This is a genomic window from Methylorubrum sp. POS3, assembly GCF_043352485.1.
In the GTDB taxonomy this organism is placed as follows: Bacteria; Pseudomonadota; Alphaproteobacteria; order Rhizobiales; family Beijerinckiaceae; genus Methylobacterium; species Methylobacterium suomiense.
The window spans coordinates 2,461,170-2,517,380 of record NZ_JAPRBT010000001.1 but is presented as its reverse complement, the minus strand read 5'-3'; the positions used below and the strand labels follow the sequence as shown (position 1 = coordinate 2,517,380).

At 68.2% G+C, this 56,211-nt stretch carries 51 protein-coding genes and 1 pseudogene (2 of these 52 running past the window's edge); 22 read left to right on the top strand and 30 right to left on the bottom strand.

The features are described 5' to 3' along the window. Positions 1-149, top strand: the final stretch of a protein-coding gene (gene lpxK, locus OWC43_RS11800; RefSeq protein ID WP_393956827.1) for a tetraacyldisaccharide 4'-kinase. 844 nt of this gene lie to the left of the window's left edge; the window shows 149 of its 993 coding nt (coding positions 845-993); the start codon falls outside the window, past its left edge; its stop codon occupies positions 147-149. On the opposite strand, the gene OWC43_RS11795 is transcribed toward lpxK, so the two are convergent. Then, positions 124-348, bottom strand: a complete 225-nt coding sequence (locus tag OWC43_RS11795; RefSeq protein ID WP_137827945.1) for a DUF2093 domain-containing protein — start codon at positions 346-348, stop codon at positions 124-126. The two genes, lpxK and OWC43_RS11795, sit on opposite strands and share 26 nt — an antisense overlap. Before the next feature lie 104 nt (positions 349-452). Here OWC43_RS11795 and OWC43_RS11790 point away from each other — a divergent pair, with 104 nt between their 5' ends. Genes OWC43_RS11790 through deoA form a run of 4 tightly spaced genes read left to right on the top strand, consistent with a single transcriptional unit; the run spans position 453 to position 3,780 of the window. After that, on the top strand, positions 453-899 hold the full coding sequence (locus OWC43_RS11790; protein ID WP_393956826.1) for a cytidine deaminase: 447 nt from the start codon (positions 453-455) through the stop codon (positions 897-899). After that, on the top strand, positions 889-1,701 hold the full coding sequence (locus tag OWC43_RS11785) for a purine-nucleoside phosphorylase (RefSeq protein WP_393956825.1): 813 nt from the start codon (positions 889-891) through the stop codon (positions 1,699-1,701). The genes OWC43_RS11790 and OWC43_RS11785 overlap by 11 nt, the downstream gene beginning before the upstream one ends. A 10-nt stretch (positions 1,702-1,711) precedes the next feature. Further along, complete coding sequence (gene deoC, locus OWC43_RS11780; RefSeq protein ID WP_393956824.1) at positions 1,712-2,473, top strand: deoxyribose-phosphate aldolase; 762 nt, start codon at positions 1,712-1,714, stop codon at positions 2,471-2,473. Continuing rightward, positions 2,470-3,780: a thymidine phosphorylase gene (gene deoA / locus OWC43_RS11775; protein WP_393956823.1), complete on the top strand. Its 1,311-nt coding sequence runs from the start codon at positions 2,470-2,472 to the stop codon at positions 3,778-3,780. The genes deoC and deoA overlap by 4 nt, the downstream gene beginning before the upstream one ends. Before the next feature lie 54 nt (positions 3,781-3,834). Here deoA and OWC43_RS11770 read toward each other — a convergent pair whose 3' ends face one another. The 4 genes from OWC43_RS11770 to dnaK all read right to left on the bottom strand — a co-directional run bounded on the left by OWC43_RS11770 (position 3,835) and on the right by dnaK (position 8,598). Further along, the gene (locus OWC43_RS11770; protein ID WP_393956822.1) at positions 3,835-4,176 is read right to left on the bottom strand and encodes a hypothetical protein; all 342 of its coding nucleotides are present in this window, start codon (positions 4,174-4,176) and stop codon (positions 3,835-3,837) included. A gap of 123 nt (positions 4,177-4,299) precedes the next feature. Next, positions 4,300-4,953, bottom strand: coding sequence for a class I SAM-dependent methyltransferase (locus OWC43_RS11765; protein WP_393956821.1), 654 nt, complete (start codon positions 4,951-4,953; stop codon positions 4,300-4,302). 339 nt (positions 4,954-5,292) lie between these two features. After that, positions 5,293-6,450 (bottom strand): molecular chaperone DnaJ, encoded by a 1,158-nt coding sequence (dnaJ, locus tag OWC43_RS11760; RefSeq protein ID WP_137827839.1) that lies wholly within the window; start codon positions 6,448-6,450, stop codon positions 5,293-5,295. A 228-nt stretch (positions 6,451-6,678) separates the two neighbouring features. Further along, positions 6,679-8,598, bottom strand: a complete 1,920-nt coding sequence (gene dnaK / locus OWC43_RS11755) for a molecular chaperone DnaK (RefSeq protein WP_393956820.1) — start codon at positions 8,596-8,598, stop codon at positions 6,679-6,681. Positions 8,599-8,970: 372 nt separating this feature from the next. On the opposite strand from dnaK, the gene OWC43_RS11750 reads away from it, so the two are divergent. From OWC43_RS11750 to OWC43_RS11740, 3 genes are all read left to right on the top strand, one after another. Further along, entirely contained in the window at positions 8,971-9,990 is a 1,020-nt protein-coding gene (locus OWC43_RS11750) for a hypothetical protein (RefSeq protein WP_393956819.1), read from the top strand. Between the two features lie 87 nt (positions 9,991-10,077). Continuing rightward, entirely contained in the window at positions 10,078-12,414 is a 2,337-nt protein-coding gene (locus OWC43_RS11745) for an FdhF/YdeP family oxidoreductase (protein ID WP_393956818.1), read from the top strand. A 67-nt stretch (positions 12,415-12,481) separates the two neighbouring features. After that, positions 12,482-12,775, top strand: coding sequence for an RNA polymerase sigma factor region1.1 domain-containing protein (locus OWC43_RS11740; RefSeq protein ID WP_137827835.1), 294 nt, complete (start codon positions 12,482-12,484; stop codon positions 12,773-12,775). Between the two features lie 4 nt (positions 12,776-12,779). Here OWC43_RS11740 and recN read toward each other — a convergent pair whose 3' ends face one another. The 10 genes from recN to OWC43_RS11690 all read right to left on the bottom strand — a co-directional run bounded on the left by recN (position 12,780) and on the right by OWC43_RS11690 (position 23,966). After that, positions 12,780-14,507, bottom strand: a complete 1,728-nt coding sequence (gene recN / locus OWC43_RS11735; protein WP_393956817.1) for a DNA repair protein RecN — start codon at positions 14,505-14,507, stop codon at positions 12,780-12,782. Between the two features lie 137 nt (positions 14,508-14,644). Next, positions 14,645-15,523, bottom strand: coding sequence for an outer membrane protein assembly factor BamD (locus OWC43_RS11730; protein ID WP_137827833.1), 879 nt, complete (start codon positions 15,521-15,523; stop codon positions 14,645-14,647). 164 nt (positions 15,524-15,687) lie between these two features. Next, complete coding sequence (gene lpxC, locus OWC43_RS11725; RefSeq protein WP_393956816.1) at positions 15,688-16,635, bottom strand: UDP-3-O-acyl-N-acetylglucosamine deacetylase; 948 nt, start codon at positions 16,633-16,635, stop codon at positions 15,688-15,690. Positions 16,636-16,972: 337 nt separating this feature from the next. Further along, positions 16,973-18,742, bottom strand: a complete 1,770-nt coding sequence (gene ftsZ, locus OWC43_RS11720; protein ID WP_393956815.1) for a cell division protein FtsZ — start codon at positions 18,740-18,742, stop codon at positions 16,973-16,975. Between the two features lie 110 nt (positions 18,743-18,852). Beyond that, the gene (gene ftsA / locus OWC43_RS11715) at positions 18,853-20,175 is read right to left on the bottom strand and encodes a cell division protein FtsA (protein WP_393956814.1); all 1,323 of its coding nucleotides are present in this window, start codon (positions 20,173-20,175) and stop codon (positions 18,853-18,855) included. 71 nt (positions 20,176-20,246) lie between these two features. Then, positions 20,247-21,188: a cell division protein FtsQ/DivIB gene (locus tag OWC43_RS11710; protein ID WP_137827829.1), complete on the bottom strand. Its 942-nt coding sequence runs from the start codon at positions 21,186-21,188 to the stop codon at positions 20,247-20,249. Further along, positions 21,155-22,078, bottom strand: a complete 924-nt coding sequence (locus OWC43_RS11705; RefSeq protein WP_137827828.1) for a D-alanine--D-alanine ligase — start codon at positions 22,076-22,078, stop codon at positions 21,155-21,157. The genes OWC43_RS11710 and OWC43_RS11705 overlap by 34 nt, the downstream gene beginning before the upstream one ends. Positions 22,079-22,451: 373 nt before the next feature. Further along, positions 22,452-22,682, bottom strand: coding sequence for an AbrB/MazE/SpoVT family DNA-binding domain-containing protein (locus tag OWC43_RS11700; protein WP_393956813.1), 231 nt, complete (start codon positions 22,680-22,682; stop codon positions 22,452-22,454). A gap of 32 nt (positions 22,683-22,714) precedes the next feature. Next, positions 22,715-23,647 (bottom strand): UDP-N-acetylmuramate dehydrogenase, encoded by a 933-nt coding sequence (gene murB / locus OWC43_RS11695; protein WP_393956812.1) that lies wholly within the window; start codon positions 23,645-23,647, stop codon positions 22,715-22,717. 1 nt (position 23,648) lies between these two features. Then, positions 23,649-23,966, bottom strand: coding sequence for a hypothetical protein (locus OWC43_RS11690; RefSeq protein WP_393956811.1), 318 nt, complete (start codon positions 23,964-23,966; stop codon positions 23,649-23,651). Here OWC43_RS11690 and OWC43_RS11685 point away from each other — a divergent pair. Next, complete coding sequence (locus OWC43_RS11685) at positions 23,959-24,348, top strand: helix-turn-helix domain-containing protein (protein ID WP_393956810.1); 390 nt, start codon at positions 23,959-23,961, stop codon at positions 24,346-24,348. The genes OWC43_RS11690 and OWC43_RS11685 overlap by 8 nt on opposite strands. A gap of 16 nt (positions 24,349-24,364) precedes the next feature. Here OWC43_RS11685 and murC read toward each other — a convergent pair whose 3' ends face one another. From murC to OWC43_RS11670, 3 genes are all read right to left on the bottom strand, one after another. After that, the gene (murC, locus tag OWC43_RS11680) at positions 24,365-25,771 is read right to left on the bottom strand and encodes a UDP-N-acetylmuramate--L-alanine ligase (protein ID WP_137827824.1); all 1,407 of its coding nucleotides are present in this window, start codon (positions 25,769-25,771) and stop codon (positions 24,365-24,367) included. Positions 25,772-25,910: 139 nt separating this feature from the next. Next, a complete protein-coding gene (murG, locus tag OWC43_RS11675; RefSeq protein WP_393956809.1) occupies positions 25,911-27,023 on the bottom strand; it encodes an undecaprenyldiphospho-muramoylpentapeptide beta-N-acetylglucosaminyltransferase in 1,113 nt (370 codons plus the stop codon). Then, entirely contained in the window at positions 27,020-28,186 is a 1,167-nt protein-coding gene (locus OWC43_RS11670; protein ID WP_393956808.1) for an FtsW/RodA/SpoVE family cell cycle protein, read from the bottom strand. Before OWC43_RS11670 ends, murG begins: the two co-directional genes overlap by 4 nt. Before the next feature lie 473 nt (positions 28,187-28,659). On the opposite strand from OWC43_RS11670, the gene guaB reads away from it, so the two are divergent. Further along, the gene (guaB, locus tag OWC43_RS11665; RefSeq protein WP_137827821.1) at positions 28,660-30,153 is read left to right on the top strand and encodes an IMP dehydrogenase; all 1,494 of its coding nucleotides are present in this window, start codon (positions 28,660-28,662) and stop codon (positions 30,151-30,153) included. A gap of 568 nt (positions 30,154-30,721) precedes the next feature. On the opposite strand, the gene OWC43_RS11660 is transcribed toward guaB, so the two are convergent. Both OWC43_RS11660 and OWC43_RS11655 read right to left on the bottom strand, forming a co-directional pair. Beyond that, positions 30,722-31,588 carry a hypothetical protein gene (locus OWC43_RS11660; protein ID WP_393956807.1) on the bottom strand — a complete coding sequence of 289 codons (867 nt, stop codon included), beginning with the start codon at positions 31,586-31,588 and terminating at the stop codon, positions 30,722-30,724. Between the two features lie 235 nt (positions 31,589-31,823). Further along, positions 31,824-32,525, bottom strand: a pseudogene (locus OWC43_RS11655) (radical SAM protein); the annotation flags it as partial. 126 nt (positions 32,526-32,651) lie between these two features. Here OWC43_RS11655 and OWC43_RS11650 point away from each other — a divergent pair. Then, entirely contained in the window at positions 32,652-33,092 is a 441-nt protein-coding gene (locus OWC43_RS11650) for an MEKHLA domain-containing protein (protein ID WP_393956806.1), read from the top strand. A gap of 29 nt (positions 33,093-33,121) precedes the next feature. On the opposite strand, the gene OWC43_RS11645 is transcribed toward OWC43_RS11650, so the two are convergent. The 4 genes from OWC43_RS11645 to OWC43_RS11630 all read right to left on the bottom strand — a co-directional run bounded on the left by OWC43_RS11645 (position 33,122) and on the right by OWC43_RS11630 (position 35,980). Next, positions 33,122-33,994: a lysophospholipid acyltransferase family protein gene (locus OWC43_RS11645; RefSeq protein ID WP_393956805.1), complete on the bottom strand. Its 873-nt coding sequence runs from the start codon at positions 33,992-33,994 to the stop codon at positions 33,122-33,124. 19 nt (positions 33,995-34,013) lie between these two features. Beyond that, the gene (locus OWC43_RS11640) at positions 34,014-34,535 is read right to left on the bottom strand and encodes a GNAT family N-acetyltransferase (RefSeq protein WP_137827165.1); all 522 of its coding nucleotides are present in this window, start codon (positions 34,533-34,535) and stop codon (positions 34,014-34,016) included. After that, entirely contained in the window at positions 34,532-35,212 is a 681-nt protein-coding gene (gene tsaB / locus OWC43_RS11635; RefSeq protein ID WP_137827166.1) for a tRNA (adenosine(37)-N6)-threonylcarbamoyltransferase complex dimerization subunit type 1 TsaB, read from the bottom strand. Before tsaB ends, OWC43_RS11640 begins: the two co-directional genes overlap by 4 nt. A gap of 198 nt (positions 35,213-35,410) precedes the next feature. After that, positions 35,411-35,980 carry a NifU family protein gene (locus tag OWC43_RS11630; RefSeq protein ID WP_137827167.1) on the bottom strand — a complete coding sequence of 190 codons (570 nt, stop codon included), beginning with the start codon at positions 35,978-35,980 and terminating at the stop codon, positions 35,411-35,413. A 337-nt stretch (positions 35,981-36,317) separates the two neighbouring features. Between OWC43_RS11630 and rplS the strand changes: the two genes are divergently transcribed. After that, complete coding sequence (rplS, locus tag OWC43_RS11625; RefSeq protein WP_137827168.1) at positions 36,318-36,719, top strand: 50S ribosomal protein L19; 402 nt, start codon at positions 36,318-36,320, stop codon at positions 36,717-36,719. 475 nt (positions 36,720-37,194) lie between these two features. Here rplS and OWC43_RS11620 read toward each other — a convergent pair whose 3' ends face one another. Continuing rightward, the gene (locus OWC43_RS11620) at positions 37,195-38,391 is read right to left on the bottom strand and encodes a lytic murein transglycosylase (protein WP_393956804.1); all 1,197 of its coding nucleotides are present in this window, start codon (positions 38,389-38,391) and stop codon (positions 37,195-37,197) included. A 292-nt stretch (positions 38,392-38,683) separates the two neighbouring features. On the opposite strand from OWC43_RS11620, the gene rpsD reads away from it, so the two are divergent. Continuing rightward, positions 38,684-39,301, top strand: a complete 618-nt coding sequence (rpsD, locus tag OWC43_RS11615; RefSeq protein WP_137827170.1) for a 30S ribosomal protein S4 — start codon at positions 38,684-38,686, stop codon at positions 39,299-39,301. Between the two features lie 176 nt (positions 39,302-39,477). On the opposite strand, the gene OWC43_RS11610 is transcribed toward rpsD, so the two are convergent. After that, a complete protein-coding gene (locus OWC43_RS11610) occupies positions 39,478-40,080 on the bottom strand; it encodes a TIGR00730 family Rossman fold protein (RefSeq protein ID WP_393956803.1) in 603 nt (200 codons plus the stop codon). A gap of 224 nt (positions 40,081-40,304) precedes the next feature. Between OWC43_RS11610 and OWC43_RS11605 the strand changes: the two genes are divergently transcribed. The 4 genes from OWC43_RS11605 to OWC43_RS11590 all read left to right on the top strand — a co-directional run bounded on the left by OWC43_RS11605 (position 40,305) and on the right by OWC43_RS11590 (position 45,921). Next, the gene (locus tag OWC43_RS11605) at positions 40,305-42,185 is read left to right on the top strand and encodes a LysM peptidoglycan-binding domain-containing protein (protein WP_393956802.1); all 1,881 of its coding nucleotides are present in this window, start codon (positions 40,305-40,307) and stop codon (positions 42,183-42,185) included. Between the two features lie 155 nt (positions 42,186-42,340). Further along, a complete protein-coding gene (locus OWC43_RS11600; protein ID WP_393956801.1) occupies positions 42,341-44,257 on the top strand; it encodes an ABCB family ABC transporter ATP-binding protein/permease in 1,917 nt (638 codons plus the stop codon). 103 nt (positions 44,258-44,360) lie between these two features. Beyond that, complete coding sequence (locus OWC43_RS11595; protein ID WP_137827174.1) at positions 44,361-45,071, top strand: phosphatidylserine decarboxylase; 711 nt, start codon at positions 44,361-44,363, stop codon at positions 45,069-45,071. A gap of 31 nt (positions 45,072-45,102) precedes the next feature. Then, on the top strand, positions 45,103-45,921 hold the full coding sequence (locus tag OWC43_RS11590; RefSeq protein ID WP_393956800.1) for a CDP-alcohol phosphatidyltransferase family protein: 819 nt from the start codon (positions 45,103-45,105) through the stop codon (positions 45,919-45,921). 171 nt (positions 45,922-46,092) lie between these two features. Here OWC43_RS11590 and cysS read toward each other — a convergent pair whose 3' ends face one another. Further along, positions 46,093-47,481, bottom strand: a complete 1,389-nt coding sequence (gene cysS, locus OWC43_RS11585; RefSeq protein WP_393956799.1) for a cysteine--tRNA ligase — start codon at positions 47,479-47,481, stop codon at positions 46,093-46,095. Between the two features lie 326 nt (positions 47,482-47,807). Between cysS and OWC43_RS11580 the strand changes: the two genes are divergently transcribed. Then, positions 47,808-48,137: a hypothetical protein gene (locus OWC43_RS11580; RefSeq protein WP_393956798.1), complete on the top strand. Its 330-nt coding sequence runs from the start codon at positions 47,808-47,810 to the stop codon at positions 48,135-48,137. Between the two features lie 77 nt (positions 48,138-48,214). Here the strand turns inward: OWC43_RS11580 and OWC43_RS11575 are convergent, their stop codons facing one another. Then, complete coding sequence (locus OWC43_RS11575) at positions 48,215-48,709, bottom strand: CreA family protein (RefSeq protein ID WP_393958544.1); 495 nt, start codon at positions 48,707-48,709, stop codon at positions 48,215-48,217. A gap of 207 nt (positions 48,710-48,916) precedes the next feature. On the opposite strand from OWC43_RS11575, the gene OWC43_RS11570 reads away from it, so the two are divergent. The 4 genes from OWC43_RS11570 (at position 48,917) to OWC43_RS11555 (ending at position 54,656) form a co-directional block, all read left to right on the top strand. Next, complete coding sequence (locus OWC43_RS11570) at positions 48,917-49,912, top strand: DUF2865 domain-containing protein (RefSeq protein WP_393956797.1); 996 nt, start codon at positions 48,917-48,919, stop codon at positions 49,910-49,912. A 169-nt stretch (positions 49,913-50,081) separates the two neighbouring features. Beyond that, on the top strand, positions 50,082-52,439 hold the full coding sequence (locus OWC43_RS11565; protein ID WP_393956796.1) for an OmpA family protein: 2,358 nt from the start codon (positions 50,082-50,084) through the stop codon (positions 52,437-52,439). 221 nt (positions 52,440-52,660) lie between these two features. Then, the gene (locus OWC43_RS11560; RefSeq protein ID WP_393956795.1) at positions 52,661-53,869 is read left to right on the top strand and encodes an MFS transporter; all 1,209 of its coding nucleotides are present in this window, start codon (positions 52,661-52,663) and stop codon (positions 53,867-53,869) included. A gap of 7 nt (positions 53,870-53,876) precedes the next feature. Next, complete coding sequence (locus tag OWC43_RS11555) at positions 53,877-54,656, top strand: class I SAM-dependent methyltransferase (RefSeq protein ID WP_393956794.1); 780 nt, start codon at positions 53,877-53,879, stop codon at positions 54,654-54,656. 83 nt (positions 54,657-54,739) lie between these two features. On the opposite strand, the gene OWC43_RS11550 is transcribed toward OWC43_RS11555, so the two are convergent. After that, entirely contained in the window at positions 54,740-55,126 is a 387-nt protein-coding gene (locus OWC43_RS11550; protein WP_393956793.1) for a cupin domain-containing protein, read from the bottom strand. A gap of 70 nt (positions 55,127-55,196) precedes the next feature. Then, positions 55,197-56,211, bottom strand: partial view of a glutamate--tRNA ligase gene (gltX, locus tag OWC43_RS11545; RefSeq protein WP_393956792.1) — the 3' portion only. The gene runs 329 nt beyond the window's last position; 1,015 of the gene's 1,344 nt are visible here — the last part of the coding sequence; its start codon lies off the right edge, out of view; its stop codon occupies positions 55,197-55,199.

The following is a 56,211-nucleotide window of genomic DNA, read 5'->3' as shown; positions in this document are numbered from 1 at the left end:
CGAGCCTCGTCACCACCGAGAAGGACGCGGTGCGATTACCAGCCGGGGTGAAGGTTGCGGTGCTGCGCGTCACCCTCGCCTTCGATGATCCCGCGGCCTTGCGGCGTCAGCTGGCGGATCGCCTCACGGGGCGCGACCGATCTCCTTGAGGCGCTGCATCGCCGCCTCGGGGCTGGCATAGGCCTCCTGTCGATCGACGTTCCAGTAGCGCAGGGCGTCGAGATGGATCTCCTCGCCGGTCACGGCGCAGCGGACGAAGGTGCCGGGCTTGACCACCCGCATGGTGCCATCGCCGTACTCGACCTTGGCCTCGCCGTTGTTCGATCCCCGATCGTAGCGTCCGAGCATGTCGCCGGCTCCCTGCAGCACCCGCAAGATCCTGCATTAGAAGGCCGGCCCGCCTCTGTCGACCGCCCCTCGACAGGGGCCCCATGCTCGGGCCAAACGGGATCATGACCGCGAGCGGCGACTTCCCTGCGAGCCACGATCTCGATGCCCTGTTCGCGGCGGCCTCCGCCGTGCGCGCACGCGCCCACGCGCCCTATTCGGGTTTCGCGGTCGGCGCCGCCCTACTGGACGATGCGGGACGCATCCATGCCGGCTGCAACGTCGAGAACGCGGCCTATCCGGTCGGCACCTGCGCCGAAGCCGGCGCCATCGCCGCAATGATCGCGTCCGGCGGACGGCGCATCCGAGCCATCCTCATCACGGCCGACAGTCCGGCGCCGGTCACGCCCTGCGGCGCCTGTCGTCAGCGGATCCGGGAATTCGCGGGGCCGGATACGCCGATCCTCGCGGCGGGTCCCGCGGGTCTGCGGGCTCGATTCACCTTCGAAGCCCTGCTGCCCGCCTCGTTCGGTCCCGATCACCTGCCGGAGCACATCGTCGATGCCAAGTGAGGAGGCGGCCGTCGCGCTTCTGCGCGAAAGGGGTTTCGCCGGCCCCGTCGCCCTGGCGATCGTGACGGGAACCGGCCTGGGGGCCCTGGTCGATGCGCTCACCGACCGAACCAGCATCGCCTATGGCGAGATCCCCGGCTTTGCGGCACCCGGCGTCTCCGGCCATGGCGGACACCTGCATCGCGGCACCCTGTCGGGACGGCCGGTGCTGGTGCTGGAGGGACGGGCCCATGCCTATGAGCGGGGCGATGCCGGCGCCATGCGGCTTCCCCTCGCGGCGATCGCGGCACTGGGGGCGACGCGTCTCCTCCTGACCAATGCCGCCGGCTCGCTCATGCAGAATGCCGGTCCCGGCAGTCTCGTCGTCCTGACCGACCACATCAATCTCTCCGGGTTCAACCCGCTGATCGGTGAAGCGAGCGACGGCCGCTTCGTGCCGATGACGAACGCCTACGCGCCGCGCCTGCGCGCCACCCTCCACCGTGCAGCTGAGAGGGAGCGGATCGTCCTCCATGAGGGGGTCTACGCGTGGTTCTCCGGCCCGAGCTTCGAGACGCCAGCGGAGATCCGCATGGCGGGCCGGCTCGGGGCCGATCTCGTCGGCATGTCGACCGTGCCGGAGACGATCCTGGCGCGCTTTCTCGGGCTGGAGGTCGCGGCCGTCTCGGCGGTGACGAACTTCGCCGCCGGAATCTCGGGGGGCGACCCGCATCACGCCGAGACCAAGGCGGTCGCGGCCCGTGCCGGTGCCGATCTCGCCCGCCTTGCCGCCGCCTTCGTGGCGCAGCTTCCCGAACCGTGAGACTCTCAGGATGAAGCAGGCCGATCCCCTTCACCCCTCGGACGCCGCCCACATCGCGCGGCGCGCGTTGCCGCTCCTCGATCTGACCGACCTGACCGAGACGTGCACATCGGACGCGGTCGAAGCGCTCTGTGCCCGGGCGCGGACGAACGCGGTTGCGGCGGTCTGCGTTTGGCCGCGCTTCGTCGCTCTCGCGGGGCGGGTTCTTGCGGGCAGCGATGTGCGGATCGCAACGGTGGTCAATTTTCCGGACGGCGCCGACGACACGGCCGCTGCCGTGGCGGAAACCCGCGCGGCGATCGCCGACGGTGCCGACGAGATCGACCTCGTCCTTCCCTACCGCGCCTTGCTCAACGGCGAGGCGGCGACGGCCCGTACCATGGTGATGGCGGTTCGCGAGGTCTGCCACGACCGGCTGCTCAAGGTCATCTTGGAGACCGGAATGCTGCCCGATATCGCGATGATCACGCAGGCGAGCCAGCTCTCGCTCGAGGCGGGGGCCGACTTCATCAAAACCTCGACCGGCAAGACGCCGGTCTCGGCCACGCCCGAGGCAGCCGAGGCGATGCTGACCGTGATCCGCGAATGGGGCGGCACTCGAACCGTCGGTCTGAAGGTGTCCGGCGGCCTGCGCCGCGTCGAGGACGCCGCCACCTATCTCGCGGCTGCCGACCGGATCATGGGCCCGGATTGGGCGCGCTCGGCGACGTTCCGGCTGGGGGCCAGTTCCCTGCTGGACGATCTGACTCGTGTCCTCGGGAGCGACCGATGAGACTTCCGCAGGAGATCATCCGCGACAAGCGCGACGGAAGGACTCTGGCGGATGCCGATATCGGCGACTTCATCCGCGGTCTCACGGAAGAGCGCGTCACCGAGGGACAGGCGGCGGCCTTCGCCATGGCCGTGTTCTTCCGCGGGCTGACGCTCGACGAGCGGGTGGCCCTGACCCGTGCGATGCGCGATTCCGGCCGGGTTCTCGCCTGGGACCTCCCCGGCCCCATCCTCGACAAGCACTCCACCGGCGGCGTCGGCGACACGGTCAGCCTTGTCCTCGCCCCTCTGGTGGCGGCGTGCGGGGGCTTCGTCCCGATGATCTCGGGCCGGGGCCTGGGACATACCGGCGGCACGTTGGACAAGCTCGCCAGCATTCCCGGCTACGACGTAGCGCCGGGCCTCGACCGCTTCCGGGCGGTGGTGCGCGAAACCGGCTGCGCCATCATCGGGCAGACCGGCGATCTCGCGCCCGCCGACCGACGCCTCTACGCGATCCGCGACGTCACCGGGACAGTGGAGTCGCTCGACCTGATCACCGCCTCGATCCTGTCGAAGAAGCTCGCCGCGGGCCTCGACGGCCTCGTCATGGATGTGAAGGCGGGGTCCGGCGCCTTCATGGCGGGGATCGACGAGGCGCGGGATCTCGGGCGCAGCATCGTCACCGTCGCCAATGCCGCGGGCCTTCCGACCCGTGCCCTCCTGACCGACATGGATGCGCCGCTGGCCTCCGCTGCGGGCAACGCCGTCGAGGTTGGCTACGCCGTCGACTACTTGACGGGGCGCATGAGAGAACCGCGCTTCCACGCGGTCACCCTGGCGCTGGCCGGCGAGATGCTGGTGCTCGGCAATCTCGCCGTCGATCCCCATGAGGCAGAGACGCGTCTGCGGTCCGCCCTGGAGACGGGAGCTGCGGCCGAGGCCTTCGCCCGCATGGTGGCGGCTCTCGGCGGGCCGGGCGATCTGCTGGAAGGGGCCGACCGTCACCTGCCGCGGGCGCCAGTGACACGGCCGGTGGTGGCCGCAAAAACCGGAACGGTGGAGGCGGTGGACACTCGCGCCGTGGGCCTCGCGGTCATCGGCCTCGGCGGCGGGCGCAGTCGACCGCAGGACGACATCGATCCGCGGGTGGGATTTACCGGATTGATCCGCCCCGGCGATCGCCTCAATCGCGGGGATCCCATCGGCATGGTCCATGCAGCGGACGACGCTGCGGCCGACCGGGCGGAGGTGGCCCTGCGGTCAGCTTATCGAATCGGCGAGGCGACCCCGATGGAACGGGTCGCGATCATCGATCGCCTCGGCTGAGGAGCGGGACCGCGCGCATCTCGCTGAGCGCGCGGTCCCCGTCACCCGTTCACCTCAGTAGAAGTGGTGGTGCCGACGCCCACCGTAGTGATGGCCCCAATGGTGGTGCCGGTGATACCCCCAATGATGGCGGCGATGATGACCCCAGCCATGATGATGGTGATGGTGGCGGCGCCAGCCATGGTGATGACCCCAATGGCCGCGGTGTCCCCAGCCGCCGTGATGGCGGTGATGCCATTGCACGGTCTCGACGGCGGTATCCGAGGCGAGCGCGGCGGCGGGCGGAGCCGCCAGCGGAGCAGCCTGCGCAGCCGAACCGCCGAGCACTCCGCCGACGACGATTGCCAACACGGCGAGGCCGCGGCGGAGGGGCTTGGTCGAAATGGCGTCCGACATATCGGTACTCTCCCTTCGTCCGGCCGCCCTATGGCGGCCAAGGATCGGGAGGTTATGAGCCGGGGAATGAACCGCGCCTGAGACAGGCGTCTACAATTGGAAACATTCCCGAGCGAACCCGGATCAGACCGAGGCGGGCGCCTTGCCAGGACGGCGATAGACCCAGACGCGCGCGGGCGGCAGGTTGAGCCACACCCGGTTGGAACGGCTCGCCGTGTAGCTGCCAGCCTCGCACCGGGCCGGGATCGGCGGGACGACGGCGTAGGTGAACTGCACGAAGGGCGCGTCCGGCTGCATCACGTCGTGGGCGTCCTGCAGCAGCTCCAGGCGCTTCTCCAATGGCTTGGTGAAGAGCGGGAGGCTCGAGATCGTCGCGGCGCAGGGTTCGGTGACCACGCTGCCGAGCGTCTCGCGGATGCTGTAGGCGTCGCCCCGGATCACCGTGGTACGGGGGAAGCGGCGGCGCAGCAACGCGCAGAAATCTGGATTGAACTCGACGAGGATCAGACGCTCCTGATCGAAACCGCGCCGGATCAGGGCTTCGGTGACCGGACCGGTGCCGGGCCCGAGTTCGATGACGGGACCAGGCACCGACGGGTCCGCGTAGGACGCCATGGTGCGGGCGAGCATCCGGCCCGACGGGGTCACGGCCCCGGTGACGAGCGGGCGCTCGAACCACGAGCGCAGGAACCGCGCCTCGTCCTCCAGCGGATCGCGCCGCTCCCTCAGGCGGGTCGCGGCGACGGCTCGGGCGCTGGAACGGCGAAGCGGCGGCACGACCGATGATCCCCGGGTCAGGAATGAAAGGAGGGGGTGAAGCCGCTCGCGGGACGCGGGCGGATGTGACGGGCCGCCTGGGTCAGCGGCCGAGAACGCGACAGGAGGTTGGGCAAGAAACCCTGCACGGAGCGTGACGCGATTCCCGGCCAAGAAGACGCGCGCGCCGGGGCGGCGCATCTTCGTGCGGGGAGCGTTCTAGACGACGAAAACCCGCACCCCGTCAAGGTCGGCCTTCCTGCATTGCGGGGACACCCGCCGTCGCTCGATGGAAGCGACCGGGTGCATAACCGGGTTGGTTTCACGTTTGATCCCAAGCGGCCCGTGTTTGACCCGTGTTTACGTCCGGCCCGCCCCGCTCACGAAGAAGTCACGCACCTTGGAGAAAAAGCCCGCACTTTCCGGGTGGTTCTCGTCGGAAGCCGACTGGTCGAACTCCTGCAGCAGCTCCCGCTGGCGCTTGGTGAGGTTCTGCGGCGTCTCGACGGAGACCTGGATGTAGAGATCGCCGATTTCCCGCGAGCGCAGCACCGGCATGCCCTTGCCCTTGATGCGGAACTGCTTGGCCGTCTGCGTGCCCGCCGGGATGCGGACTTGCGTTTGCGAGCCATCGATCACCGGTACGGTGATCTCGCCCGACAGGGCAGCCGTCACCATCGAGATCGGCACGCGGCAGAAGAGATCCGCTCCGTCGCGCTGGAAGAAGGGATGCGGCTTGATCGAGAGGAAGACGTACAGATCCCCCGCCGGTCCACCGCGCAGGCCGCTTTCCCCCTCCCCAGCGAGCCGGATGCGAAGACCGTCATCGACCCCCGCCGGGACATTGATCGAGAGCGTGCGCTCGCGGTTGACGCGGCCCGCACCGGAGCAAGCCGTGCAGGGATCGTCCACGACCTCGCCGCGGCCGTGACAATTCGGGCAGGTCCGCTCGATCGCGAAGAAACCCTGTGCCGCCCGCACCCGGCCATAGCCGCCGCAGGTCGGGCAGGTGCGCGGCTTCGAGCCGGCCTTGGCGCCGGTACCCGAGCAGACTTCGCAGGCGATGGAGGTCGGGATGCGGATCGTCTCGGTCTTGCCGGCGAACGCCTCTTCCAGGCTGATCTCCAGATTGTAGCGCAGGTCCGCGCCGCGCTCGCGCCCCGGCTGGCCGCGCCCCCGCTGGCCGGCCCCGGCGCCGGGAGCCCCACGTCCATCGCCGAAGAAATTCTCGAAAATGTCCGACATGAAGTCGCCGAACTCGTTGCCGAATCCGGGGCCGCCCCCGCCCCCCTGGCTGAAGGCGGCATGGCCGAACCGATCGTAGGCCGCGCGCTTCTGGCCGTCGGAGAGGCACTGATACGCCTCGTTGACTTCCTTGAACTTGATCTCGGCTTCCTTGTCGCCGGGATTGCGGTCCGGGTGATGGACCATGGCGAGCTTGCGGAAGGCGACCTTAAGTTCGCTCTCCGTGACGGTCTTGGAGACACCCAAGACCTCGTAATAGTCACGCTTCGACATTCCGGCCTCTGGAGCCTCGTTTCTGCGCGTCGGCTGCGGCTATTCTCGCCCGCGCCCCTTCTCGCGGCTCCGCCACCGAGCGGACCCTGAGAATCGATCATCGCATGTGGTGAGACGCCCCATAAGGTTGATCCCCGAGCAGGGCCCGGGGATCAAGCCACCGCAGCGGCGTCGCGATCAAAAAAGACCGGGAGCGGCGCTCGCGCATCGCTCCCGGCCGGCGCCGGATCAGGCGCGCTTCTTCTGGTCCTTCTCGTCGACCTCCTGGAAGTCGGCGTCGATAACGTCGTCCTTCTTGTCGGCCGAGGTCGAAGCCCCCTCGGCACCCGGAGCGCCTTCGGCCTGCGAGGCGGCGTACATCGCCTCGCCGAGCTTCATCGAAGCCTGCATCAGGTCGTTGGTCTTGGCCTTGATGCCCTCGGCATCCTCGCCCTCCAGCGCCGTGCGGAGCGCGGTGATGGCGGACTCGATGGCGCCCTTGTCGGCCGCCGAGACCTTGTCACCGTATTCCGACACCGACTTCTCGGTGGCGTGGATCAGGCTCTCGCCCTGGTTCTTGACCTCGACGAGCTCGCGACGGCGCTTGTCGGCCTCGGCATTCGCCTCGGCATCCTTGACCATCTTCTCGATATCCGCGTCCGAAAGACCGCCGGAGGCCTGGATGCGGATCTGGTGCTCCTTGTTCGTCGCCTTGTCCTTGGCCGTCACGTTGACGATGCCGTTGGCGTCGATGTCGAAGGTCACCTCGATCTGCGGCATGCCGCGTGGGGCCGGCGGGATACCCATCAGGTCGAACTGGCCGAGCAGCTTGTTGTCCGCCGCCATCTCGCGCTCACCCTGGAAGACCCGGATCGTCACGGCGTTCTGGTTGTCCTCCGCCGTGGAGAAGACCTGGGACTTCTTGGTCGGGATCGTGGTGTTGCGGTCGATCAGGCGGGTGAACACGCCACCCAGCGTCTCGATGCCGAGGGAGAGCGGGGTGACGTCGAGGAGCAGAACGTCCTTCACGTCGCCCTGAAGCACGCCCGCCTGGACCGCGGCGCCGATGGCGACGACCTCATCCGGGTTGACGCCCTTGTGGGGCTCCTTGCCGAAGAACGACTTCACGACCTCCTGCACCTTGGGCATGCGGGTCTGGCCGCCGACGAGCACCACCTCGTCGATCTCGGAGGCCGAAACGCCGGCATCCTTGAGCGCCTTGCGGCACGGCTCGATCGTACGCTGGACGAGGTCATCGACCAGCGACTCGAACTTGGCGCGGCTGAGCTTCAGCGCGAGGTGCTTCGGGCCCGAGGCATCGGCGGTGATGTAGGGCAGGTTGATCTCGGTCTGGGTGGCCGAGGACAGCTCGATCTTGGCCTTCTCGGCAGCCTCCTTGAGGCGCTGGAGGGCGAGCTTGTCCTTGGTCAGGTCGATGCCCTGCTCCTTCTTGAACTCGCTGGTGAGATACTCGACCACGCGGTTGTCGAAGTCCTCGCCGCCGAGGAACGTGTCGCCGTTCGTCGACTTCACCTCGAACACGCCGTCGCCGATCTCGAGGATCGAGACGTCGAAGGTGCCGCCGCCGAGATCGTAGACCGCGATGGTGCCGGCCTTCTTCTTGTCGAGGCCGTAGGCGAGCGCGGCAGCCGTCGGCTCGTTGATGATGCGCAGCACCTCGAGACCGGCGATCTTGCCGGCATCCTTGGTGGCCTGACGCTGGGCGTCGTTGAAGTAGGCCGGGACCGTGATGACCGCCTGCGTCACCGGCTGGCCGAGATGCGACTCGGCGGTCTCCTTCATCTTCTGAAGGGTGAAGGCGGAGATCTGGGACGGCGAGTAGCGCTTGCCATCGGCCTCGACCCAGGCGTCGCCGTTATCGCCCTTGGCGATCTTGTAGGGAACGAGACCCTTGTCCTTCTGCGTCAGCGGATCGTCGTAGGTACGGCCGATCAGGCGCTTGATCGCGAAGAAGGTGCGCTCCGGATTGGTCACGGCCTGCCGCTTGGCGGGCTGGCCGACGAGGCGCTCCCCGTCGTCGGTGAAAGCGACGATGGACGGGGTGGTGCGGGCGCCTTCCGCATTCTCGATGACCCTCGGCTGCGTGCCTTCCATGACGGCCACGCAGGAATTGGTGGTGCCGAGGTCGATACCGATCACTTTACCCATGGTGGGATCCCTCTGTTCGATGTTTCAAGCAGACCGCCGAGCCCCGAAGCAGCTCGACCCATGGCGGTACAAAACTTCCAGGTTTGAGAACGGGATGGATCCGAAGCGCGTCGCCTGGGCAGGATGCGCTTCCAAGGCCTCGTCCCGTGTCCCGCCGCATATAAGAAGACGGCTACGCCGCCGCAAGAACGACGCGCGACGTGCGAGACACGTCCCACAATCCGGCATTGTCACGGAGTTTTTTCCCGCAGCGGACGGGTCGGGCGGGCCTTTGCAGTTGCCAGGCTGCCACGCCCGCGCCACGGGTGACGTGCTAGAGACCGTTAAAGTTTCCTTCCCCGACCGGCCCCGAGCCAGGATCGCGACAGCCTGATGCGACTGCCCGTCTCCGTGAGTTCCGCCGCGCGCGCCGCCCCCCATCCGCGCGTCGCCGTCGTCGCTCTCCTCTGTCTCCTCGCATTCTGTCCCGCCGGCGCCCAGGCCCAGAGCTTCTTCGAGGAACTGTTCGGAATCGGCCGCGCGGCCAAGCCGCCGGCTCCGCCGCGCAATGTCCCGGTCCAGCCGCCGCCCGGCCCCGCCCCGGCGGAGCCCGTCGCCCCCGGCGAAGGCGCGGAAACGCGGCCGAGCGCCCCCGCCGCGCCACGCCAACCGGTGGTGCTCAAGGTTCCGGCGGAGGACAACGTCGCCGGTCAGGATCTTCAGCTCAACGGGCTGAACGGGTCGCTCAAGATCGAGAAGTCGGGGGCGGCCTATACCGCCGCGATGACGCTGCCCGGTACCAAGGTCTCGCAGCCGACCGAGGCGTGCACGGTCAAGCTGAATGCCGGCAAGCCGGTGACGCTTGCGGCCGAAGGGCGCTCGCAGGGGGTTTCGCGCTTCTCCTCCAGCGTGCCCGAGTGCCCGCTGCGATTCGAGATACTCGAAGGGAGCGTGCTGGTGACGCCGCTCGAGGACAAGCTCTGCACCTACACCGCGCAGGATTGCGCCACGACCCCGACCGGCTTGTGGGGACCGGCCGCCGCGACGCTCATGCCTCTGGCCGGCGAGTTCGATACCGCTCGCGGCATCGCCGACAAGGCGGTGCGCGACAATTTCAAGATCATGACGCAGAGGGCGCGCGGCCAGGATGTCCGGCCGATCGTGCAGGAGCAGGCCGCCTTCTCGTCCGACCGGGAGCAGGCTTGCCGCACCTATGCCCGCGAGGGTGCCCATGGCTATTGCCACCTGCGCTACACCGAGGCGCGGGCGATCGCCCTGGCGGCGCGGCTCGGCGCGAACACGGCAGCCCCGACGGCCTCCAACACGGCGCCGCGGCCGCGCCGGCCGAAGCCGGCAGTGGAGGGCGTGAATCCTGACGCGGCCGGCGGCGGGGACCCCTTCTCCGATCCGTAGCGGTTTCGCGTCGGCATCGTCGCGGGCCGGAACCCGACTTTGGCGATCCATGTTGCGCCGAGGTCCCCCGGAGCCTCGCGAGTGTCCATGACCGGCCCCAAGACCGAGCAGACGTCCGACCAGAAGATCGAAGCCTATACCGACCCGGCCGGCGGCTGGGGTTCAGCCCGATCCCTCGTCGACATCCTGACCCGCGAAGAAATCCCGGTCACCGGTGCCGCCATGCTGATGCGGCAGAACAAGCCCGACGGCTTCATGTGCGTATCCTGCGCATGGTCGAAGCCCGCCAAACCCTCGACCTTCGAGTATTGCGAGAACGGCGCGAAGGCGACCGCCTGGGAACAGACACGCAAGCGGATCGGCCCGGACTTCTTCGAACGCCACACCGTCACCGAATTGCTGACATGGTCGGACTACGCCCTTGAGGGGAAGGGCCGCCTCACCCATCCCCTGCGCTACGACGCACAACGCGACCGTTACGTCCCGGTCTCATGGGAGGATGCGTTCGATGAGATCGGCCGTGAACTGAAGGGCTTCGACCCGAATTCGGTCGTGTTCTACGCCTCCGGCCGAGCCTCGCTCGAAACCAGCTACATGTACGCGCTGTTCGCGCGCATCTACGGCACGAACAATCTGCCCGATTCCTCGAACATGTGCCACGAATCGACCTCGAAGGCCCTGCCGCAATCCATCGGCGTGTCCGTCGGGACGACAGTGCTGGAGGATTTCGAGACGACCGACCTGATCCTGTTCTTCGGGCAGAATGTCGGATCGAACGCGCCGCGGATGCTGCATCCGCTTCAGGATGCCCGCCGCCGGGGCGTCCCGATCATCACCTTCAACCCGCTTCGGGAGCGGGGCCTGGAGCGATTCACCAACCCCCAATCCCCCATCGAGATGCTGACGAAATCCTCGACGCAGATCTCGACGCAGTACCATCAGGTGAAGGCGGGCGGCGACATCGCCGCCATCACCGGCATCTGCAAGGCGCTTTTCGCGGCCGACCGCGAAGCGAAGGCTCAGGGCCGTCCTCGCATCCTCGATGTCGGTTTCATCGAGGAGCATACGCACGGCTTCGCGGAGTTCGAGGCGTTCTGCGATCGACAGGATTGGGCGGCGCTGGAGGTCAAGTCCGGCCTCAAACGCGAGGGTTTGGAAGCCGCCGCCGCCGTCTATGCCCGCGCCAGCGCCGTCATCGGCATCTACGGTATGGGCCTGACCCAGCACCGCCGCGGCACCGAGACGGTGCAGATGCTCGTCAACCTGCTCCTCCTGCGCGGGCATATCGGGCGACCCGGCGCGGGCATCTGTCCGGTGCGCGGCCATTCCAACGTACAGGGCCAGCGCACCGTCGGCATCGCCGACGATCCCGCCCTCGTGCCCCTCGACAAGCTGAAGGAACTGTACGGCTTCGAGCCGCCCCGGGAGAAGGGGCTCAACACCGTGGAGGCCTGCGAAGCGATCCTCGACGGCACCGTGAAAGCGTTCATCGGACTTGGGGGCAACTTCGTGCGCGCGGTCCCCGATACGCGGCGAATGGAAGAGGCATGGCGTCGCCAGCGCCTCACCGTGCAGGTCTCGACCAAGCTCAACCGGTCGCATCTCGTGCATGGGGAAGTCAGCTACATCCTGCCCTGCCTCGGGCGCATCGAGATCGACGAGCAGGCCAGCGGGCCGCAAGCGGTGTCGATGGAAGATTCGACCTCGTGCTTCCACGGCTCGAAGGGTGTGGCGAGCCCGGTCAGCGATCACGTCCGTTCGGAGCCGTGGATCGTGGCGCAGCTGGCGAAAGCGACGCTGCCCCCTCCCGCTCAGGTGGATTGGGATGGCTGGGTCGGTGATTACGCGAAGGTCCGCGACGCCATCGAGGCGACCTATCCGGCGACATTCAAGAACTTCAACGCCCGCCTGTTCGAGCCGGGCGGCGTGCACAAACCGTTGGCCGCCCGCCACCGCAAGTGGGAGACGCCGACGGGCAAGGCCAATTTCGTGCTGCCGCCGGACGGGCTGGAGGAGGATCCGGACATGCCCGCTCGCGGGCGCGAGGTGATCGACCTCATCACGTTGCGCTCGAACGATCAGTTCAACACCACCGTCTACGGCTATCACGACCGTTTTCGCGGGGTGAAAGGCACGCGCGACATCCTCTTCATGAACGAGAACGACATCGCCCGCCTGGGGCTGGCCGACGGCGAAATCGTGGACGTCGCCACCGATGCCTCGGACGGTTTCGACCGCGAGGTGAAGGGGCTGCGAATCGTCCGCTACGACATCCCCGAGGGCAATTGCGGCGGTTACTACCCGGAACTGAACGTGCTGATCCCGCTGTGGCACCACGACGCTCAGGCCAAGGTCCCGGCCGCCAAGGCCATCCCCGTGCGCGTCACTCGGTCAGCCATGCAGACGGCGCCAGGGGGGGCTTGAGCGGAAGGGCCGAACGGCGCACCGGATCGGACTCGACGGACGCCCGCGCCGGTCCATATTCCGATCCATGGATGGACCGGATGCAGCCTATGCGCGTCGGCAGGCGATCATCGATCGCCTGCTCAGCGACGCCCTCCGCCCAGCGGGTGGGATGGTGCTGCCGAGTCACGACGCCCTGCCGGCCGATATCCGCATGACGGTCGATCGGCTGCTCGCCAAGGCCGATGCCGAGCGGCGACGGTCCTTGACGTATGATGATCTCGAAGAGGCATTGCCGCCCCGCGATGTGACGGCGGACGATCTCGAAGCGATTTTCTGGGTTCTGGCCGAGTACGGCATCGAACTCGACGAGGGCGATTAGCGGTTTAATTTTCCGCCGCCTGCAACAACCGGGCGGCGGCCGCACGGGCCTCGTCGGTGATGGTTGCGCCGGCGAGCATCCGGGCGATCTCCTCCCGACGGGCATCGGCGGCAAGACCGACGACACGTGTCGTGACGCGCTCTTCCGCCTTCACACCCTTCGCCGCGCCCTTGGCCACCCCCTTGGCCGCCCCCTTCTCACCCTTCACACTGTCCTTCGCGATCCGGAAATGCGTGCCCGCACGGGCAGCGACCTGAGGTGCGTGCGTGACGGCCACGACCTGAACCTGAGCGGCCAGGCGCCCGAGCCGTGCACCGATGGCGTCGGCGACCGCGCCACCGAGACCGGTATCGATCTCGTCGAAGATCAGCGTCGGCGCCGAACCCTTGCCGGCCAGAACCACCTTCAGCGCCAGCATGAAGCGGGACAGTTCGCCGCCGGAGGCAACCTTCATCATCGGACCGGCGCGGGTGCCGGGATTGGTCTGCGCCCAGAATTCGACCCGCTCGGTCCCCGATGCGTCGCGCGATGCCTCATCGACGCTGATCTGCGTGATGAAACGAGCGCCCTCCAGTTTCAGGGGTGGGAGTTCGGCCTGCACCGCCGCATCGAGGGCTTTGGCGGCGCGGCGACGCCCGTCGCCGAGCTTCCTGGCCGCCGCTTCATAGGCCGTCTCCGCCGCGCTCTGTTCGGCTTCCAGCCCGGAGAGGGCTTTCTCACCCGCATCGAGGGCGGCGACATCCGCGTCGTAGCGGCTGCGCAGATCGGCGAGATCGTCGGCCGGGACGGCGTATTTGCGAGAGGCTGCCCGCAGGGCGAACAGGCGTTCCTCGACGCGCTCCAATTCGCGTGGATCGAATTCGGCGGCGAGCACAGCGGCATCGAGGGCGCTGCGGGCCTCGTCCAGGGCGTTGAGGGCAGCATCGAGGGCGGCGATGCTCGGTTCGACCAAGCTCGGTACGGTGGCGGCGCGACGCTCCAGGCGGCGCACGGCGGAGGAAAGGTGGGGCACCATCGAGCCGGTTCCGCCGACGAGCTCCAGCGCCTCGTTCAACTCGCGGGCAACCTTCTCGCCCTGCTGCATCACCGTCCGGCGCTCGGCCAGGCTCGCTTCCTCACCGGGCTGCGGATCGAGATTGCCGAGTTCCTCCACGGCGTGGCGCAGGAAGTCGGCCTCCTTCTGCGCCGCCTCGACCCGCGCTCGCTGCTCCGACAGGGCCGTCCGCGCGGCGCGCACGCGCTTGGCGGCAGTCGCGACCGCCGCCAGCGGACCCTGGAGGCCGCCGAAGGCATCGAGAATCGCTCGGTGCGTGGTGGGATCGGCGAGCGCACGATCGTCGTGCTGACCGTGAATCTCCACGAGGGCGGTCCCGATCGCACGCATGGTCTGCACGCCGACGGGCTGATCGTTGACGAAGGCACGGGTGCGCCCGTCGGCGAATTGCGTGCGGCGCAGAATGAGATCGCCGTCGGTGTCGATCTCGGCCGCCGCCGCGATCGCCCGGGCCGGATGGTCGGTCGCCACATCGAAGACCGCGGTGACGCCGCCCTGCGACTCCCCATGGCGCACGAGGCCACCATCGCCGCGACCGCCCAGGGCGAGGGCGAAGGCGTCGAGGAGGATCGACTTTCCCGCACCGGTCTCGCCGGTGAGCACGGTGAGCCCCCCGGAAAAGGTCAGGTCGAGCTTGTCGATCAGTACGATGTCGCGGATCGCGAGCTGGACGAGCATGCCGCGCCGAGAATTCCTGCGTGGATCAATCCTGGAATGGACGGCGTCTCATACGGCGGCACGCGCCGGACTTCACCCTAAAAAGCGAAGGGCGCGGCCCGCGCCGCGCCCTTCGCTTCGATCTGCGCCGATCCGACTCAGTTGGCCGATGCGGTCTTCTGGCCGGTCACGGTACGGAACGCGCGGCTGAGCCAGGAGGACTTCTCCTCGCGGGGCTCCAGGCCACCCGTCTGCAGGAGCGCATAGGCGTCCTTGTACCACGGGCTGTCCGGGAAGTTGTGGCCCAGCACGGCCGCCGCATTCTGCGCCTCGGCGGTGATGCCGAGCGCCATATAGGCCTCGACGAGGCGCTCGAGGGCCTCCTCGGTGTGGCGGGTGGTCTGATACTTCGAGATCACGTCGCGGAAGCGATTGATCGCCGCCGGGAAGGACCGCTTCTCGAGATAGAAGCGACCGACCTCCATCTCCTTGGCGGCGAGCTGATCGCGGGTGATCTGAATCTTCGACTTGGCGTCGTTGGTGTACTCGGAGTTCGGGTACTTCTGGACGAGTTCCTGCAGCGCGACGAGGGCGCGCTCCGAGCGCTCCTGATCACGGGTCACGTCCGGAATCTGCTTATACTGCGACATCGCCATCAGGTACTGCGCGTAGGCCGCGTCCTTGCTGGCGGGATGGCGCTGAAGATAGCGCTTCGAGGCGGTGATCGCGTCGTCGTACTTCGCGCCCTCGTAATTCGAGTAGGCGGTCATCAGCAGTGCCCGGCGCGACCAGTCGGAGTAGGTGTACTGCTTGTCGAGCTGATCGAAGGTCTTGGAAGCGCCTTCGAAGTCGCGGTCTTCCATCTTCGCCAAGCCGTCGCTGTACAGCTTGTCGGCCGGCGTGTCCGGAACCGCCTCGGGCTTGTACTTCTCGGCGAACAGGTTGGTCGGATCGAGGGCATCGCAGCCGCCGAGGCCGACGCCGAGGCTGAGGAGCACGGCCGCCATCGCGCCACGGGTCGGGAAGGTCAGAGGCATCGCGGTCAAATCCCTGTCAGGCACGGGCCACCCGAGAGGGGGCACGCGTCCTACGCGCAGGCTCTAGCGTTGGGGTCCGATTCTGGCGCGAAAGCGGCAGGTTCCCACGAGATGTTAAGGAATCCCGTGTGCAGCGCCGGAGCAGCGGACCTGTGTCTTGCCGGTTACAGTTCGGCGGCGAAGGCGGCGAGGCCTAGGGCGGCGCCGTACTCGGCACGGGCCGGCTCGCGGCGGGTGTTCTGGCCCTCGACGATGGCGTAGTTCGCGCGGTCGGCGAACAGGGCCTGGAGGATGCCGACATTCATGCGGTGACCGCCGCAATAGGAGCGGTAAGCACCCTGGAGCGGAAGGCCGGCCAGGGCGAGATCGCCGACGGCATCGAGCAGCTTGTGGCGGACGAACTCGTCCGGGTAGCGCAGGCCTTCGGGATTGACGACGGCGGTCTCGCCGACGGCGACCGTGTTGTCGAGGGAGGCGCCGAGGGCGAAGCCGGCCTTCCAGTAGCGCTCGACGTCCTTCATCATGCCGAAGGTACGGGCGCCCGCGATCTCGCGGCGATAGGCGGCCGGGGTGAGGTCCATCGCCTTGCGCGAGCGGCCGATCACCGGGGATTCGAAGTCGATCTCCACGTCGAGGCGGAAGCCGCGATCGATCGGGCGGAGTTCGGCGAAGGCGCGACCGACCTCGATCCGGACCGGCTGCAGCACCTTGATCCAGCGGCGCGCTGCGCCGCAGGGGCTGAGACCGACACCGTCGATGGCTTGGACGAAGAGGCGGGCGCTGCCGTCGAGGATCGGCATCTCGGGCCCGTCGATCTCGACGAGGACGTTGTCGACGCCCAGACCGTAAAGGGCGGACATCAGGTGCTCGATGGTGGCGACCGCGCCGGTCTCGTTATCGCCAATGACGGTGCAGAGTTCGGTGGCGGAAACGCAGGCGTAGTGGGCCTTGATGAGCCGGTCGTTGCCGGTGGGCGTTCCGGTGCGGAGGAAGGCGATACCGTGATTGGCGGGTGCGGGGTGGAGGGTGATCTCCGCCGGGTTCCCGGAATGGACGCCGATGCCGGTCAGGGTCACGGACGCTTTGATCGTTGTTTGTTGGTTCGTCCGCATACCTTAGCCCTCGGCCAGGATCCTTCCCGCGCACCCTTGAATCTGGCGCGATGCGAGAAGTCCGTCCGCTGCTTGAAGCCACTGCGAGCGCTCCGGCTGTAGCCGCCGTTCGCGCCTTCTGTCGTTCCGCAGGTGGTATAACTGCGGTGCACAGACCGGCCAAATCACGGATTCTTACGGTCTGTTACAGCCACGGTTTTGCCACGAACATTGAAAAACAGTTGAGCACCAATGTCTTAACAAGCAGCTAAACCCGGGACCTTCCGGTCCCGGGTCTGTGGCGGAAATGTCCCAGTGACGCCTGACGCGATGCGTCAGGCCGTCAGCCGGGCTGGTTTCAGTTCGCCTGACGACGGAGGAAGGCGGGGATCTCGAGCTGATCGTCCTCCATCATCCGCGGCGGCATGGCACGACCCTGGGGATCGAGATTGCCGGCAGCCGGGCGGTATTGCGGCGCCTGGGGCGCCGGGGCGCGGACCGCGTGCTCGACCCGCGGGGCCGGGATCGTCGGCGCCGGGGCAGCGGCGCGCGGGGCCGGCGGCATCGGGGCGGCCTCGGCCTCCTCGCGGCGACCGCCGAAGCCGACGGTGGCGAGACGGCGCAGGAGGGTCATGCGCTTGGAGTCCTGGGCGGGCTCGGGCGCCTGCTCATCGCCGCGGCTCTTGAGAATCTGCGCCTGGGTGTGGGGCGGCAGGTCCGAGATCTGCGGCATGCGCGGGGGCCGGGCGAGCTGCGGACGCGGCGGCACGTAGGGGCCGGCACCGAGGGAAGCCGTCTCCTGGATCGGGGCGGCCGGGGCCGGCGGCTCGTAGGCCGGGGCGGCGACGCGGGCAGGCGCCTGAGTCAGCATCACGTCATGATGGTGCATCATCGGGGCCGGCTCGGGACGAAAGGTCTCGGCGCGCACGGGCTCGGGCGCTGTCGCCTCGGGCATCACCGGACGGGGCGCCGGAGCCTGCTCGACCCGCAGGGGCTCGGGGGCCGGACGCTGGACGTGGAGCGGCGCGGCGGTCTGGCTGGCGGGCGAGAGCGCGGCCGACGCCCGGGCGCGGGCCTCGGCACGCAGACGCTCGGCGACTTCGGCGATGCGCTGCTCGGTCTGGGCGATTTCCGGGTTGTTCGGCGAATCGGCCGAGATCAGCGCCGGCTCGATGCCGGTGGCGACCACCGAGACGCGGATGATGCCGTCGAGGCTCTCGTCGAAGGTGGCACCGAGGATGATGTTGGCGTCCTGATCCACTTCCTCGCGGATGCGGGTCGCGGCCTCGTCGAGCTCGTACAGGGTAAGGTCGCTGCCGCCGGTGATCGAGATCAGCAGGCCGCGGGCGCCCTTCATCGACACGTCGTCGAGAAGCGGGTTGGCGATGGCGGCTTCCGCCGCGCGGTTGGCGCGGTTCTCACCAGAGGCCTCACCCGTGCCCATCATCGCCTTGCCCATGCCGCGCATGATCGCGCGGACGTCGGCGAAGTCGAGGTTGATCAGGCCTTCCTTCACCATCAGGTCGGTGATGCAGGCGACGCCCGAGTAGAGCACCTGGTCGGCCATGGCGAAGGCGTCGGCGAAGGTGGTCTTCTCGTTGGCGACCCGGAACAGGTTCTGGTTCGGGATGACGATCAGGGTATCGACCGCCGCCTGAAGCTCCTGGATGCCGGCTTCGGCGGTGCGCATCCGGCGCATGCCCTCGAACTGGAACGGCTTCGTCACGACGCCGACCGTCAGGATGCCCATGTCACGTGCCGCGCGGGCGATGACCGGGGCCGCGCCGGTGCCGGTGCCGCCGCCCATGCCGGCGGTGATGAAGGCCATGTGGGCGCCCGAGAGCTGATCGCGGATCTCGTCGATCACCTCCTCGGCGGCCGCCGAGCCGACTTCCGGATGCGAGCCGGCACCGAGGCCCTGCGTGACGCCGATGCCCATCTGGATGACGCGCTCGGCCTTCGACGAGGTCAGGGCCTGGGCATCCGTGTTGGCCACGACGAATTCGCAGCCGAGAAGGCCCGATTCGATCATGTTGTTGACGGCATTGCCGCCGGCGCCGCCGACGCCGAAGACGGTGATGCGGGGCTTGAGCTCGCGGATGTCGGGTGCCTGAAGAGAGATGGCCATGGTGGTCGTGCCCTTCGTGACTGCTTTAAGCGATTGCCTGATCGACGCCCTGGGGACGCCTGCCCTGATGTCTGTGCCGCCCTTCACCTTCCGGCCGGGCGGGTCGTTCTTCAGAAACTTTCGCGGATCCAGCGACCGACCCGCGAGAAGTATCCGTCCGTTCCCGTGCCGGCGAAGGCGCCCTGCCCCCGCGGCTCGAAATGCTCCGCATGCGCGACCTGCGGGTAGACCAGCATTCCGACCGAGGCCGAGAAAGCCGGGCCCTTCGCGGCCTCCGGCAGGCCGCGGATCCCCAGCGGACGGCCGATGCGAACCTGTCCCTGCAGGATGCGCCGTGCCGTCTCGGGCATGCCGACGAGTTGGCTGGCGCCGCCGGTCAGAATCACCCGGCGGCCGGCCTGAGCGCCGAAGCCCGCGTTGCGCAGGCGGTCGCGAACGAGTTCGAGGACTTCCTCGACCCGCGGCTTGACGATGCGCACCAGCTGCGAGCGCGGGACGTGCGAGGGTGCCTCGCCCTCGTCCTCGCCGACGCCGTGGACCGCGATCATGTCCCGCTCGTCGGACGCGGTGGCGATGGCCGAGCCGTAGAGGGTCTTGAGCCGCTCGGCGACCGAGACGCGGGTCGAGAGGCCGCGGGCGATGTCCATGGTGACGTGGTGACCGCCGACCGCGACTGCGTCGCAATGGACGAGATGGCCGCCGGTGAAGACGCCGACGCTGGTGGTGCCGCCGCCCATATCGACGACCGCGCAGCCGAGTTCCGCCTCATCGTCCACGAGGGCCGAGAGGCCCGCAGCATAGGGGGTGGCGATCACGGCATCGACGCCGAGATGGCAATGCTCGACCGCCAGCATCAGGTTGCGGGCCGCGGCCGCCTCCGCCGTAACGACATGGAGATCGACCCCGAGGGCGTCGCCGATCATGCCCGACGGGTCGATCACCGCTCCCTGGCCGTCCAGCGCGTAGCCGGTCGGCAGGGCGTGGAGCACGGCGCGTCCGGGGCTCACGCCGTGGGCGCTCGCGCTCTCCAGCACCCGCTCGACATCGGCGCCGGTGACGGTGCCGGAGCGGACGTTCACCCGCGCCTCGAAATGCTGCGAGGCGAGGCGGCCGCCGGAGATATTGACGATGACCGATTGGACCTCGGCCTTGGCCATCCGCTCGGCGGCGTGGACCGCCTGACGGATCGCCCCTTCGGCGGCTTCGAGATCGACGATGGCGCCGCCCTTCAGCCCTAGGGAGCGTTGATGGCCGATGCCGATGATGCGGGCGAGATGGGTGCGCCCGCGCAGAGTCGAGACCGCCTCGGCGGGCTGCAATTCGGCGATGAGGCACACGACCTTGCTGGTGCCGATATCGAGCACCGACATGGTCGCACTCCGGCGGGCGGAGAGCGGCTTCAGGCGCGGCGTGAGGCAGTGGGGGGTCTGCATCGGACGCTACTTTGCGGAAACGCGGCGGGAAACGGAGCGAAGGGCGGAACGAAGGGCCGTACGGGGCGTGCTCATGTGGGCGTGCCCTTCTTCGGCTTCTTGCGGCTCTCGGCGCGGGCGGCGGCCGCCTCCTCCGTGAGGCGCACCACGACGCGGTCGGCCATGCGCAGGTCGACGGCGATGATGTCCTTCTCGAGGATGCGGTTCTCGCGCTCGATCCGCACCAGACGGGTCAGCGCGTCGGCCGCCCCGGTCTCCGGGAGGCGGATGTCGACGCCGTCGAGCTTGAGGGTCCAGCGTCGTCCGGACACGAAGGTGCCGGCCTTGATGCGCGCGCCCAGCGGCCCGGCGGCCTCGATCATCGCCAGATATTCCGGAAGGCGGGCATTGGCCCCCTCCCCGACCACCAGGGGCAGGTTGACGTAGCGCTCGTCGCGCATCTCGTCGATCACGGTGCCGTCGGCGGCGATCACCTGGATCTCGCCGTTGCGCTGCCAGAGGGCGGCGGGCTCCCGCTCGACCTGATTGATGACGATCTCGTTCGGATAGATCTTGCGCACGGAGACGCTGGCGATCAGCGGCTCGGCGAGCAGGCGCTCGCGGGCCTTGTCGAGATCGAGGAAGGGGACGGAGGAGCGCCAGTCGATCCCGGCGGCGCTCAGCACCTCGCGCTCGTACATCCGCGAGATGCCGGAAATCGTCACGCGCTCGACGCCGAAGCCGGCGATGCGGGCGAGAATGTCGAGCGGTCGGCCGTGCTCGGCCGTGAAGGCGTCGTAGCGTCCGCTCGCCACGAAACCGGCGAGCGCGACGGCACCGGCCAGACCGGAGATCAGGGCCGTGCCGGCGAGCCGCGGAACCCGCTGCTCGATCGGCGCAGCCGCGCGCAGGCGCCGGGCGGAGGAGAACCGCCGCAGAACCCGGGGCAGCCGCAGCCGGAACCCCGTGGGGGCTCCGCCGCTTCCGAGACCGGAAGCGTTCAGCGGCTGAGAGAAGCGTCCTCCACCATCCATCGGACGAGTTCACCGAAACTCAGGCCCGCATGGGCCGCGATCTCCGGCACAAGGCTCGTCTGGGTCATGCCGGGCTGCGTGTTGACCTCCAGCACGACGAGGGCGCCGGTTCCCCCCGGCGTATCGTCGTAACGTAGGTCGGCACGGCTGACGCCACGGCATCCCAGTGCTTGATGCGCCGTTAACGCCAACTCTTGGACACGCTGGTAAACATTTAGTTTAAGGTCCGCCGGAAGGACGTGGATCGACCCCCCTCCGGCGTACTTTGCGTCGAAGTCGTACCACTCCCCCGAGACCGGCTTGATCTCGGTCACGCCCAGTGCCCGGTCACCGATCACGGCGCAGGTCAGCTCGCGGCCGGCAACGTAAGTCTCTGCAAGGACTTCCTCGCCGTAGGTCCAGGCGTCCGAAGCCAGAATCTGGGGCGGATGCGAGCGCTCCTCGCGGACGATGATGACCCCCATCGAGGAGCCTTCGGCGATGGGCTTCACGACATAGGGAGGAGTTAATGGGTGTGACTTCGCCGCATCATGACGGTTAACGACGCGCCCCTCCGGAACGGACACGCCGGCCGCCTTCATGACCGTTTTGGCACGCTCCTTGTGCATGGCGAGCGCCGAGGCCAGCACGCCCGAATGGGTGTAGGGGATCTTCAGGATCTCCAAGAGACCCTGGATCGTCCCGTCCTCGCCGGCCGGTCCGTGCAGCGCGTTCAGCGCCACGTCGGGGGCGAGCGCGGTCAGCACGGTGGCGATGTCCGGCCCGACATCGACCGGCGTCACCCGAAACCCCTCCCCTTCCAACGCTCGGGCGCAGGCGGTGCCGGAGCGGAGCGAGATCTCCCGCTCGGAGGACCAGCCGCCCATCAGGACGGCGACGTGCTTGGACATGGGGTGGCTCCGGGCGTCGTGAGGGTCAGGGATAGGAAGGAAGGACCGATAAGGGCGCGCAGGCGCGTGCACAGGTCGTCAGTCGCCGCAGTGGGGAGAGCACCGACGGCGCGCAGGATCCGCGAAGGCTCGATGCAGGCGATCTTCACCGGCCGGACCACGGAGGGGACGACGAGGCCCGTCGCTGCGAGATCGTGGATCGGCCAATCGTCGGCCAAAGGGTCGGTTGCGTGCGCTCGTCATCATGGCGATCCACACGAAGCCCGCTCGACCGACCGCCTCACCCGAGATCACCACGGCAGGGCGTCGCGTCTCTGCCAGCCGGTCCGAGTAAGGAAACGGCACGACGACGGTGCCGGCCCGGAACGAGGGGCTAGAGATCGGCATAATCAGCGTCGTCGATGGGACCACCCCATTCGGTGAAGGCGACGAACGGGTCCTCGCCCTCGGCGGGCGCCTTATCGATGCGGACGCCGTCCGGTGTGAACAGGTCGCGCACCCGGTCACCCGGCCCGATGCTCAGTCGCTCGCGCAGTTCGGCGGGCAGAACCGTCTGGCTCTTCACCGACAGCTTGGAATAGGCGGTGCGGACAGGCTGCGACACGAAATTGCTCGGTTGGCTCTACGTCTTACATCTTACCGGTCTGCTTGGGTGGGGTCGACACCGATCCGCTTGATCTCCCAGTGCAGCTCGACGCCCGCCGTCTCGCGCACCCGGCGGCGGACCTCTTCGCCGAGGCCCTCGATATCGGCGGCCGTGGCGCCGCCACGGTTGATCAGGAAGTTGCAATGCATCTCCGAGACCTGGGCACCGCCCCGGGTCAGCCCCCGGCACCCGGCGGCGTCGATGAGCTGCCAGGCCTTGCCGCCCTCGGGATTCTTGAAGGTCGAGCCGCCAGTGCGCTCGCGGATCGGTTGGGCGGCCTCGCGGGCGGCGGTGACCCGATCCATTTCGGCCTCGATCGCTTCGCGGTTCCCGGCCCGGCCTCGGAAGGTGGCTCCCGTAAAAATCACGTCGTCCGGTGCCGAGGAATGGCGGTAGCGGAAGCCCATCTCGGCATGGGTGAAGCTGCGCGCCGCCCCCGTCCGATCGATGCCGCGCACTTGCGTGAGCACGTCGGTCGTCTCACCGCCATGGGCGCCCGCATTCATGCGCAGCGCCCCGCCGACCGAGCCGGGGATGCCGCGGAAGAAGGCGAGGCCGTCGAGGGAGGCCTCCGCCGCGGCCTTGGCGAGGCGCATATCCGGCACGGCGGTGCCCGCGCGGATCGAGTCTCCGTCAATCTCGATCGAACCGAATGCCTTGCCGCCGAGCCGGATCGTGACGCCGGGAATGCCGCCGTCGCGCACGATCAGGTTCGAGCCGAGGCCGATCACCGTCACCGGCACGGCCGGGTCGAGGGCGGCCAGGAAGACCGAGAGATCCTCCTCATCCGCCGGGCTGAACAGCACCTGCGCCGGCCCGCCGACGCGAAACCACGTGAGATCCGCGAGCGATTGATTCTCGAGGAGACGGCCGCGCAGATTCGGCGCGGCGGCGCGGATGGCGTCGGTGAGGTTCGAAGTCATGCTAGCCTATCGCCTGAAGCGGTCGGTATCGACGGGAGGCGGGTTTGGGCAGGAGCGTGGTCTTCACCCGCGCCGCCGCGCGCGTCTTGAGCCGGATGCCGGCAATAGCGAGGAATTGATCCGCGGCAAGCTCCGTCAGCTCGCCAACGACCCATCCGCGCTCGCCAAAAACATCGAAGCGCTGAAAGGCGGGGCGGAACGCTACCGCCTGCGGGTCGGCGATTGGCGCGCGGTCTTCACCATCGAGCCGGATCGGATCATTGTCCACGAGATCGGCCCGCGGGGCTCGATCTATGGATAGGACGAGCCCGATGACCATCGTGCGCACCCAAACCCCGTTGGGCGAGGCGATCGTGATCCTGCCTGAGGCGGAATTCGAGCGGCTGCCAGAACTCGCCGAGGACTCGCTCGATGCCCGCTCCGTCGATGCATCCGAAGCGCGCCTGCAGGCCGGCACCGAGGAGTTGCTGGATGAGGCCGACCTCGATGCCCTGCGCGCCGCGCCGAGCCCACTGGCTTTCTGGCGCGAGCGGCGCGGCATGACGGCGAACGCGCTGGCGCAGGCAGCGCCCATCCGGTCGGATTGGCTCGCAGCGATCGAGCGAGGTGAGCGCTTGGCCGATCCCGCGCTCAACGGGCGATTCGCAACAATCCTCGGCGTGGATGCCGAGGATCTGATGCCGGAGCCGGCCGAGGCGTGAGACCGGCTCACACTACTCACCCCTTCAGCGCTGCCAGCTCCCCCGGCAGCGCGTAGGCCCATTGGGTGATCGTGCCCGCGCCGAGACACACGACGTAGTCGCCCGGCTGGGCGCGGCCGGCAACCAGCCCGGCAAGATCGTCCGGCGCGTTCAAGGCCAGCGCGTCGCGATGGCCGCGCGACTTGAGGCCAGCCACCAGCGAATCGCGGTCGAAGCCCTCGATCGGCGCCTCGCCCGCCGCGTAGACCGGAGCGACGATGACCGTGTCGGCGTCGTTGAAACAGGTGCAGAAATCCTCGAACAGCGATTGCAGCCGGGTGTAGCGGTGCGGCTGGACCACGGCGACGACGTTGCCCTCGGTCGAGGCGCGGGCCGCGCGGAGCACCGCCGCGATCTCCACCGGGTGATGGCCGTAATCGTCGAAGATCGTGGCGCCGTTCCACTCGCCGGTGCGGGTGAAGCGGCGCTTGACGCCGCCGAAGCCCGAGAGCGCCTTGCGGATCGCGTCCTCCGAGACCCCGAGTTCGTGGGCCACCGCCAGAGCCGCGGTGGCGTTCAGCGCGTTGTGCTTGCCCGGCATCGGCAGGACGAGATCCTGCATTTCGAGGCGGAAGCCGGGGCGACGATCGCGGATCATCACCCGGAAGCGGCTCTGCCCCCCCTTCAGGTCGATGTCGAGGAGACGCACGTCGGCCTGCGGGTTCTCGCCGTAGGTGATGATGCGCCGGTCCTCGATATGGCCGACGAGGTCCTGCACGATCGGATGATCGATGCACATCACCGCGAAGCCGTAGAACGGGATGTTGTCGATGAAGCGCCGGAAGGCGTCCTTGATGGCGTCGAACGAGCCGAAATGATCGAGATGCTCGGGGTCGATATTGGTGACGATGGCCACATCCGCCGGCAGCTTCAGGAAGGTGCCGTCGGACTCGTCGGCCTCTACCACCATCCAGTCGCCCGCACCCATGCGGGCATTGGTGCCGTAGGCGTTGATGATGCCGCCGTTGATCACGGTCGGATCGAGGTTGCCGGCGTCGAGCAGGGTCGCCACGAGCGAGGTCGTCGTGGTCTTGCCATGGGTGCCGGCCACCGCGACGCAGGACTTGAAGCGCATCAGCTCGGCCAGCATCTCGGCGCGGCGCACGACCGGCAGGCGGCGCTCGCGGGCCTCGACCAATTCCGGATTGTCCCGGCGGATCGCGGTCGAGACCACGACGAGGGCCGCATTCTCGACGTTCTCGGCCCGGTGGCCGACGAAGGTGCGAATGCCCTTTTCGGACAAGCGGCGGACATTGGCGTTGTCGTTCGCGTCGGAGCCCTGCACCGTGTAGCCGAGATTGGCCATCACCTCGGCGATGCCGGACATGCCGATGCCGCCAATGCCGATGAAGTGGATGGGGCCGAGCTTTTCGGGCAGCTTCATGTCACGAACCTTCGCGGACCTGGGCGCAAGCGGGCCCCGATGAACTCTTGATCGGATCGCGCCGGTGCGCGATCCGCCCCCGCGATCGCGGGGCGGCGATCGTCCGCCGGACGCGACGGGTCCAGTGGACCTGTCGCACCTAGGATGATGCGGCGGCCGTCTCGACGACGACAGCGGCGAGGCGGTCGGCGGCGTCGAGGATGCGGGCGGTTTTGGCCGCCGCCGCGGCTTGGGTCAATTTCCGGGGCGCGCCGAACAAATCGACGAGTTCGGCGGCGAGGCGATCCGGCGTGAAGGCACTCTGCTGGATGGACAGAGCCGCACCGATCCCGGCCAATGTCGCGGCGTTGGCCGCCTGATCCTGATCGAGGGCGCCCGGCAGGGGTACCAGGATCGCCGGTCGGCCGATCGCGGCGAGTTCCGAGACGGTCGAGGCGCCCGAACGTGCCACGACGAGATGCGCGGCGGCCATGCGACCGGGCAGATCCTTGAAGAAGGGTGCCGCTTCGATCCCGCCGAGTTTCATGGCGAGAAAGCGGTTCTGTACCGCCGTCAGATCCTCGGGCCGGGCCTGCTGAACGAGATGAAGGCGGGCTCGCAGATCGCCCGGCAGCTTCTCGAGCGCCGCGGGCACGACCTCGCTCATCACGCGAGCCCCTTGGCTGCCACCGAAGACGAGAAGGCGCAGCGGAGAATCCGCATCGAGGGCCGGATAGGCCGCGTCGGCGACGGCGAGCACCGCCGGGCGGATCGGGTTTCCGGTATGCACGCGGCGCGCCGTCGCTTTCTCCGGTACGCCCCGCACCTCCTTGAACCCGGTGGCGATGACGCGGGCGCCCTTGGCGAGGAAACCGTTGGCCCGACCCATCACGGCGTTCTGCTCGTGCAGAATCGTCGGCACCTTGAGAAGCTGAGCCGCCAGCATCGGCGGAACGGTCGGGTAACCGCCGAATCCGACGACGGCGGCCGGGTTGAGCCGGCGCACCGCGCGCGCCGCCTGCCCGAAGCCGCGCCCGAGTGTCGCGAAGGCACTGGCCCGCCGCAGCACCGAGCGGCCCGAGGGCGTCGCCGAGGCGATGGTGACGATTTCATCCGCCGGGAAATCGCCCGCGATGGAATCGACTCGCGCATCGGTGGCGAGCGCGACGCGAATGCCGCGCTCCTTCAGGGCGTGGGCGAGACTCTGGGCTGGAAACAGATGTCCGCCCGTCCCACCCGCGCAGACCAGGACCAGGGGGATGAAAACGGTCACTGCATGATCCCCGGAACCGCCGATGGCAATGTGCCGGGCGGACGCTGGCTCATCACCGTGGTGCGCGGACGCTTGCGGGTCAGCGCGACGAGAAAGCCCATGCCGAGCGCCAACGAGATCAGCGACGAGCCGCCATACGAGACGAACGGCAGGGTCATGCCCTTGGCCGGCATGAGCTGCGTGTTCACGGCCATGTTGATGCAGGCCTGAAGGCCGAACAGGGTGGTCAGACCGGTGATGGCGAGCCTCGCGAAGGTGTCGTCGGTGCGGCGCGCGAGCTTGAGCCCGCGCATGACGATGTAGGCGAAGAGCGCCACGAGGCCCAGGCAGACCAGCACGCCGAATTCCTCGCCGGTGACGGAGAAGATGAAGTCGGTATGCGCATCGGGCAGGTGACGCTTGGCCACGCCTTCGCCCGGTCCGGTGCCGAACCAACCGCCGGAATTGAAGGACTCCCGCGACCAGAATTCCTGGAAGCTGTCGCCCGAATCGCGATCCATGAACCGGTTGATGCGCTCGCGCACGTGATGAAGGAAAGTATAGGCGGCGAACACGCCAGTGAGGCCGAGGGCGCCCAAACCCGCCACCCAGAACCAGTGCAGGCCGGCGACGAAGAAGAGGGCGCACCACACCATCGTGATCAGCATGGTCTGGCCGAAATCCGGCTGGAGGATCAGCGGAACGATGGTGACCGGCAGGAGCAGGATCGCCAGCAGCCCGCCGGGCATATCGCGGCGCTGCGCCCCTTCGGAGAACGCCCAGGCCGCCACCACCACGAAGGCGGGCTTCACGAATTCGGAGGGCTGGAGGCCGAAGGAACCGAACTGGATCCAGCGATGCGCGCCCTTGATCTCCGGGCCGATCTTTCCCGCCGCAATGCAGAGCGCCACGCCGACGAGCCAGGTCACCAGCGCGAAGCGGCGGATATGGCGCACGGACAGAAACGAGACGGCGATGATGAGCAGGATCGTCGGCGCGAGATAGAGCGCTTGGCGGTTCAGGAAGTAGAAGGTCGGCAGTCCGATTCGCTCGGCCACCGGCGGCCCGCCGCCCATCAGGAAGACGAGGCCGGCCACCATCAGGCAGCCGAGGCCCGCGAGCAGGCCGCGATCCACCGTCCACCACCAATCGGCCAGGGGGCTGCGTTCGGCGCGCGACATCATGGCGGGGGCTCGTCTCCGGGGCCATGCTTTCCCGCAACGAGACACGGGCGGCCCGCCCAGATCGTGGAGCGTAAGGGTTAACGGTCTGTTGCCCGGGAGGCTAAACCGTCCGCAGATGTGGACGAAGCCGGCGGTGGCAGAACCTGTCCGATGCCCAGAACGGCCTCGGCGTCGGGATTGCAGGTGATCGGGTCGCTCTCGGTCGAAGACCCTAAAGCTCTCTCCTGACGCGCAATCTCACACGAAATCGCATCCGTACCGTCGATAGACGCTTCTAGGGATGAGAGAGCCTTCGGAACGGCGGCGGCGGCAACAGAAACCGGCGGCCAGCGAAAAACATCCGGCCAGCCATGCACATGTGCGCGCGTGCGCCGCTAGGCGCAGGCCGCGCCGCGTGATACTGGCCCCTGCCAACCCGATCCCGCTGGCCGAACGCTTCGGCCCGGCGCTTTCTTCGTCACCGGAGTTGGTTCATGGCCCGTATTAGCGCAGATTCGATCATCGAGGGCCTCACCTTCGACGATGTGTTGCTGCGCCCTGCCGCATCCTCCGTGATGCCGACGGAAGTCGACGTCGCGACGCGGCTGACCCGCACGATCCGCCTCAATCTGCCGATCATCGCTTCGGCGATGGATACGGTCACCGAGGCACCGATGGCCATTGCCATGGCGCAGAATGGCGGGCTGGGCGTCATCCATCGTAATCTCGAGCCGGCCGAGCAGGCCGAGCAGGTCCGCCTCGTCAAGAAGTACGAATCGGGCATGGTGCTCAACCCGATCACCATTCACCCCGACGAGACGCTGGCCGACGCGTTCGAGGTGATGAAGAAGAACCGGATCTCCGGCATTCCGGTGGTCGAGCGCGGCCCCAACGGTTCGCGCGGAAAGCTCGTCGGCATCCTGACGAACCGCGATGTGCGCTTCGCGACCAATACCGGCCAGCCCGTCGCCGAACTCATGACCCGCGATCGGCTCATCACGGTGCGCGAGGGCGTGACGCAGGACGAGGCCAAGCGCCTGCTGCACCAGTTCCGCATCGAGAAGCTGCTGGTGGTCGATGATCACTATCGCTGCATCGGTCTGATCACCGTCAAGGATATCGAGAAGCAGGTCGCCTATCCGAGCGCCGTCAAGGACGAGCAGGGTCGCCTCCGGGTCGCCGCCGCGACCACGACGGGCGATTCCGGGTTCGAGCGGGCCGAGCGGCTGATCGATGCCGGCTGCGATGTCATCGTCGTCGACACCGCACACGGCCATTCCCGCAAGGTGCTCGACAGCGTCGCCCGGGTGAAGCAGCTCTCGAACGCGGTGCAGATCATCGCCGGCAACGTCGCCACGGCCGAGGGCGCCCGGGCGCTGATCGATGCGGGCGCGGATGCGATCAAGGTCGGTATCGGCCCCGGCTCGATCTGCACCACCCGCATCGTCGCGGGCGTCGGCGTGCCTCAATTGACCGCCCTGATGGAGGCGGTCGAGGCCGCTCAGGGGGCCGATGTTCCGGTGATCGCCGATGGCGGTATCAAGTTCTCGGGCGACCTGGCCAAGGCGATCGCGGCGGGCGCCTCGGTGGCGATGCTGGGCTCGCTGCTGGCGGGTACCGACGAGGCACCGGGCGAGGTCTTCCTGTACCAGGGCCGTTCCTACAAGAGCTACCGCGGCATGGGCTCGGTGGGCGCCATGGCCCGCGGCTCGGCCGATCGCTACTTCCAGGCGGAGGTCAACGACACCCACAAGCTCGTGCCGGAGGGCATCGAGGGACAGGTGCCGTACAAGGGCCCGGTGGCGGCCGTGCTGCATCAGCTCGCCGGCGGTCTGCGCGCCGCCATGGGCTATGTCGGCGCCGCGACGGTGCCGGATTTCCAGGAGCGGGCCCAGTTCGTGCGCATCACCAATGCCGGACTCCGGGAAAGCCACGTCCATGACGTGACGATCACCCGCGAGAGCCCGAACTATCCAAGCCGTGCGTGAGGACGCAGCACCGGTCTCCGAGAGGAACCGGTGCCGGATACGACCACCGACATCGCCGCGCATCCATCGGGGGGCGGCGATGTTCGGATGCCGTGAGGATCGGTGCGTCGATCACAGCCAGATCAGGCTGATCACGAGGATCATGCCCTCGAAGGCGAGCAGCGCCCCGAGAATGTACGGCACCCAAAGTTCCCGGTCGCTGAGTGGATCCGAAGGGTCCTGCCCGATCATCGTCGCCTCCTCGCTCGGGACGAAGAGTAGTCCTGCGCCTTTCGCGACGCGTTGATGTGGATCAGCGATTTTGACCAAAAAATGCTCCGCGCGCCGTGTGGCCGCGGAGCTGAAGTCTCGGGAGAAACCGGCCCCGGCGGCCAAGCACGATCAAGCCACCGGGGTCAGACCGGAACGAGGTCCGGTCTGAGTTCCTTATCGCACGAAGGGTGGATCGAGATCATTCACCTGCGTTGAAGATCCCAGCCTTTATTTGACTTATGGTTCAGCTCGTCTCGACAGACCTTGTTGTTCGAGCTGATATCGAGAAATCAGCCGTTCTTTCGTCCCGTGAACGCTACGGCTTAGGAGTGGCGTCTGCGGATTTCTCCGCTCCAACCTTCTGCTCCATAGTCGCAGCGAAGGCGTCGGGCGAAAGATCGATGAAGCGCCCCATCACCTCCTGGAAATCGGGCTCCTTGTCTGCGGGGGGACAGGAAAAGCCCTTCTTCTGCAATTCGCTGCGCAAGGTCGCCTCGATGGGCGCCATCTCAGGCTGGAGAGCGGCGATCCGGCCCTCGACGGCTGTGCGCTGACGGCCCGTCGAACGGACGTCGCATTCCTTGAGGACGCGCTCGACGGCGAGACCGACCACATAGGTGGCGATCCGGGCTTCGGAGGGAGAAGACGGCGCGGGAAGGGCGAGCGTCGCAGCCTTCGGGGCCGCCTTCGCCGGAGCGGCATCGCACCGCCGAAGCGCTTCGTAGCCGGCGGCGAAATCCGGTATCCGGAAATCAGCGTCGCCGTCATCGAACCGCAGAATCACGGTTTTTGCGGCGAGCAGGTCGGGAACGAGGCTATCCGGAAACTGCGCTCGGAGCGTCTTATCATCACCGGTCCACGTCGCCTTGGTCTTGATCGCCTTCCGGTCAAGGAAAAGGGGCACTTTCACCGCCTCGTCCTTGTCGAAATTCCAACCCTGATAGACCAACACGAGGGTTGCTTTGTTGCTGTCGAGGGCGAAGACCACCGCGTTCACGGCGTTGTTGTCATCCTTGTCCTCGTAAGCATACGTCATCAAGCATGGATTGGGACCGGTATCGCCGATCGTCCGCTCGACCTCCCAACCCTTTACGACCTCGAACGGCTCGCGCGGCGCCGCGTGGGCCAGGGAGGGAAGGAGCGAAGCAAACAGGGTTGCCGCCAAGATATTGAGTGCGCGCACCGATCATCTCCGATCAACCGGCCAGCACCCAGCTGCGGGTAGCAGGAGGCTTGGCAATTTGACCTTAGCTTCCGGGAGGTTCGGCATCCAAGGCAAATTACGCAGCGCGTGATTCTCTTCAACCTCTACCGTCGCCGATACTTAACAATTGCCGTTACAAGCAGTGATTTCAAGAAAAACCCGCCCGGATCGGGCTGGACGCGGCGCTGAAGGTGCGCCGCCGACCGTCTGTGCCAATTCGCAGGAGGCCCGGCACCGCGGCCAGGGCATCCATCAGCGCGCCGAGCGTCGCCGGAGCGCCGTCGGCGCCGTCTCCGTGATAGGCGTTGACGTTCTGGCCGATCAGGGTGATCTCGCGAACCCCGCCCTCGACGAGGCGGCGCGCTTCCTCGACCACCGCGGCGACCGAGCGCGAGACTTCGGCGCCACGGGTATAGGGCACGACGCAGAAGGCGCAGAACTTGTCGCAGCCTTCCTGCACGGTGAGGAAGCCGGTGACGCCGCGGTTGCGACGGGCCGGCAGGTGATCGAACTTGTCCTCGAGGGGGAACTCGGTGTCGACGACGCGGCCCTCGCGGGCCTGACGCAGCAGGTCGGGCAGGCGGTGATAGCTCTGCGGGCCCACCACCACGTCCACCGCCGGCGCACGGGACAAGATCTCGCGGCCCTCGGCTTGCGCGACGCAGCCTGCCACGACGATGCGGGTCTCCTGGCCGGCTTCCGCGCGCTCCCCCTTGAGGACGCGCAGGCGACCGAGTTCCGAATAGACCTTCTCGGCGGCCTTCTCGCGGATGTGGCAGGTGTTGAGGACGACGATGTCGGCCTCTTCCACCGTCTCGGTGGGGGCATACCCCTCGGCCGCCAGCACGTCGGCCATGCGGCCGGCGTCGTAGGCGTTCATCTGGCAGCCGTAGGATTTGACGTAGGCTTTCTTCAAGATCGCAGACCCTGCCGCCGGCTCGGGCGGTGTCGTTGTTCGAAGCGGTATGGACTCGACTGCCGCGCCCTCTAGCACGCTTACGCCCGAAGGACGATGCTCCCGCCGATTGTGAAGGCCTGACCCGTGAACTTGCAGAACGATTCCGCCTTCTTCGCCCTGCTGACCGGCAGTTATCGCCGCCTCGTCGGGCGCCCGCTCGTGTCGGACGAGACGGCCGATGCGGCCTGGCTCTACGCGGCGGCGCCCTTCGCCGTGCTCGCCCACGACACCTCGGCCGATCCGCTCTTCGTCTATGCCAATCGCGCGGCGCAGGCCGCCTTCGGCTACGATTGGCAGGACATCATCGGCATGCCCTCGCGACTGTCGGCGGAGGCGCCGGAACGGGCCGAGCGCCAACGCCTGCTCGACGCCGTCGCCCGCGATGGATTCGTCGCGGATTACCGCGGCGTGCGGATCGCTCAATCCGGCCGGCGTTTCCCGATCACGGACGGGGTGGTGTGGCAACTCGTCGATGCGGCGGGACGCATCCATGGGCAGGCGGCCACGTTTCCGATCGCGGTGTGAGCGAACCGTTCGCGGATCGGTCTTTCCGCTCAGATCGCAGCGACACCCGGCGCCGAGACATCCGCACCCTCGTGAGCCGGTGCCGGACGCGTCGGTCGCGCCGGGGACGTGCCGCCCCGCGTCTCGCGCAGAGCCTGCCGCACCGCCGATTCGGCTTGCGCCGTGGCCAGCTTTCGGTCGGTGGCCGCGTCGAACGCGATCGGTGGACCCCAGGCGATGTGAACGTCGATGGGCCCCCGGGTGGCGAACAGGCCGAGATGGGGCGCGAGCTCCATGTCGCCGTACCACGCCACCTCCGGCCGCTCCGCCCGCGTCACCGGCAGCCCGTTGCGGCGCGGATAGCTGAGCGCCAAGGGCTGCAGCCGGATGCGGGCAAGGCCGCCGGTTTCCGCCGCGAGCGCCGCGCGGGCGGCCCCGACGAGGGAAGAGCGGAACGGCAGAAGGTGCAGGCCGTCGCCGGTCGTGCCTTCGGCGAACAGCACAATGAGATCGCCCGAGGCGAGGCGCTGCCCGACGGTGGCGTTGACCTGGGCGGTGGCGGCGCGCTTGGCCCGCTCGATGAAGACCGTGCGCTGAAGCTTGGCGAGCCCGCCGATCACCGGCCAGCCCTCGATCTCGGATTTGGCCACGAAGGAGAGGGGGCGCAACGAACCCAGGGCGACGATGTCGAGCCAGGACACGTGATTGGCGAGAACGAGGGCCGGCTCGCCCGGAGGCGGCGGCGTGCCGCTCTGCGTCACCCGCACCGAGAACAGGCGCAGGAACAGGCGGTGAAACCAGACCGGAATGCGCGCGGCGAGTCGTCCACGCCCGAACTTCAGGCTCACCATATGCGGGACGATGACCAGCAGGAAAGCTAGCGCCTGCACCGCCAGACGCAGGCCGATGCCGAGCCGGGTCATCGGACGAGGGACGGGCCGATCACGCGAGCGCCGCGCTCATGGTGAGTGCCGTGGCCCTGTTGCCGTTGGGCAGCGGGTAATAGCCCTTGCGCTCGCCGATCTTCACGAAGCCGGCCCGCGTGTAGAGCTTGAGCGCCGGGGCGTTGCCCTCGTCGACCTCGAGATGAACCGTGCGGATGCCGGCGAAGGCGAGCGCGGTCAGGTGTTCGCGCAGCAAGCGGTGGCTGTGGCCGCCGCCGCGGGCGGAGGGTGCCAGCACGATGGTCAAAATCTCCGCCTCGTCCGCCGCCTTGCGCGAGAGGACGAAGCCGATCACCGAGCCGCCGCGCCGCAGGGCATGCGCCTCGGTCGAGCGCTCGCACAGCAGCCGCTCGAATTCATGGGCCGCCCAGGGGCGGGCGAAGGCGGTGGCATGCAAGGCCTCCAAGGCGGCGGCCTGGCCAGCGTCCCGCAGGGGAGCGACATAGGGCGTCGCGCCCCAGGCGTCCCACCATGCCGACCACCAATCGAGGGCCCAGAACGGGGAGAGCGGCCGGTTCATGCCCGCGCGATCCTGGCATGGTCTTGAGGCCGAGCGTCCGGGCCTCGCAAGTAGAGGGGGCGCGGCAGGGCCTGTGCCGGATCGGCGACGAGGCCGAGCGAGGCGACCCAGGCGATCTGCGGCGCGCCGGTGGCGGCGATCTCGACGGGCAGGCCCGCCGCCTCCGCGGCCGACGCGAGCGCCGCAGCCCCGGTGCCGGTGATGATGGTCCGTCGGTGCCCGAGCAGGGTCACCGCCTCGGCGATGGAGAGATGGCGGGGCGGGATGACCACGCCCTCGGCCACGCTCATGGCCTGCAGGTAGAGGGCGCCGTGGCGGGCATCGATGGCCGCGACGATCAACGCCTCACCGTCGAGCGCCAGTTGCGGCGCGAGCAGGGCCGAGAGCGTCGTGACTCCGACCACGGGGATGCCCGCTGCGAGCCCGACGGCCCGCGCCGCGGACAGGCCGACCCGCAACCCCGTGTAGCTTCCGGGGCCGACGGTGACCGCGACGCGCGACAGGCTGGAGAAGCCGCCGTCCACCCGCGCCATCACCCGCTCGATCAGCGGCAGCAGGGCCTCGGCATGGCCGCGGGCGAGCGGCATGGATTCCTCGGCCAGCAAATCGTCGCTCGCGTCGGTCGCGATGCAGGCGGCGCAGGCGTCGAGCGCCGTATCGATGGCAAGAATCCGCAATCCGTCACACCCATCGACGGCGGCTGGTCGTCGGTCCGCCGGATCGTCGTCCCAAGGTCTCGATTCCGCAGCGCCCGCCGTGGATCGGCAGGCGCCCGGTCCGTCACTCTAAGCCGAAACGATCGGCCGCGTCAGCGCATCTCCGCGTGGCCTCCCCAGGAAGCCGCGCGGGTGTTGCCGTGGAGCCAGGGGCCGTTATCAGACCGCCTGAACCTCGCGGACCGAGGGCAGGAAGTGGCGGAACAGGTTCTGCACACCCTGCCGGAGTGTGGCCGTGGAGGACGGGCAGCCCGAGCAGGCACCCTTCATCTCGAGGTAGACGATACCGTCGCGGAAGCCCCGGAAGGTGATGTCGCCCCCGTCGCTCGCCACGGCCGGCCGTACTCGGGTCTCGAGCAGGTCCTTGATGGTCACCACCGTGTCGTGGTCGGCCTCGTCGTAGAACTCGTCGGTGGTGTCGTCCTCTTCGAGAACCGCGCCCGCGGCGAGGACCGGGCGGCCCGACTGGAAGTGATCCATGATCGCCCCGAGCACGGCGGGCTTCACCTGCGGCCACTCATTCACGCCCTCGGCCTTCGTGACCGAGATGAAATCGTGCCCGAAATAGACGCCGGACACGCCGGGCACCGCGAACAGGGCGGAGGCCAGGGGCGAGCGCTCGGCGCTGTCCGCGTCGCGGGCTTCGAAGGTTCCCTCGGGCAAGACCACCCGGCCGGGCAGGAACTTCAGGGTTGCGGGGTTCGGTGTGGCTTCGGTCTGGATGAACATGGCTCAGAAATCCTCGTCCGCTGGCGCCGGTTCAAGGCCGGCCGGGAACGGTGGCGAGTCGCGTCGGGCGATCCGCCTCCGCTTCCCATGTGGACCGGACGGGACGGATTCTCAACTGCGGGTGCAGGCGCAGCACCGTCACCGGAGCTGGCACCGATCGATGCGCGGCTTCTCGCGACGAAGCCGGATCGGGGCCGCGGCAGGGGTATCCCGACGATCGGGGCGAGGCCATCGACAAAGCGGACGACATCGGATACAGCGCGGCCCAACTCACAACAGGATGCCGAAATCCTGACGCCCGGCCCTCGCCGGACGGGCGCAACGGCAGGAGCTTACCATGAACATCATCGAGCAGATCGAGCGGGAAGAGATTGCCCGCCTCAACAAGACCATTCCGGATTTCGAGCCGGGCGACACCGTGATCGTCAACGTCCGGGTGAAGGAAGGCGAGCGCACCCGCGTCCAGGCTTACGAGGGCGTCTGCATCGCCCGCGCCGGCGGCGGCCTCAACGAGAACTTCACCGTTCGCAAGATCTCTTACGGCGAGGGCGTGGAGCGCGTGTTCCCCGTGCACTCCCCGATGATCGACTCGATCAAGGTGGCCCGCCGCGGTAAGGTCCGTCGCGCCAAGCTGTACTACCTGCGCGACCGTCGCGGTAAGTCGGCCCGTATCGTCGAGCGCAGCGACCGCGCCGAGAAGGCTGCCAAGTCTCAGAAGGCGGCTCCCGCCGCCGAGTAATCGTTTCGGCGTATCGCGCCGATCCGATCGAGGCCCGCTCCGAGATGCTCGGGGCGGGTTTTTTGTTTTTGCCCGTCGCCGATCATCGGCATCGCGGATCAGGTTGCGCTCTCATCCACGTGGACCGATCTTCGGATTGCGGGAAGATGGACGAGGCGGCTTTCCCTTTCCAACTGAGTAGCCGCCCTCACCAACTTATATAGCGTGAGGTCTTCGGGGCTGCTCAGGATTTCGCCTCAGACCCAGAACGTCGTCTCAAAGCCGGTCCGGTTTCACCTCCCGCCAGAATGGGGGCGGACGCGGCCTGGCAGGTAGCCAGGCCGCGCAACGTCATGCACCCTGGGTCATGGCTAGAGGCGGCCGGGACTCGATCGTGGGCTCGCTTTGCCGTCAGGGCGACAGGATCCCTGGTAGAATGCCGGGACGACCGGTTCGAACGCTGCCTGGACCCTCAGCCGAAGCCGAGCCCGCAGCATCACCCCCGCCGTAGCGCCGCCAGGACCTTGCCACCCGGTCGACCGGTGGCCGGCATACCGAGCTGGCGCTCCACGTCCTTGATCGCGTCGCGGGTCTTGGCGCCGACCTTGCCGTCCGGTTCGCCGACATCGTAGCCGCGGGCGATCAGGCGCGATTGCAGATCACGGCGCTCGGCCCGCGACAGCGGCGGGTCGTCGGTCGGCCACTCGGCCTGAACGCCGGGGCGTCCGCGCAGGCGGTCCGACAGGACGGCGATGGCGAGCCCGTAGGATTCCGCGGCGTTGTAGGAGTAGATCGCGTCGAAGTTCTTGGTCACGAGGAAGGCAGGACCGTCGATGCCGGCGGGGGCGATGATGCCCGCAGGCCCCTCCCCCGTCAGCGGGCGCCCATCGACGCGGGTGACGCCGAGGGACGTCCAGTGGCCGACCGCATGCTTGTTCTTGCGGCCGGCGGCCGCGACGTTGAAGCCGCGCGGCAGCCTCACCTCGTAGCCCCAGGGCTGCCCGTTCGACCATTTGGCGACCCTTAGGAAATTGGCGGTCGAGGCCACCGCATCCGCCACGGAATCGACCACGTCGCGCCGGCCGTCGCCGTCGCCGTCGACCGCCAGTCTCTGGTAGGTCGTCGGCATGAATTGGGTTTGGCCGAAGGCGCCGGCCCAGGAGCCGGTCAGCCGCGAGGCCTCGATGTCGCCCCGCTCGATGATCTTCAGGGTCGCGATCAATTCGCCGCGGAAGAAGTCGCGGCGGCGATTGCCCGAGCAGGCCAGCGTGGCCAGCGATTGCACCAGCGGCATCTTGCCGAGATTCTTGCCGAAATTGGACTCGACGCCCCAGACGGCCGCGATGGTGTGGCGATCGACGCCGTAGCGGGCCTCCGCGTTCGCGAGGGCCTGGGCATGCTGGCGCATCGCCGCGCGACCGTCCTCGACCCGCTCCTCGTCGACCAGGGCCGACATGTAGTCCCAGATCGGTGTCTTGAACTCCGGCTGGGCCTGGGACAGCTCGATCACCTTGTCGTCGTAGACGATGCCGCTCGTGGCGGCCCGGAACGTCTGGGCGGAGACCCCGGCGCCCGCCGCCTGCGCCTGGATGCCGGCGAGGCAAGACTGGAAGTCGGCGCGTGCCGGAATGGCGGACAGCCCTGCGGCGAGGGCCATGGCGATCAGGCTGGCGCGAACGGTCGGCGTCGGCATGGTCCGGTGTCTCCGGCTTATCGGATGCGTCTTCGAGCCTGATTCAGGCGACACGAGGGTTAACGAAGGGTGACGCGGTCTCGTCCCTGGCAATCGGACCATCCTCTCGAATTGACGCAGGGCCGCTTCTCGTCTAGCAGGCGCGGACGAACGGGGCTCCTCAGCGGGGCCCCGCGTCGTTTTCATGCGCACCCGCGAGCGGCAACGTCCGCTCTGTCGTCCTCGGACAGCTCCGGCCGAAGAGGAAAAGGAGGGCGCGTTCCTCACGTATCTTGTTCCAGAGGAACAGCGAATGTCCAAACGCGTCCAGGCGAAGCACAAGCTCGATCGCCGCATGGGCCAGAACATCTGGGGCCGCCCGAAGAGCCCCGTGAACCGCCGCGAATACGGCCCCGGCCAGCACGGCCAGCGCCGTAAGGGCAAGATGAGCGACTTCGGCACGCAGCTGCGCGCCAAGCAGAAGCTCAAGGGCTATTACGGCAACATCACCGAGAAGCAGTTCCGCCGCTACTACGCCGAGGCGATCCGCCTGCGCGGCGATTCCGGCGAGAACCTGATCGGCCTGCTGGAGCGCCGCCTCGACGCGGTGGTGTACCGCTCGAAGTTCGTCGCGACCCCGTTCGCCGCGCGTCAGTTCGTCAACCACGGCCACGTCAAGGTCAACGGTCGCCGGGTCAACATCCCGAGCTACCAAGTGAAGGTCGGCGACCTGATCGAGGTGAAGGAAGCCTCCCGTCAGCTCGAGATCGTCGTGGTGGCCTCGCAGCTCGCCGAGCGCGACGTGCCCGACTACATCGAGGTCGATCACCAGAAGATGACCGCCCGCGTGACCCGCATCCCCGGTCTGTCCGAGGTGCCGTACCCGGTGCAGATGGAACCGAACCTCGTCGTCGAGTTCTACTCGCGCTAAACGCTTCGGACCTCGTCCGAATGCGGAAAGGGCCGCCCCTCGGGGCGGCCCTTTCTCGTTTCGGGCGATGCGGTGGGTCGTCGAAATTCTCCGAGAACACTCGGCCATCGCCTGGGACTGGACGAAGTCGCGCAGCAGAAATCCGAACGGAGGTCTGCCGTCGCAGGGCGTCGTTCTCAGAAGCGCTTGGCGATCAGGGCCTCGGATTGCGGGGCCGGCTCCGCCTGGGCGAGCGCCTTGCGCAGCATTTCCACCGCTGCGGCGGGATCGTCGCCGACGAGGTAATTGAGATCGAGGCCCTCGCGGATGAAGCCGTGGCCGCGCATGTGGTCGAGCAGGGTGATGAGCGGATCCCAGAAGCCATTCACCGAGAGGAGCAGGATCGGCTTGGCGTGCTGCCCGAGCTGCGCCCAGGTCATCTGCTCCACCAGTTCCTCGAGGGTGCCGATGCCACCGGGCAAGGCCACGAAGGCGTCGGCGCGGTCGAACATCAATTTCTTGCGCGTGTGCATGTCGGAGACCACGATGGTCTCCTGAATGGCGTCCAGCATGCGCTCGCGCGATTTCAGGAAGTCCGGAATGATGCCGGTGACGTGGCCGCCCGCCTCAAGGGCCGCCTGAGCGACCGTGCCCATCAGGCCGACATTGCCGCCGCCATAGACGAGATTGATGCCCGCTTGCCCCAAAGCCGTGCCGAGGGTGCGTGCGGCTTCCGCGAAGGCCGGATCACCACCGAAGCCGGAGCCGCAATAGACGCAGACGGATGTGAGACGATCCATCAGGCGCCCCCGCGTTGGGAAACCGCCAAGCACTCGCCCGCGCCATACGCACGGAAAAGTGCTGAGTATCCTCGCGAATCCGGTCGGGCGGCAGGTTCGAGCTTTGGTGTTCTTCTCATGTTCGTTAATATGTCACGGGATTTAGACGGGTTGTCGACGGTCGGCGCGCGAACTGAAGCCCGCGCGTCACCGCGACTGCGGAATTGAGTAGGAGTTCGAGGACCATGACGGCTGAGGTGCGGCGAGGCATCGTGCTCGCGGTCGCGGGCCTGCTCGGCGGCTTCGCCATGGTCGTCGCGCTGTTTGGAACGGGGGAACTCCTCAAGCGCAATGTCGCGGGCGGTTCCTCCGCCGAGGCGCCGGCCGCGGCGCCCCCCGTAGGATCGGACAACGCTGCTCCTCTTGCCGCTCTCACGCCGCCGCCGCAAGGAAAAATCCCGGCTCGCGAGGCGGGGCCGGTCCCCGGCATTGCGATCGAGCCTGCGCCCGCTGCGCCCGAGGGCGCGCCGACCTTCGACATCGTGCGCGTCGAGCCGGATGGGGCGAGCGTCGTGGCGGGGCGCACAGTTCCGAATGCGAAGGTGGAGCTGCTGCGCGACGGGCGTCCCTATGCCAGCGCGATCGCCGATGCCTCCGGCCAGTTCGCCCTGACCCCGCCCGACCTTCCGGTAGGATCGAGCGAGATCGCCCTGCGGGCCACATCGCCGGATGGACGGCCGTTGACGGGTCGCGAGAGCGTCACCGTGGTCGTGGCGGAGAAGCGCAACGCCAAGCCGCTGATCGCGCTCAGTGCCCCCGACGCGCCGACGCGGGTGCTGTCGCAGCCGGGCATGCCCGAGAGCGGTCAGGGCGGTACGGCCACGGCCTTCGCAGAAACGCCCGGCAAGGCCCCGGTCGAGGGGAGCGGAGCGAGTCACGGTGGAGGAAAACCCGGCATCGAGGGAAGAGGCTCCGCCGCGCCGACGCGCGAGGCGGCCCGGACGCCTGTTCCGGCCAAGGGCAAGCCCGGTTCCGCCGTCCCGGCGACGGCCCCCGGGGCCGAGGCAGCGCCGCGGATCGTCAGTGTCGACGCTCAGGAAGGCGGCAGACTCGACGTGACCGCTCAGGCCGTTCCCGGCGCTACTCTTCGCCTCTACCTCAACGACACCCTGGTGGCTTCCGGGCATCCCGGGACGGACGGGCGCATCGCCTTCACGATCGGCCGCGGGGTGCGGCCGGGCGCTTATCAGATCCGTATCGACTCGGTCGATCCGGCGGGCGGCAAGGTTCAGCGGCGCGCCGAGGTCTCCTTCACCTATCCCGAGAGTGCGGCGACCCGGATCGCCACCGCGGAGAAGCCGGTGGGCGGCGTCCCCGCCCTGCCCGCACCGAAAACCGCCGCAACTCCGCCTGCGACGCCTCCGGCCGCGGCGACCCAACCGATGACGGGACAATCGGCGGCGAAGCCGGGCGCGAGACCGAATGCGCCTGGGAGCGAGCACGCGATCCCGGCAGGCCGCACGGGCGGTCATGAGCCGGTCGAGGGACAGGCGGGCTCATCGCGGTCGTCGTCCGTCCAAGCCTCGCGACAGGATCCCCGCACGCCTGAATCGGCGCCCGAAACCCGGCCCGCGCCGAGCCTCGCCGGCAATCCGGCTTCGCCCATGGCGCCGCCTACCTCGGCCGGGCCCAACCCTGGTGTGCCCGCATCCGTTGTGCCCTCACCCGGCACGCCCGTGCCGAGGATGCCTACGCCCGGTACGCCTTCGGTGGCGGCCGCCGGCGGTCCGGGCAGCCCGAGCGTCACCGGAGACGGTGCCACCGCCGCCGCTCTGTCGCCGAAGCTGCCCGAGAGCGCGGCACCCGGGGAGGACCGGCGAACGGCCGATGAGCCCGGCGCCGGCACCGTGTTCGTGCCCGAGATCAGCACCGCACGGATCACCCGCGGCGACAGCCTGTGGCAGATCAGCCGGCGCACCTACGGCAAGGGCAATCGCTACACGGTCATCTACGACGCCAACCAGGAGCAGATCCGCGATCCGGACCTGATCTATCCCGGACAGATCTTCGTTCTGCCGAAGGATGCGCCCGCCGCGGCGGACAACCCCGCGCCCAAACGCACCTGAGGGAGCGCATCTGGCCCGGCAGGGCCGCGCAGGGTGTCGCCGTTCCCACGGGATGCACGGCGGCGGCGTAAGCCCTATATGCGGACAACGGACGACGCGGGCTGCCTTTCCAGGCTCGGGCCGTCATCATTCCCGCATCCACTCCCGATCCGATCATGGCAACCGCATCCGAGCCGGCGGCGCCGAGCGCGTCCGCGCCGCTCGAACGACCCGGCCTTCTCGAAACATACCGGCGCCTCTGGCCCTATCTGTGGCCGCAGGCCCGTGGCGATCTCCAGCGCCGCATCTTCCTCGCCTTCGGCCTGCTCATGCTGGCCAAGGCCGCCACCATGGTGATGCCCTTCACCTTCAAATGGGCGACCGATGCCCTGGTGGCGGCCACCGGCAAGGATGCGAGCGCCGTCCCCGCCGGGCTCATCTCGGCGCCCTTCCTGTTGATCGGCCTCTACGGCCTGTCCCGGGTCGCCATGGCGGCCATGACGCAGGTGCGCGACGGCTTGTTCGCGAAGGTGGCGATGCATGCGGTGCGGCGCCTCGCCCTGCTCACCTTCGAGCACATGCACCGCCTGTCCCTGCGCTTCCACCTCGAGCGCAAGACCGGCGGTCTCACCCGCGTGCTGGAGCGCGGCCGCAACGGCATCGAGGAATTGTCGCGCCTGATGGTGCTGACGCTGGTGCCGACCATCGTCGAGCTCGCTCTCGTGCTTGGGATCCTGGCCTGGGAATTCGACTGGCTCTACTCGGTCGTCGTGGCGACCATGATCGCCGCCTATCTCGGCTTCACCTGGAAGGCGACCGAGTGGCGCATCGGCATCCGCCGCCGGATGAACAACTCCGACACCGACGCCACGACGAAGGCGGTCGATTCTCTCCTCAACTACGAGACCGTGAAGTATTTCGGCGCGGAGGGCCGCGAGACCGCCCGCTACGACGCCTCGATGGCGACGTACGAGAAGGCTTCGACCCAGACCTACGTCTCGCTCGCGGTGCTCAACGCGGGCCAAGCCGTCATCTTCACCATCGGCATGACGGCGGTGATGATCCTGGCCGCACGCGACATCATAGCCGGTCGCACCACTATCGGCGGCTTCGTGCTGGTCAACACGATGCTGGTGCAGCTCTCCATGCCCCTGAACTTCATGGGCATGATCTATCGGGAGATCAAACAGGCCCTCGTCGATATCGACGACATGTTCCGCATCATCGATCGCAATCCCGAGATCGCCGACCGCCCCGGTGCGCCGACGCTCGCGGTGCCCGCGGGAATCGTGCGGTTCGAGGACGTGCGCTTCGCCTACAACCCGGAGCGACCGATCCTGCGGGGGGTCTCGTTCGAGGTGCCGGCCGGACGCACGGTCGCCATCGTCGGCCCCTCGGGTGCCGGCAAATCGACGCTGTCGCGGTTGCTGTTCCGCTTCTACGAGCCGCAGAGCGGGCGCATCACCATCGACGGGCAGGACATCGCGACGGTCCGTCAGGATTCGCTGCGGGCGGCCATCGGCATGGTGCCGCAGGACACCGTCCTGTTTAATGACACGATCGGCTACAACATCCGCTACGGTCGTTGGGACGCCAGTGAAACGGAACTGCGCGAGGCGGCGCGCCTCGCCCAGATCGACCGCTTCATCGAGAGCCTGCCGGAGGGCTACGAAACGCCGGTGGGCGAGCGCGGCCTGAAACTGTCGGGCGGCGAGAAGCAGCGGGTCGCGATTGCCCGAACCATTCTGAAGGCGCCGCCGATCCTCGTTCTCGACGAGGCGACCTCGGCCCTCGATTCCTTCACCGAACGCGAAATCCAGGCGGCGCTCGACCGCGTCAGCCGCGGCCGCACCACCCTGGTCATCGCCCACCGTCTGTCGACGGTGGTGAATGCCGACGAGATCCTCGTGCTCGATCAGGGCCGGGTCGTCGAGCGGGGCGACCACGCGAGCCTGCTGGCACGGGGAGGCGTCTACGCCGCCCTGTGGGACCGTCAGCGGCAGGCGGATGCGGCGCGCGAGGCGCTGAAGCGTGCCGAGGACGAGCGGGCGCTGTCGGATGCGGCAGCCTCGGAGCCCGAGCCTGTCGGTTGAGACACCCCTGACTAAAAGCCCCGCATCACCCGCGGTTGACGTTCGCCCGGCCCCCTGCCATCGGGCAGGGTGAATTGGCCTCGCCGGAGCCCCATCGGAGCCCATGACCGACCTCATTGAGACCATCCGCCGGACGCTCGTACCGATCCACAAGGAGGGCTATCCCTTCATCCTGATCGGCATCGTGCTCACCGTCGGCGCCGGCCTCTTCTCGCAGTTCTTCGCCTGGGTGTTCCTGATCCTCACCCTGTGGGTCTGCTACTTCTTCCGCGATCCCGAGCGCGTCGTGCCGGTCGGCGAAGGCCTCGTCATCTCGCCGGCCGACGGGCGGGTGAACCTGATCTCGACGGTGCTGCCGCCGCCGGAGCTCGACCTCTCGCACGAGCCGATGCTGCGGATCTCCGTGTTCATGAACGTGTTCGACTGCCACGTGAACCGGGTGCCGGTCAGCGGCAAGATCGGCCAGATCCACTACACGCCGGGCCTGTTCCTCAACGCCGAACTCGACAAGGCGAGCGAGGACAACGAGCGCAACGGCATCGTCATGGAAACGACGCATCGCGGCCAGCCTTTGCGCATCGGTGTGGTGCAGATCGCCGGTCTCGTGGCCCGGCGCATCGTCGGCTTCGTTTCGGCGGGCGAGTCGAAGCAGGTCGGCGAGCGCTTCGGCCTGATCCGCTTCGGATCGCGGGTCGATGTCTATCTCCCGGTCGGCACCAGGGTTCTGGTCGGGCTCGGCCAGAAGGCGGTGGCGGGCGAGACGGTGCTGGCCGATCTCGGCGGCGGCCCGGAGCGCAGCTTCCGTCGGATCTGAGCGCGGCCGAGCCAGCAGAGTCAGAAGCGATATGGACGATCTCTTCCCGCCCTTCGCGCCCGATCCGAACGACCGCCCGAGGCGTTTTCGCCCGGTGCCGTTCCGGATGATCGCGCCGAACATGATCACCCTGCTGGCACTGTGCCTGGGGCTGACCGCCATCCGTCTCGCCTTCGAGGAGCGGTTTGAGCCCGCGGTGCTCGCCGTCGTCGTCGCCGCGGGCCTGGACGGGATCGACGGACGGGTGGCGCGCCTGCTCAAGGGCACGTCCCGCTTCGGGGCGGAGCTCGATTCGCTGGCCGATTTCGTGAATTTCGGCTGCGCCCCGGCGCTGATCCTCTACAGCTTCGCGCTGCACAACCTGAAGTCGGTCGGCTGGATCGTGTCGCTGGTCTTCGCCATCGCGATGTGCCTGCGGCTCGCCCGCTTCAACGCGATGCTCGACGATCCCAATCGGCCCGAGTGGAAGAAGGACTATTTCGTCGGCATGCCTGCGCCGGCGGGGGCGCTGACCGGCATGCTGCCGCTCTACCTGCATTTCCTCGACGTACCGTTCCCGCAATGGAGCACGGGCCTGATCCTGGCCTACGAGCTCGTCATCGCGCTGCTCGTCGTCTCCACCGTGCCGACCTTCTCGGGCAAGACCTGGGGCAAGCGCGTCCCGCGCGACCTCGTCCTGCCGATCTTCCTCGTGGTCGTGGTGGCCTTCGGCCTCGTCATCTCGTTCCCGTTCGAGGCGCTCGCCGCGGTGAGCCTCGGCTATCTCTGCGTCATCCCCTTCGGCGCCGTGCAGTACCGCAAGCGCCTGCGGCGCGAGGGCGAGGAGACGTCACCGGCCGAGACGACGTAACGAGCCACCCACTGCCTCCCAACCAAATGCCTCATCCCGAGGTGGCGGCGCGAAGCGTCGCCCTCGAAGGAGGCCTCCAGAAGCCTCCGCGGGACCTGGAGCCTCCTTCGAGGCTGCTGCGCAGCATCTCAGGATGAGGACGATGGATTGGATCGGAGCGTCGCCCTACCCTCAGCCCGCCACCGTCCAAGTGGTGGTGCCGTCCTTGTTGTCCTTCACGCTCACACCCATCGCGACCAGGGCATCGCGCACGCGGTCGGAGGCGGCCCAGTCCTTGGCGGCCCGCGCCGCCTTGCGCTCGGCGATCAGCGCCTCGACCGTGGCGACATCGACACCCGCTGCGCTTACCCGGGCCGCCTCGCGCTGAGCCTTGGTTTCCCCCAAAAATCCCATCAGCCCGGCCGCCGCCTTGAGCGCGGAAGCGTCCGTGCCCGCGAGCCGGTGCAGCTCGCCGATCGCGGCCGGAGTGTTGAGGTCGTCGCAGAGCGCGTCGATCACGCCGTCGGAGATTGAATCCGTCGGCGCCGCCTCGCCCGCCGCGTCGTACCAGCGCTCCAGCATGCGGTTGGACTCCTCCAATCCCCGCAGGGTCCAATCGATCGGCTGGCGATAGTGGGTCTTGAGCATGTTGAGGCGCACGACCTCGCCCGGCCAATCGGCGAGCACCTGACCGATGGTGATGAAGTTGCCGAGCGATTTCGACATCTTCTCCCCCTCGACCTGGAGGAAGCCGTTATGGAGCCAGACATTGGCCATCACGCTCGTGCCGAAGCAGCAGCGGGATTGGGCGACCTCGTTCTCATGGTGCGGGAAGATCAGGTCGATGCCGCCCGCATGGATGTCGAAGGTCTCGCCGAGATGCTTCCACGACATCGCCGAGCACTCGATGTGCCAGCCGGGACGGCCGCTCGCCTCGATGCCGCAGGGTGACGGCCAGGACGGCTCGCCCTCCTTCGACGGCTTCCACAGCACGAAATCGAGCGGCGAGCGCTTGTAGGGCGCGACCTCGACCCGGGCGCCGGCCTCCATCTCGTCGAGGGGGCGCTTCGACAGGGCGCCGTAATCGGGCATGGACGGCACGTCGAACAGCACGTGCCCTTCGGCCACGTAGGCGTGGCCCGCGCCCACCAAGCCCTCGATCAGGCGGTGCATCTCGCCGATATGGTCGGTCGCACGCGGCTCGACGAAGCGGAGGCGCTCGCCCGCGACGTTCACATCGTCGGCCATCAGGACGCCCAGGGCGCGGATGTCGGCGTGGAACTGCGCCAACGTACCGTCGGTGAGTTCCCGGATGGTGATGCCGCGCTCCCGCGCGCGCGCGTTGATCTTGTCGTCTACGTCGGTGACGTTGCGGGCATAGGTGACGTGCGCCGGGCCGTAGAGATGGCGCAGCAGCCGGAACAGCAGGTCGAAGACGATGATCGGCCGGGCGTTACCGATATGGGCCGCGTCGTAGACCGTCGGGCCGCAGGCATACATCCGCACATGCGCCGGATCGATCGGCGTGAAGGCCGCCTTCTCGCGGGTCAGCGTGTTGTAGAGCCGCAACATCGGGGTCATCGAAATGGTCCCGCCGGAACCGTCCGGCCTTCGCGACGGCCACGAGCCGTCCTCGGTTTCTCTTTGCGCTGCAGCGCGTTCGACCGTCCGGCGCGGGTGGCGTCTCAACCGAACGCCGCATTGCCGCCCGAGCCGCTCCCGCTCGCTGTTGCACCGCCGCGACGGTCGCCGGTCGTGCCTTCAGCTAACCCAGAACCGTGAGGAATTCGAGAACGACGGCGCCCCGGCCACGGCTCAACCGACCGTGACCGTGACACGCAAGAGTTTGTTTACCGAGCCGTCCGAACACTCCGCAATCGAGCGAACCCGTCAACAAGGTCTTCACCATGCGCCGTCCGGTCGTCGCCCTCCTCGCCCTTGTCCTGACCACGGCCGCGCATCAGGCCCATGCCGGCGAGGCGGCCCCGGCCCGCGCGCATGTCGAGAAGACTTTCCTGATTCCGGCGGAAGAGGGCTACGGCGTCGGCGAGTGCCTCAGCTCCGGTCCGAGCGAGTGCGGTCAGGTGGTCGCCAATGCGTGGTGCGAGTCGCAGGGCTACGCCAGCGCCGTCAATTACGGTGTCGCCGCCCAGGACGAGTATACCGGAGCGATCCCGGCCGCCCCGATGCCGGCGCCGAACGCGGCCCGTCCGCTTCGCATCACCTGCCAGGACTGAATTTCTCTCTCTTCGGCGTCGTCATTCCGGATACGCCTGCCGCGCTCCGGAACGACGACAGTGACGTTTGTCGGGGGCTATTTCACGAAGTCCCCGCATTTCGGCGGCGCCTCTGTTCCCCAAGGGGCCAAGGGCACGCTGGAGGTTGAATTCTTCGGCGAGCCCTGCACCACCTTGTCGGAATAGACCATGTAGATCAGCGTGTTGCGCTTGGCGTCGCAGCCCCGCACGATCTGCATCGATTTGAAGATCAGCGACCGCCGTTCGCTGAACACCACCTCGCCCTGCTTGAACTTGTCCTTGAACTGCACTGGCCCGATCTGGCGGCAGGCCAGCGAGATGTCCGAGACGTCCTCGGCGAGGCCCAGCGTCCCCTTGATGCCGCCCTTCTCGGGCTGGGTGTACCAGCAGGCCACACCCGCCACCGCCGGATCGTCGATGCCGTACACGACGAGCTTGTCGTTCGGGGTGAGCGGGCGCCACACCGTCGACTTGTCGAAGATCCGGTCCGGATCGTCCGCCGCCCCGGCGACGCCCGGCAGCGCTGCGGCGGCGAGGCCGGCCGCCACCATCACACGACGGGCATTCCCCATGGTGCCCCTGAGCCACATCATCGACGCAATCCCCTCAAAGCCTGGCCGTAAACACATGGTGTCCCTGTCCCCCGACGGCGAGGGGTATTAACATGTGCGTGAGGCGGTCGGCCGCTTCACGCCGGCCTGGCCGTTTCCGCGACCTCCTGCCCGAGATCCCAGCATCCCCCCATGCCGCCGATCGGAATGCAGCTTCGCCGTGCCCTCTCCGCGCTTGCCGCGGCAACGGCCCTCGTCCTCGCGCAGGCGGCGCCCGCCGCTGCAGGCGACGTCTGGGCGTGCCAGCGCTACAAGACGGAACTGGCCAATCTCAATGCCAGCGCCTCCACGGCCGCCGCGCTTCAGAGCGAGGTGGCACGGCTTCAGACCTACTACCGCAGCCTGAACTGCGAGGGCGGCCGGTTCCTGTTCTTCGATACCCGGCCCCCGCAATGCGGAGCGGTCGAGGCCCGCATCCGCTCGCTCAACGCCACCTATGGTGGCGGCGACGGCGAGGTGGTCGCGGCACGCCGCCGTCAGCTCGTGGCATCCGTATCGAGCGCCTGCAGCGGCGTCATGCCGGAACCTGGTCAGGAAGCGCGCGTCGGCGGCGCTCAGACCGCCCGGGGCGGCGCTCAGGTGATCTGCGTGAAGACCTGCGACGGGTCCTACTTCCCGATGGCCAACCTGCCCGATGGACGGGAGGGCGCGGACGAGATGTGCCAGGCGTTGTGCCCCGGCACGGAGGCTCTGGCCTACTCGATGCCGCACGGCGACGACGCGCTGAAATACGCCGCGACCCTCAAGGGCAGCCGCGCCTACACGGCGACGCCCACGGCGTTCAAGTTCCGCACCAGCTTCACGCCGAATTGCTCGTGCAAGAAGGAAGGGCAGAGTTGGGCGCAGTCTCTCGCCAAGGCCGAGAGCATGTTGGTCCGGCACAAGGGCGATATCTTCGTCACACCGATGACCGCAGAGCGGCTCTCGCGGGCGCCGAAGGTGCGTCTAACCCTGGTCGGTCGCGCCGACCGGACGGCGGCGACATTGGCCGCCGATGCCGCGAGCCGCGAAGGTGTAGTGGTCCAGCCCGAGGCTGCGGAAGCGACCGGCTCCACCGCTGCCGCCGCAGAGGCTCGCAGCGGCGCGATCCGCGTCATCGTCCCGGGCCTCGTCCCGGTTCCGGTCAACGCCGCAACACCCTGACGGAGGGCGCGCCAAGAGGCGCGCTTGTCTCGCCGAAGGACCCGTCACCGCCCGCCCGACCCGGCGGCCGACGCCGATTCCGACCGATGATTTGACGCTTCGCGACCGGGAACCATATCGGCCCGACAGTGTTCGGAACCGCCGATCGCGTTTCACGAGGCCGTCCTACATGCGGATCACCCGCTCCCTGCTCCTCACCGGCACCATGCTGCCGGCTCTCCTCCTGTCAGACCTGACCTTTGCACGTTCGCTCGGCGAAGCGGCGACGGGACGGATCGAACTCGCGCAGCGGGGCGATCCGGAAGGACCGGGTGGTGGTGGCCGTGGCGGTCCCGGTGGACCCGGCGGTCCGGGTGGCCCAGGGGGGCCGGAGCGCGGTGGGCCGGGCGGACCCGGCGGACCCGGCGGTCCCGGTGGCGGCCGTGAGCGTCCGGAGCCGCGTGAACGTCCCGAGCCTCGGCAGGCCCAGCCGGAGCGTGCAGCCCCACCGGCCGCCCGCGAACGGCCGGATCGGCCTGAGCGACCTGACCGGCCCGACCGCCCTGACCGCCCCGAACGTCCTGCGCCCGCCGAACGTCCGGCGCCTCCGGCTGCGCGGGAGCGGCCGGATCGCCCTGAGCGTCCCGATCGCCCTGAACGTCCGGAGCGGCCCGATCGCCCTGCGGCTCCTGCTCGTCCTGATCGTGACACCCCGGATCGTCCCGAACGGCCGACGCCGCCGACGGCGCGGGAGCGTGCACCGACGCCGGATCGCGAGACGCCCGCTCGTCCCGGCCGTGATGCGACCCCGGATACGCCCGCCCGCCCCGGCCGCGACGCGGCGCCGGATCGTCCCGGCCGCGATGCGCCCGCTCGTCCTGATCGCGAAGCACCGGCTCGTGGTGGTCGCGACGCCGATCGCCCCGATGCTCCCGGCCGTCCGGATCGCGACGGCCCGAACCGTCCGGGCCGTGATGCGACCCCAGATACGCCCGCCCGCCCCAGCCGTGATGCCACTCCAGATCGTCCGGGTCCGGGCCGCGACACGCCCGATCGCGACCAGCCGGCTCGCGGTGGGCGCGACGCCGATCGTCCCGAGACGCCACCGAATCAGCGTCCCGGCGTTCCGGGTCGCCCGGTTCAGCCGCCCGGCACCCCGCCGAGCGCTGAGCGCCCGGACCAACCCGGAACCAATCCGGCGACGCCGCCGAATCAGCAGCCGGGCGTGCCCGGCCGGCCGGTGGCGCCGAACCAGCAGCCCGGCGTTCCGGGTCGCCCGGTTCAGCCGCCCGGTACCCCGCCGAATGCGCAACAACCCGGCCAGCCGCCCCAGCCCGGCGTCGGTACGCCGCCGCCCCCTCCGCCCGGTGCGCCCGGCGCGGTGCAACCCGGTGGGCGCGACGGGCGCCTCGATGATGACCGCCGCGACGGACGCGATCGTGACGACCGCTTCGGCCGGGACGGGCGCGACCGCGACGACCGGTTCGGTCGCGATGGACGTGACCGGGACGACCGCCTCGGCCGGGATGGACGCGACCGCGATGATCGCTACGGCCGTGACCGCTTCAACGTGCCCGGCACGCCGGCCTACATCCCCGGCGGCTTCCGCGACGACGATTATCGGATCCGCGATTACGAGACGATCCGGCGCGACCGCCGCGAATACGACGTGGACGGTCGGACGTACTATCGTGAGCCGGGCCGCATCATCGTCCGCGACCGCGACGGCTACTTCATCCGTCACGACGAGAACGAGCGGTTCCGGACGATCTACGGTGATCGCGGCTATCGCAGCGAACGCCGGGGCGGCGAGATCTACAGCTACGTCGACAGCCCGGCGGGCGGTCAGATCATCACGGTGGTGGACGATGACGGACGCTTGCTGCGCCGTTCGCGCCGCTACGCGGATGGGCGCGAAGTCTTCCTCATCAACAACGCCTATGGCGGTGCTCCGCGTCCGATCTACGAAGATGTCGTCGACCTGCCGCCGCCGGATATCCGTATCCCGCGCGACCGCTACATCGTCGATTACGAGCGGGCCGACGAGCGCACCGTCTATCAGGCACTCTCCGCCCCGCCGGTGGTGCCGGTCGACCGGCGCTACACCCTGGATCAGGTGCGCTACTCGCCGCAGCTGCGCGCCCGGATGCCGAGCGTGGACATCAACACCATCACGTTCGACACCGGCTCGTTCACCGTGACCCCCGATCAGGCTCAGCGCCTGTCGACCATCGCGGCGGCGATCAACCAGGCGGTCAAGGCCAATCCGCAGGAGGTCTTCCTGATCGAGGGCTATACCGATGCGGTCGGCGCGGAAGTCGACAACCTGTCTCTGTCCGATCGTCGCGCCCAATCGGTCGCCGCGGTGCTGACGCAGAACTTCCAGGTGCCGCCGGAGAACCTGACCACCCAAGGCTATGGCGAGCAATATCTGAAGGTGAACACGCAGGAAGCGAACCGCGAGAACCGCCGCGTCACGGTCCGCCGCATCACCCCGCTGCTGCAGCAGCAGGCGGAGGGTCAGCCGCAATCGGCGCCTCCGCAGTGATCGACGGCGCTTGAACCTCTCCCGCCTGCGGGAGAGGTTGGCCGGCCATGCAGAACGAAGAACGAGCGCTGGTCCCCAAACCAGCGCTCGTTTTTTTTGCCTGCCTTTCGAGGGCCGTCCCCTATACCCTTGTCGGGCCCCTGAATGGGCACAACGACTTGAAGTTATCGGCCGGGCGCTCATCCCTCGGGGCCGATTCCGGACGCTGAGGATCACGTGGAATGTCGAATGCCAGCGACCGGTTGATCGAGGCCGGGACGCCGGCCTTCCGCCGGGCGACGCTCGCTCTGTTCGCCGCCGGATTCTCGACCTTCGCCGTACTCTACGGCGTGCAGCCGCTTCTTCCGGTCTTCGCCGATCAATTCTCCGTCTCGCCCGCGGAGAGCAGCCTCGCCCTGTCGTTGCCCTGCGCGACACTGGCCATCGCGCTCCTCGTCGTCAGTCCCCTGTCCGAGGTGTTCGGCCGCAAGCCGGTGATGACGACCTCGCTGTTCGCCTCCGCACTCCTCACCATCGGCGCGGTGTTGATGCCCGATTGGCACGGTTTCCTGGCGCTGCGCGCACTCACCGGCCTCGCGGCGAGCGGCCTGCCCGCCGTGGCGATGGCCTATCTGAGCGAGGAGATGCATGGGCGCGCCATCGGCCTGTCGATGGGTCTCCTCATCGGCGGCAATGCGCTCGGCGGAATGGTCGGGCGGCTGCTGGCGGGCGTGATCGCGGATCACGCGTCCTGGCGCTGGGGGCTCGGCACCATTGGCGTGCTGGCCCTCTTGGCCGCCGTCGCCTTCCAATTCGGCCTCCCGGCCTCCCAGCGGTTCCAGGCCCACCGGATGCGCTGGCGCGAGGTGCCCGGCACCTTCACACATCACTTCCGCGATGCCGGCCTCCCCTGGCTGTTTCTGGCGCCGTTCCTGCTCATGGGCGGCTTCGTCTGCGTCTACAACTACATCGGCTTCCGCCTGCTCGATCCGCCCTACTCCCTGAGCCAGACGGCGATCGGCCTGATCTTCATCGTCTATCTCGCCGGCACCGCGAGCTCGGCCGTCACCGGGCACGTGGCCGGGATGCTCGGGCGCCGCAAGGTGCTGTGGCTGGCGATCCTGCTCGGGCTCGGCGGCATCGCCCTGACGATGGCCGAGAACCTGATCCTCATCATTCTCGGCATCGTCATCGTGACGGTCAGCTTCTTCGGGGCGCATTCGGTGGCGTCGAGCTGGGTCGGGCGACGCGCCTCGAGCGACCGGGCACAGGCCTCGGCGATCTATCTCTGCATGTATTATCTGGGCTCTTCGCTGCTCGGCACGGCCGGCGGCTGGTTCTTCTTGCATTACGGCTGGGGGGGCGTGGCCGGCTTCTTCGCCAGCCTCTACGTTGCCGCCCTCCTCGTCGCCCTGCGGCTGACCCGTCTGCCGCCACTGCCCCTCTCGTGAGGCCATCATGAGCGCGTCCGACAGTCACGAAACGCAGGTCGACCGCCAGTTCGGAGCGCGGGCCGCCGACTACGTCGCCAGCGCCGTCCACGGCGCGGGGGCCGATCTCGAAGCCCTTGCCGCCCTCTGCCGCGATGCTCCGTACGCGACGGTGCTCGATCTCGGCTGCGGCGGCGGCCATGTCGGCTACGCCGTCGCGCCGCATGTCCGTTCGGTGACCGCCCTCGATCTGTCGCAGGCGATGCTCGACGCGGTCGGATCGGAAGCTGCCCGGCGCGGCCTGACCAATCTCGTGACCCGCCGGGCCGCGGCGGAGTCCCTCCCCTTCGCGGATGCGAGCTTCGACTGGGTGCTGACACGCTACAGCGCCCACCACTGGACCGATGTGCCGGCGGCGCTCCGCGAGGCCCACCGCGTGCTCAAGCCCGGCGGACGCCTCGGTGTCGTCGATGTGATCCATCCTGGCTCGCCGCTGCTCGACACCCACCTTCAGTCCTGGGAGTTGCTGCGCGACCCATCGCATGTCCGCGATTACAGTGAGGGGGAATGGCGCGCGATGCTGGCAGAGGCCGGCTTCGTGCCGGGCCCGGCCCAGAGTTGGCGCAACCGCATGGAGTTCTCCTCATGGATCGCTCGAATGGGTACGCCGGTCGCCAAGGCCGCGATGATCCGAACCCTGCAGGAGGAAGCGCCGGACGCGGTGCGGGCGCATTACGCGGTCGAGGGGGACGGGAGCTTCACGCTCGACGTGATGATGGTCGTGGCGGAGGTCGATGGGGTTGCTTGAAATTCTCTTGCAGTCACTCCGCACCCGAAGACTTCGATTCGAAGATTGAATGCGGTTTTTATAATTGAGGGGCTGTCGTCTGGTTATTGCTCATCTCGAAAGGTATATTTTATTGTATCGAAGCTGTCGCTGGCGAATGTATAAAACAATCGCAGGGAGGCAGATGTGGTCGGGATGCCATGAAAGACGTTTCCGGGTATATAAAGTAAAGTTTCTGGCTTGAGCCGGTATATTTTGCCGTCTACCTCGACATCGGCTTCGCCGGCCAGGCCAAAGTACAATTCGGCTTCCGCGTGGCGATGTACAGCCCAGTGTTCCCCGGCCTCAAGCGACATGATGCCGGCGGTGAAAGTGTCGCTGGCCGTCACATCGGAAGACAACAGGGTGCGCCAACGAAAACGTCCTCTGACCGGATCGGCCCATACTTCGTCGGGTCGATCGTTCGAGTCGATGAGGAGTGGTGTAGGCATGGAGGTAGTCTATCGATCCGAGAGCGACCTTTTATACTGCGCCTTATGCGGGGTTGGCCAGTTCCTGTCTTCAAGCTCCACGCAGTCGTTCCAGCGCGCGCTCCCGCCCGATCAACGGCAGCAGCGCGGATAGATCCGGCCCATGATCCATGCCCGTCAGCGCCTGTCGCAGCGGCATGAACAGCGCCTTGCCCTTGGCCCCGGTGGCGGCCTTCACGGCGTCGGTCCAGGCTTTCCACGTGGTCGGGCCGAACGGATCGTCCGGCAGCAGGCGGGCCGCCTCGGCGATGAAGGCGGGATCGTGGATCACCGGCGTCACCGGCCCGGTCACCACCTGCCACCATTCGGCCGCGTCGGTCACGCGGGTCAGGTTGGCCCGCACTGCCAGCCAGAACTGTTCCGCACGATCGTCCGGCACCCCCATGGCGGTCAGGCGCTCGCGAGCCTCGGCGACGGGCATATCGTGGACAAGGCGGGCATTGAGGCTGTCCAACTCGGTGGGGTCGAACCGGGCCGGGGCGCGGGAGAGATGGGCGAGGTCGGTGAGCGTCGCCAGTTCGTCCAGGGAGTCGACCGGCCGCACCGCCTCCGCCGAGCCGGTCAGCACCGCGAGGGAGCGCACGGAAGCGGGCTCGTAGCCCGCCTCGCGCAGGCTTCGGAGTGACAGATGGCCGAGGCGCTTCGAGAGTCCCTCCCCCTCGGCGGTGGTGAGGAGATTGTGGTGGCCGAAGACCGGCACGGGCGCGCCGAGCGCCTCAAACAGCTGCACCTGCACGCCGGTATTGGTGACGTGGTCCTCACCACGGATCACGTGGGTCACGCCGACATCCGCATCGTCCACGACGGAGGGCAGAGTGTAGAGGTAGCTGCCATCGGCCCGCACGAGGACGGGGTCGGACAGCGAGGCGCAATCAACGTGGCTCTCGCCGCGCACGAGGTCGGTCCAGGCGACCACGCGGTGGTCGAGCAGGAAGCGCCAATGCGGGCGCCGGCCCTCGGCCTCCAGGGCAGCGCGGTCGGCCTCGGTGAGGTTCAGAGCGGCGCGATCGTAGACCGGCGGCTGGCCACGGCCGAGCTGGCGCTTG

What these genes read in the sequence shown, in the direction of transcription:
- OWC43_RS11795 (WP_137827945.1), bottom strand. Translation starts at nt 348, where the DNA reads ATGCTCGGACGCTACGATCGGGGATCGAACAACGGCGAGGCCAAGGTC.
- OWC43_RS11790 (WP_393956826.1), top strand. Translation starts at nt 453, where the DNA reads ATGACCGCGAGCGGCGACTTCCCTGCGAGCCACGATCTCGATGCCCTG.
- OWC43_RS11785 (WP_393956825.1), top strand. Translation starts at nt 889, where the DNA reads ATGCCAAGTGAGGAGGCGGCCGTCGCGCTTCTGCGCGAAAGGGGTTTC.
- deoC (WP_393956824.1), top strand. Translation starts at nt 1,712, where the DNA reads ATGAAGCAGGCCGATCCCCTTCACCCCTCGGACGCCGCCCACATCGCG.
- deoA (WP_393956823.1), top strand. Translation starts at nt 2,470, where the DNA reads ATGAGACTTCCGCAGGAGATCATCCGCGACAAGCGCGACGGAAGGACT.
- OWC43_RS11770 (WP_393956822.1), bottom strand. Translation starts at nt 4,176, where the DNA reads ATGTCGGACGCCATTTCGACCAAGCCCCTCCGCCGCGGCCTCGCCGTG.
- dnaJ (WP_137827839.1), bottom strand. Translation starts at nt 6,450, where the DNA reads ATGTCGAAGCGTGACTATTACGAGGTCTTGGGTGTCTCCAAGACCGTC.
- dnaK (WP_393956820.1), bottom strand. Translation starts at nt 8,598, where the DNA reads ATGGGTAAAGTGATCGGTATCGACCTCGGCACCACCAATTCCTGCGTG.
- OWC43_RS11750 (WP_393956819.1), top strand. Translation starts at nt 8,971, where the DNA reads ATGCGACTGCCCGTCTCCGTGAGTTCCGCCGCGCGCGCCGCCCCCCAT.
- OWC43_RS11745 (WP_393956818.1), top strand. Translation starts at nt 10,078, where the DNA reads ATGACCGGCCCCAAGACCGAGCAGACGTCCGACCAGAAGATCGAAGCC.
- OWC43_RS11740 (WP_137827835.1), top strand. Translation starts at nt 12,482, where the DNA reads ATGGATGGACCGGATGCAGCCTATGCGCGTCGGCAGGCGATCATCGAT.
- recN (WP_393956817.1), bottom strand. Translation starts at nt 14,507, where the DNA reads ATGCTCGTCCAGCTCGCGATCCGCGACATCGTACTGATCGACAAGCTC.
- OWC43_RS11730 (WP_137827833.1), bottom strand. Translation starts at nt 15,523, where the DNA reads ATGCCTCTGACCTTCCCGACCCGTGGCGCGATGGCGGCCGTGCTCCTC.
- lpxC (WP_393956816.1), bottom strand. Translation starts at nt 16,635, where the DNA reads ATGCGGACGAACCAACAAACAACGATCAAAGCGTCCGTGACCCTGACC.
- ftsZ (WP_393956815.1), bottom strand. Translation starts at nt 18,742, where the DNA reads ATGGCCATCTCTCTTCAGGCACCCGACATCCGCGAGCTCAAGCCCCGC.
- ftsA (WP_393956814.1), bottom strand. Translation starts at nt 20,175, where the DNA reads ATGCAGACCCCCCACTGCCTCACGCCGCGCCTGAAGCCGCTCTCCGCC.
- OWC43_RS11710 (WP_137827829.1), bottom strand. Translation starts at nt 21,188, where the DNA reads ATGGATGGTGGAGGACGCTTCTCTCAGCCGCTGAACGCTTCCGGTCTC.
- OWC43_RS11705 (WP_137827828.1), bottom strand. Translation starts at nt 22,078, where the DNA reads ATGTCCAAGCACGTCGCCGTCCTGATGGGCGGCTGGTCCTCCGAGCGG.
- murB (WP_393956812.1), bottom strand. Translation starts at nt 23,647, where the DNA reads ATGACTTCGAACCTCACCGACGCCATCCGCGCCGCCGCGCCGAATCTG.
- OWC43_RS11685 (WP_393956810.1), top strand. Translation starts at nt 23,959, where the DNA reads ATGACCATCGTGCGCACCCAAACCCCGTTGGGCGAGGCGATCGTGATC.
- OWC43_RS11690 (WP_393956811.1), bottom strand. Translation starts at nt 23,966, where the DNA reads ATGGTCATCGGGCTCGTCCTATCCATAGATCGAGCCCCGCGGGCCGAT.
- murC (WP_137827824.1), bottom strand. Translation starts at nt 25,771, where the DNA reads ATGAAGCTGCCCGAAAAGCTCGGCCCCATCCACTTCATCGGCATTGGC.
- OWC43_RS11670 (WP_393956808.1), bottom strand. Translation starts at nt 28,186, where the DNA reads ATGATGTCGCGCGCCGAACGCAGCCCCCTGGCCGATTGGTGGTGGACG.
- guaB (WP_137827821.1), top strand. Translation starts at nt 28,660, where the DNA reads ATGGCCCGTATTAGCGCAGATTCGATCATCGAGGGCCTCACCTTCGAC.
- OWC43_RS11645 (WP_393956805.1), bottom strand. Translation starts at nt 33,994, where the DNA reads ATGACCCGGCTCGGCATCGGCCTGCGTCTGGCGGTGCAGGCGCTAGCT.
- OWC43_RS11640 (WP_137827165.1), bottom strand. Translation starts at nt 34,535, where the DNA reads ATGAACCGGCCGCTCTCCCCGTTCTGGGCCCTCGATTGGTGGTCGGCA.
- OWC43_RS11630 (WP_137827167.1), bottom strand. Translation starts at nt 35,980, where the DNA reads ATGTTCATCCAGACCGAAGCCACACCGAACCCCGCAACCCTGAAGTTC.
- rplS (WP_137827168.1), top strand. Translation starts at nt 36,318, where the DNA reads ATGAACATCATCGAGCAGATCGAGCGGGAAGAGATTGCCCGCCTCAAC.
- OWC43_RS11620 (WP_393956804.1), bottom strand. Translation starts at nt 38,391, where the DNA reads ATGCCGACGCCGACCGTTCGCGCCAGCCTGATCGCCATGGCCCTCGCC.
- rpsD (WP_137827170.1), top strand. Translation starts at nt 38,684, where the DNA reads ATGTCCAAACGCGTCCAGGCGAAGCACAAGCTCGATCGCCGCATGGGC.
- OWC43_RS11610 (WP_393956803.1), bottom strand. Translation starts at nt 40,080, where the DNA reads ATGGATCGTCTCACATCCGTCTGCGTCTATTGCGGCTCCGGCTTCGGT.
- OWC43_RS11605 (WP_393956802.1), top strand. Translation starts at nt 40,305, where the DNA reads ATGACGGCTGAGGTGCGGCGAGGCATCGTGCTCGCGGTCGCGGGCCTG.
- OWC43_RS11600 (WP_393956801.1), top strand. Translation starts at nt 42,341, where the DNA reads ATGGCAACCGCATCCGAGCCGGCGGCGCCGAGCGCGTCCGCGCCGCTC.
- OWC43_RS11595 (WP_137827174.1), top strand. Translation starts at nt 44,361, where the DNA reads ATGACCGACCTCATTGAGACCATCCGCCGGACGCTCGTACCGATCCAC.
- OWC43_RS11590 (WP_393956800.1), top strand. Translation starts at nt 45,103, where the DNA reads ATGGACGATCTCTTCCCGCCCTTCGCGCCCGATCCGAACGACCGCCCG.
- cysS (WP_393956799.1), bottom strand. Translation starts at nt 47,481, where the DNA reads ATGACCCCGATGTTGCGGCTCTACAACACGCTGACCCGCGAGAAGGCG.
- OWC43_RS11580 (WP_393956798.1), top strand. Translation starts at nt 47,808, where the DNA reads ATGCGCCGTCCGGTCGTCGCCCTCCTCGCCCTTGTCCTGACCACGGCC.
- OWC43_RS11575 (WP_393958544.1), bottom strand. Translation starts at nt 48,709, where the DNA reads ATGGTGGCGGCCGGCCTCGCCGCCGCAGCGCTGCCGGGCGTCGCCGGG.
- OWC43_RS11570 (WP_393956797.1), top strand. Translation starts at nt 48,917, where the DNA reads ATGCAGCTTCGCCGTGCCCTCTCCGCGCTTGCCGCGGCAACGGCCCTC.
- OWC43_RS11565 (WP_393956796.1), top strand. Translation starts at nt 50,082, where the DNA reads ATGCGGATCACCCGCTCCCTGCTCCTCACCGGCACCATGCTGCCGGCT.
- OWC43_RS11560 (WP_393956795.1), top strand. Translation starts at nt 52,661, where the DNA reads ATGTCGAATGCCAGCGACCGGTTGATCGAGGCCGGGACGCCGGCCTTC.
- OWC43_RS11555 (WP_393956794.1), top strand. Translation starts at nt 53,877, where the DNA reads ATGAGCGCGTCCGACAGTCACGAAACGCAGGTCGACCGCCAGTTCGGA.
- OWC43_RS11550 (WP_393956793.1), bottom strand. Translation starts at nt 55,126, where the DNA reads ATGCCTACACCACTCCTCATCGACTCGAACGATCGACCCGACGAAGTA.